The 57,671-nt window shown below is 72.1% G+C and carries 45 protein-coding genes and 1 riboswitch (2 of these 46 cut by a window edge); of the genes, 22 read left to right on the plus strand and 23 right to left on the minus strand.

Annotated features, from left to right (window positions below; all coding sequences use genetic code 11):
• Positions 1-381 carry the start of an AAA family ATPase gene (locus ACH4SP_RS38050; protein ID WP_398422257.1) on the minus strand. The gene continues 2,754 nt to the left of window position 1, outside the view, so the window shows 381 of its 3,135 coding nt (coding positions 1-381); it begins with the start codon at positions 379-381; its stop codon lies beyond the left edge, outside the window.
• Between the two features lie 425 nt (positions 382-806).
• On the opposite strand from ACH4SP_RS38050, the gene ACH4SP_RS38055 reads away from it, so the two are divergent.
• From ACH4SP_RS38055 to ACH4SP_RS38075, 5 genes are read left to right on the plus strand one after another with little or no spacing between them, the layout of a single operon-like run.
• Positions 807-1,484 (plus strand): class I SAM-dependent methyltransferase, encoded by a 678-nt coding sequence (locus ACH4SP_RS38055; RefSeq protein WP_398422259.1) that lies wholly within the window; start codon positions 807-809, stop codon positions 1,482-1,484.
• A gap of 21 nt (positions 1,485-1,505) precedes the next feature.
• Positions 1,506-2,504 (plus strand): FAD binding domain-containing protein, encoded by a 999-nt coding sequence (locus ACH4SP_RS38060; protein ID WP_398422438.1) that lies wholly within the window; start codon positions 1,506-1,508, stop codon positions 2,502-2,504.
• On the plus strand, positions 2,495-3,037 hold the full coding sequence (locus ACH4SP_RS38065) for a (2Fe-2S)-binding protein (RefSeq protein ID WP_398422261.1): 543 nt from the start codon (positions 2,495-2,497) through the stop codon (positions 3,035-3,037). The genes ACH4SP_RS38060 and ACH4SP_RS38065 overlap by 10 nt, the downstream gene beginning before the upstream one ends.
• Positions 3,034-5,295 (plus strand): xanthine dehydrogenase family protein molybdopterin-binding subunit, encoded by a 2,262-nt coding sequence (locus ACH4SP_RS38070; protein WP_398422263.1) that lies wholly within the window; start codon positions 3,034-3,036, stop codon positions 5,293-5,295. The genes ACH4SP_RS38065 and ACH4SP_RS38070 overlap by 4 nt, the downstream gene beginning before the upstream one ends.
• A gap of 12 nt (positions 5,296-5,307) precedes the next feature.
• On the plus strand, positions 5,308-6,084 hold the full coding sequence (locus ACH4SP_RS38075; protein ID WP_398422266.1) for a class I SAM-dependent methyltransferase: 777 nt from the start codon (positions 5,308-5,310) through the stop codon (positions 6,082-6,084).
• A gap of 303 nt (positions 6,085-6,387) precedes the next feature.
• Here the strand turns inward: ACH4SP_RS38075 and ACH4SP_RS38080 are convergent, their stop codons facing one another.
• Positions 6,388-6,684: an ArsR/SmtB family transcription factor gene (locus ACH4SP_RS38080; RefSeq protein ID WP_398422268.1), complete on the minus strand. Its 297-nt coding sequence runs from the start codon at positions 6,682-6,684 to the stop codon at positions 6,388-6,390.
• 80 nt (positions 6,685-6,764) lie between these two features.
• Here ACH4SP_RS38080 and ACH4SP_RS38085 point away from each other — a divergent pair, with 80 nt between their 5' ends.
• The 9 genes from ACH4SP_RS38085 to ACH4SP_RS38125 all read left to right on the plus strand — a co-directional run bounded on the left by ACH4SP_RS38085 (position 6,765) and on the right by ACH4SP_RS38125 (position 18,005).
• Entirely contained in the window at positions 6,765-8,225 is a 1,461-nt protein-coding gene (locus tag ACH4SP_RS38085) for an MFS transporter (RefSeq protein ID WP_398422270.1), read from the plus strand.
• A 489-nt stretch (positions 8,226-8,714) separates the two neighbouring features.
• Positions 8,715-9,392 carry a GTP cyclohydrolase II RibA gene (gene ribA / locus ACH4SP_RS38090; protein WP_398422272.1) on the plus strand — a complete coding sequence of 226 codons (678 nt, stop codon included), beginning with the start codon at positions 8,715-8,717 and terminating at the stop codon, positions 9,390-9,392.
• Positions 9,389-11,074 carry a WD40 repeat domain-containing protein gene (locus tag ACH4SP_RS38095; RefSeq protein ID WP_398422274.1) on the plus strand — a complete coding sequence of 562 codons (1,686 nt, stop codon included), beginning with the start codon at positions 9,389-9,391 and terminating at the stop codon, positions 11,072-11,074. The genes ribA and ACH4SP_RS38095 overlap by 4 nt, the downstream gene beginning before the upstream one ends.
• Positions 11,075-11,150: 76 nt before the next feature.
• The gene (locus ACH4SP_RS38100; protein WP_398422276.1) at positions 11,151-12,185 is read left to right on the plus strand and encodes a formylglycine-generating enzyme family protein; all 1,035 of its coding nucleotides are present in this window, start codon (positions 11,151-11,153) and stop codon (positions 12,183-12,185) included.
• A gap of 89 nt (positions 12,186-12,274) precedes the next feature.
• Entirely contained in the window at positions 12,275-13,432 is a 1,158-nt protein-coding gene (gene ribD, locus ACH4SP_RS38105; protein ID WP_398422440.1) for a bifunctional diaminohydroxyphosphoribosylaminopyrimidine deaminase/5-amino-6-(5-phosphoribosylamino)uracil reductase RibD, read from the plus strand.
• A complete protein-coding gene (locus ACH4SP_RS38110) occupies positions 13,429-14,802 on the plus strand; it encodes a flavodoxin family protein (RefSeq protein ID WP_398422278.1) in 1,374 nt (457 codons plus the stop codon). Before ribD ends, ACH4SP_RS38110 begins: the two co-directional genes overlap by 4 nt.
• A complete protein-coding gene (locus ACH4SP_RS38115; protein WP_398422280.1) occupies positions 14,799-15,536 on the plus strand; it encodes a class I SAM-dependent methyltransferase in 738 nt (245 codons plus the stop codon). The genes ACH4SP_RS38110 and ACH4SP_RS38115 overlap by 4 nt, the downstream gene beginning before the upstream one ends.
• A gap of 147 nt (positions 15,537-15,683) precedes the next feature.
• Complete coding sequence (gene metK, locus ACH4SP_RS38120) at positions 15,684-16,910, plus strand: methionine adenosyltransferase (protein ID WP_398422282.1); 1,227 nt, start codon at positions 15,684-15,686, stop codon at positions 16,908-16,910.
• Between the two features lie 150 nt (positions 16,911-17,060).
• A complete protein-coding gene (locus ACH4SP_RS38125; protein ID WP_398422284.1) occupies positions 17,061-18,005 on the plus strand; it encodes a carbohydrate kinase family protein in 945 nt (314 codons plus the stop codon).
• Between the two features lie 203 nt (positions 18,006-18,208).
• On the opposite strand, the gene ACH4SP_RS38130 is transcribed toward ACH4SP_RS38125, so the two are convergent.
• From ACH4SP_RS38130 to ACH4SP_RS38145, 4 genes are all read right to left on the minus strand, one after another.
• Positions 18,209-18,859 carry a thymidine kinase gene (locus ACH4SP_RS38130; RefSeq protein WP_398422286.1) on the minus strand — a complete coding sequence of 217 codons (651 nt, stop codon included), beginning with the start codon at positions 18,857-18,859 and terminating at the stop codon, positions 18,209-18,211.
• A gap of 106 nt (positions 18,860-18,965) precedes the next feature.
• On the minus strand, positions 18,966-20,156 hold the full coding sequence (locus ACH4SP_RS38135; protein ID WP_398422288.1) for an alkaline phosphatase family protein: 1,191 nt from the start codon (positions 20,154-20,156) through the stop codon (positions 18,966-18,968).
• On the minus strand, positions 20,156-20,752 hold the full coding sequence (locus ACH4SP_RS38140) for a DUF5998 family protein (protein WP_398422290.1): 597 nt from the start codon (positions 20,750-20,752) through the stop codon (positions 20,156-20,158). The genes ACH4SP_RS38135 and ACH4SP_RS38140 overlap by 1 nt, the downstream gene beginning before the upstream one ends.
• Before the next feature lie 64 nt (positions 20,753-20,816).
• Positions 20,817-23,828, minus strand: coding sequence for a GNAT family N-acetyltransferase (locus tag ACH4SP_RS38145; protein WP_398422292.1), 3,012 nt, complete (start codon positions 23,826-23,828; stop codon positions 20,817-20,819).
• A gap of 198 nt (positions 23,829-24,026) precedes the next feature.
• On the opposite strand from ACH4SP_RS38145, the gene ACH4SP_RS38150 reads away from it, so the two are divergent.
• Positions 24,027-24,308 (plus strand): HPr family phosphocarrier protein, encoded by a 282-nt coding sequence (locus ACH4SP_RS38150; protein ID WP_398422442.1) that lies wholly within the window; start codon positions 24,027-24,029, stop codon positions 24,306-24,308.
• Between the two features lie 219 nt (positions 24,309-24,527).
• On the opposite strand, the gene ACH4SP_RS38155 is transcribed toward ACH4SP_RS38150, so the two are convergent.
• The 4 genes from ACH4SP_RS38155 to ACH4SP_RS38170 all read right to left on the minus strand — a co-directional run bounded on the left by ACH4SP_RS38155 (position 24,528) and on the right by ACH4SP_RS38170 (position 29,418).
• Positions 24,528-25,187, minus strand: a complete 660-nt coding sequence (locus tag ACH4SP_RS38155; RefSeq protein ID WP_398422294.1) for a GntR family transcriptional regulator — start codon at positions 25,185-25,187, stop codon at positions 24,528-24,530.
• 213 nt (positions 25,188-25,400) lie between these two features.
• Positions 25,401-26,195, minus strand: coding sequence for a M23 family metallopeptidase (locus tag ACH4SP_RS38160; protein ID WP_398422296.1), 795 nt, complete (start codon positions 26,193-26,195; stop codon positions 25,401-25,403).
• A 13-nt stretch (positions 26,196-26,208) separates the two neighbouring features.
• Positions 26,209-26,377: riboswitch (cyclic di-AMP (ydaO/yuaA leader) on the minus strand.
• Between the two features lie 231 nt (positions 26,378-26,608).
• Positions 26,609-27,976, minus strand: a complete 1,368-nt coding sequence (locus ACH4SP_RS38165) for a M16 family metallopeptidase (RefSeq protein ID WP_398422443.1) — start codon at positions 27,974-27,976, stop codon at positions 26,609-26,611.
• 47 nt (positions 27,977-28,023) lie between these two features.
• A complete protein-coding gene (locus ACH4SP_RS38170) occupies positions 28,024-29,418 on the minus strand; it encodes a M16 family metallopeptidase (protein WP_398422445.1) in 1,395 nt (464 codons plus the stop codon).
• Positions 29,419-29,686: 268 nt separating this feature from the next.
• Here ACH4SP_RS38170 and ACH4SP_RS38175 point away from each other — a divergent pair, with 268 nt between their 5' ends.
• Positions 29,687-32,140, plus strand: a complete 2,454-nt coding sequence (locus ACH4SP_RS38175) for a DNA topoisomerase (ATP-hydrolyzing) subunit A (RefSeq protein ID WP_398422298.1) — start codon at positions 29,687-29,689, stop codon at positions 32,138-32,140.
• Between the two features lie 373 nt (positions 32,141-32,513).
• Here ACH4SP_RS38175 and ACH4SP_RS38180 read toward each other — a convergent pair whose 3' ends face one another.
• Entirely contained in the window at positions 32,514-33,716 is a 1,203-nt protein-coding gene (locus tag ACH4SP_RS38180; protein ID WP_398422300.1) for a CobW family GTP-binding protein, read from the minus strand.
• A 258-nt stretch (positions 33,717-33,974) separates the two neighbouring features.
• Between ACH4SP_RS38180 and ACH4SP_RS38185 the strand changes: the two genes are divergently transcribed.
• From ACH4SP_RS38185 to ACH4SP_RS38195, 3 genes are all read left to right on the plus strand, one after another.
• Positions 33,975-34,445: a DUF6082 family protein gene (locus ACH4SP_RS38185; protein WP_398422302.1), complete on the plus strand. Its 471-nt coding sequence runs from the start codon at positions 33,975-33,977 to the stop codon at positions 34,443-34,445.
• Positions 34,446-34,574: 129 nt separating this feature from the next.
• Positions 34,575-34,811: a hypothetical protein gene (locus tag ACH4SP_RS38190; protein ID WP_398422304.1), complete on the plus strand. Its 237-nt coding sequence runs from the start codon at positions 34,575-34,577 to the stop codon at positions 34,809-34,811.
• Positions 34,812-34,928: 117 nt separating this feature from the next.
• Entirely contained in the window at positions 34,929-36,536 is a 1,608-nt protein-coding gene (locus ACH4SP_RS38195; RefSeq protein ID WP_398422306.1) for an ATP-binding protein, read from the plus strand.
• A 128-nt stretch (positions 36,537-36,664) separates the two neighbouring features.
• On the opposite strand, the gene ACH4SP_RS38200 is transcribed toward ACH4SP_RS38195, so the two are convergent.
• The 5 genes from ACH4SP_RS38200 to ACH4SP_RS38220 all read right to left on the minus strand — a co-directional run bounded on the left by ACH4SP_RS38200 (position 36,665) and on the right by ACH4SP_RS38220 (position 42,988).
• The gene (locus ACH4SP_RS38200) at positions 36,665-38,263 is read right to left on the minus strand and encodes a cation acetate symporter (protein WP_398422308.1); all 1,599 of its coding nucleotides are present in this window, start codon (positions 38,261-38,263) and stop codon (positions 36,665-36,667) included.
• Positions 38,260-38,739: a DUF485 domain-containing protein gene (locus tag ACH4SP_RS38205; protein WP_398422447.1), complete on the minus strand. Its 480-nt coding sequence runs from the start codon at positions 38,737-38,739 to the stop codon at positions 38,260-38,262. Before ACH4SP_RS38205 ends, ACH4SP_RS38200 begins: the two co-directional genes overlap by 4 nt.
• A gap of 131 nt (positions 38,740-38,870) precedes the next feature.
• Positions 38,871-39,521 carry a response regulator gene (locus tag ACH4SP_RS38210; RefSeq protein ID WP_398422449.1) on the minus strand — a complete coding sequence of 217 codons (651 nt, stop codon included), beginning with the start codon at positions 39,519-39,521 and terminating at the stop codon, positions 38,871-38,873.
• A 59-nt stretch (positions 39,522-39,580) separates the two neighbouring features.
• Complete coding sequence (locus ACH4SP_RS38215; RefSeq protein ID WP_398422310.1) at positions 39,581-40,762, minus strand: sensor histidine kinase; 1,182 nt, start codon at positions 40,760-40,762, stop codon at positions 39,581-39,583.
• A 108-nt stretch (positions 40,763-40,870) separates the two neighbouring features.
• On the minus strand, positions 40,871-42,988 hold the full coding sequence (locus ACH4SP_RS38220) for a type IIA DNA topoisomerase subunit B (RefSeq protein WP_398422312.1): 2,118 nt from the start codon (positions 42,986-42,988) through the stop codon (positions 40,871-40,873).
• Between the two features lie 451 nt (positions 42,989-43,439).
• On the opposite strand from ACH4SP_RS38220, the gene ACH4SP_RS38225 reads away from it, so the two are divergent.
• On the plus strand, positions 43,440-43,670 hold the full coding sequence (locus ACH4SP_RS38225) for a hypothetical protein (protein WP_398422314.1): 231 nt from the start codon (positions 43,440-43,442) through the stop codon (positions 43,668-43,670).
• Positions 43,671-44,072: 402 nt separating this feature from the next.
• On the opposite strand, the gene ACH4SP_RS38230 is transcribed toward ACH4SP_RS38225, so the two are convergent.
• From ACH4SP_RS38230 to ACH4SP_RS38260, 7 genes are all read right to left on the minus strand, one after another.
• Positions 44,073-44,903 carry a S1 family peptidase gene (locus ACH4SP_RS38230; protein WP_398422316.1) on the minus strand — a complete coding sequence of 277 codons (831 nt, stop codon included), beginning with the start codon at positions 44,901-44,903 and terminating at the stop codon, positions 44,073-44,075.
• Between the two features lie 97 nt (positions 44,904-45,000).
• Positions 45,001-46,542, minus strand: a complete 1,542-nt coding sequence (locus ACH4SP_RS38235) for an RNA polymerase sigma factor (RefSeq protein WP_398422318.1) — start codon at positions 46,540-46,542, stop codon at positions 45,001-45,003.
• A 346-nt stretch (positions 46,543-46,888) separates the two neighbouring features.
• Positions 46,889-47,776 carry a FadR/GntR family transcriptional regulator gene (locus ACH4SP_RS38240; protein ID WP_398422320.1) on the minus strand — a complete coding sequence of 296 codons (888 nt, stop codon included), beginning with the start codon at positions 47,774-47,776 and terminating at the stop codon, positions 46,889-46,891.
• 160 nt (positions 47,777-47,936) lie between these two features.
• Positions 47,937-49,796 carry an ATP-binding cassette domain-containing protein gene (locus ACH4SP_RS38245; RefSeq protein ID WP_398422322.1) on the minus strand — a complete coding sequence of 620 codons (1,860 nt, stop codon included), beginning with the start codon at positions 49,794-49,796 and terminating at the stop codon, positions 47,937-47,939.
• A 162-nt stretch (positions 49,797-49,958) separates the two neighbouring features.
• On the minus strand, positions 49,959-50,735 hold the full coding sequence (locus tag ACH4SP_RS38250) for an NUDIX hydrolase (RefSeq protein WP_398422325.1): 777 nt from the start codon (positions 50,733-50,735) through the stop codon (positions 49,959-49,961).
• A gap of 73 nt (positions 50,736-50,808) precedes the next feature.
• A complete protein-coding gene (locus ACH4SP_RS38255; RefSeq protein WP_398422327.1) occupies positions 50,809-52,851 on the minus strand; it encodes a glycogen debranching N-terminal domain-containing protein in 2,043 nt (680 codons plus the stop codon).
• Positions 52,852-53,024: 173 nt separating this feature from the next.
• Positions 53,025-54,521: a DUF4192 domain-containing protein gene (locus ACH4SP_RS38260; protein ID WP_398422329.1), complete on the minus strand. Its 1,497-nt coding sequence runs from the start codon at positions 54,519-54,521 to the stop codon at positions 53,025-53,027.
• A 113-nt stretch (positions 54,522-54,634) separates the two neighbouring features.
• Here ACH4SP_RS38260 and ACH4SP_RS38265 point away from each other — a divergent pair, with 113 nt between their 5' ends.
• Positions 54,635-56,869, plus strand: a complete 2,235-nt coding sequence (locus tag ACH4SP_RS38265) for a RecQ family ATP-dependent DNA helicase (protein ID WP_398422331.1) — start codon at positions 54,635-54,637, stop codon at positions 56,867-56,869.
• 219 nt (positions 56,870-57,088) lie between these two features.
• Positions 57,089-57,671 carry the 5' portion of a hypothetical protein gene (locus tag ACH4SP_RS38270; protein WP_398422333.1) on the plus strand. The gene runs 47 nt beyond the window's last position, so only the first 583 of its 630 coding nucleotides appear in the window; the start codon lies at positions 57,089-57,091; the stop codon falls past the right edge of the window.

Below are 57,671 nucleotides of genomic sequence, written 5' to 3' on the forward strand. Positions count from 1 at the left end.
GGCGTCCTTGGCGAGCACGCGCAGCAGAGGGTGCAGATCGGCTTCGGCCGACGCGAGCGGACTTCCCCGGGGGAAGGGGCAGTAAAGATCCTTCGCCTCGGATTCGCCTTCCATTCCGAGTACGTCGTAGGCCCGGGACACCAGCTGTTGGGCGACTCCGTACTCGGAGTCCGATTCGGAAGCACGGGCGCGTGCACTGAGCACTCGTAACCCGAATCCGGGGGCGGCTTTAACTGCGCTGCGCAGCACAGTGGTGCGCCCCATACCTGCGGTGGCCTCAATCAGTAATCCCTGGCCCTCGCCGTCCCTGACTCGGGACAGGAAATCCCACATTATTCCCCCGCGCATCGTAGGAGGTAATGCATTACAGGAATTGAACATATTTTCTCAAGCCAAGGTAAGTCAGCCACTGCACGCCGGTCAAGGAGTCCAATACCCGGTCGGCGATCTTGTCCGGATCCGCTCCCTCGGGGCGACCGTACCGGTCAACGCTACCCAGTCACGTCGATATATCTAGCAAGGTGCTAGAGAAGTAATACGTCACTTTTCGGGCGATGAGTGCATATGTGCACCTCACCCCGGGGCTAATCCTGCGGTAGCCCCCGCATAACCCTTCGGTGGCGCTGCGGCGTCGCCCCGGCGTGAGCGCGGCGGCTCGGGAAAGGATCGGAGACGCATGTGCAAGAAATGGAGATCGCCGAACCCGAGGACACCCCGTGACTGACCTCTATTCATTTGACAAAGATCAGTACGACCGCATAGGTGAAACTTACGAAAAATCTAAGCAACTGCCACTGACCAGATTTGTGGAGCGCCCGAGCGTTTCTCGGCTACTGGGTGATCTTCAAGGCCGCAATGTCCTCGATCTCGCCTGCGGAAGCGGCTTCTACACCCGGCTCGCACGCCGCCTGGGTGCGGCACGGGTGACCGGCGTGGACATCTCCGCCGAAATGGTGGACGTGGCCGAGAAGATCGAAGAACAGGAACCCCTGGGCATCGGATACCGGGTCGGGGACGCCGCGACTCTGCCGTCCCTGGGTGCCTTCGACACGGTGATGGCGATCTATCTGCTCAATTACGCGGATTCCCCGGAGGCGATGCGGGCGATGGCCGGGGCCGCCGCGGCAAACCTGCGGCCGGGCGGCACGTTCCTCTCCTTCAACGCCCGCCCCGACCTGGACCTCGACAGCGCGGACCTGTCCCGGTACGGCTTCTCCTTCGACCGGGGGGAGCCGCTGCGCACCGGCACCCGGATCAGGGTCTCGGTGGGCACCGTCCCGCCGTTCGACTTCCAGGCCTGTCTGCAGCACGCGTCGGTGTACGAGGAGGCGTTCGCCGAGGCGGGCTTCGAGGACTTCGAGTGGACGCCGACCGAGCTCTCCCTGGACGGAATCCTGGAGTTCGGCACGCCCTACTGGCAGGGCTACTTCGACAACCCGCCCTGGATCTCCTTCCGTTGCCGCCGCTCGGCCGGGGCCCGCTGACCACAGGAAGGCGTGCCGACGATGGAGTACCTGCTGCCGCGCGACCGCGAGGACGCACTGAGGGCCCTCGCGGACCGGCCGGGTGCCGTGCCCGTGGCGGGCGGCACCGAAGTGATGATGCGGCTGAACGCGGGCGACGAGCCGCCGGCCGCACTGCTGGACCTGTCCCGGCTGGCCGGGCTCGCCGCCTGGTCGCCGGTCGGGGAGGACACGGAAGCCGCGGAAGCCGTCGGGGAGGGCGCGGAAGCCGAGGACGGCACAGGAGCAGGGGCCGCCGGGGGCCGCCGGCTGGACGACGCGCGCGCCGCCGGGCGCCCGCTCCGGCTCGGCGCGACCCTGACGTACACCCGGCTGGTCCGGGAGCTGAGCGGCCCGTTGCCCGGTCTCGCCGAGGCCGCCGCCGCGGTGGGCTCCCGGCAGATCCGCAACCGCGGCACCCTGGGCGGCGCCCTGGGATCGGCCTGGCCAGCGGGCGACCTGCATCCCATGCTCCTCGCCTGCCGGGCGGACGTCGTCCTGGAGTCGGTGCGCGGCCGGCGGCGCGTGCCGGCCCGCGCCCTCTACACCGGGCCCGGCAGCACGGTGCGCGAGCCCGACGAGCTCTTCACCGCGATCGAGGTGCCGAGGGCCGCCGGCCCGCAGTGCTTCACCGCGCTCGGCCGCCGCAGTTCCCTGACGATCTCCACGGCGTCCTTCGCGGTGGCCCTGTGGCCGGACCTCGGGCGGGTCGGCACCGGCATGGGCGGCGTCGCCGGGACGCCCCGGGCGGCGACCGCCGCGGAGGAGTTCGTCGCCGCCGAGCTGACCCGGCTCGGGGCCTGGGAGTCCGCCGCGCCCCTGCCCGACGAGCTGCTGCGGCACTTCGGAGAGCTGGCCGCCGGGGAGAGCGCCCCCGTGGACGACGTACGGGGAAGCGCCTCCTACCGGCGCCACGCGCTGGCCGTCCTGGCCCGCCGGACCCTCGCCCGGGCCTGGCAGCAACGACACCCCTGCAGGATGGAGCGGGAACCATGCGCCTGACCCTCACCGTGAACGGCGAGCGACACGTCCTCGACGACGTGCGGGAGACCGAGAGCCTCCTGTACGTGCTGCGCGAGCGCGTCGGCCTGACCGGCACCAAGAACGCCTGCGAGGAAGGGCGTTGCGGTTCCTGCTCGGTGCACCTGGAGGGCCTGCTCTGCTGCGCCTGTCTGGTGCCCGCGGCGCAGGCCGACGGGCAGCGGGTGCGGACCGTCGAGGGGCTCGGCGACCCGGAGGCCCCCGACCGGCAGCACCCGGTGCGGCGCGCGTTCCTGGAGGCGGGGGCCGTGCAGTGCGGGTTCTGCACCGCGGGGATGCTGATGGCCGCCGAGGACCTGCTGAGCCGGGAGCCCGATCCGGACGAGGCCGGGGTGCGGTCCGCCATGTCGGGCAACGTCTGCCGGTGCACCGGCTACCAGCACATCGTGGACGCGGTGCTGCGGGCCGCCGAGTACCGGCGCGACGCCGCGGCCGGGGATCCAGGACCCGAAGGACCGCACGCCGCCCGGCCCGTCCCCCAGGAGCTCCGGTGAAGGCGCCCGCCGGCTACCCGACCGGCCGCGCCGGCGGCCCGCTCGGCGAGAGCGTGCCGCGCCCCGACGGCCCGGCGAAGACCGAGGGCACCTTCGTCTACTCCTCCGACCTCCAGGCCCCGGACATGCTGTGGGGGGCCACCACCCGCAGCCCGCACCCGCACGCCCGCATCCTGCGCATCGACACCGCACGGGCGCGCGCCCTGCCCGGGGTGCACGCCGTCCTCACCCACCGGGACGTGCCGGGACGGAACCTGCAGGGCTCGATGGTCGTCGACAAGCCGGTGCTGGCCGTGGACGTCGTCCGGTACGAGGGCGAGGCCGTCGCCCTGGTGGCCGCCGACCACCGGGAGACCGCGCGCCGGGCCGCCGAGCTGGTGCACGTCGAGTACGAGGTGCTGCGCCCGCTCACCGACCCGGCCGCCGCGCTCGACGAGGACGCGATACGGGTCCATCCGGAGGGGAACCTGGTGCGCCGGGTGCCCCTGCTCCGGGGCGCGGCCCAGCACGGCAGGCTGCCCCGCGCGGAGGTGGTGGTGCGCGGCGAGTACGAGATCGGCATGCAGGACCAGGCCTTCCTCAGCCCGGAGTCGGGGCTCGCGGTGCCGACCCCGGACGGCGGGGTGGACCTGCACGTCGCGAGCCAGTGGATCCACGAGGACCACGCCCAGATGGCCGCCTGCCTGGGACTGCCGGGCGAGCGGGTACGGGTCCTGCTGGCCGGTGTGGGCGGCGCGTTCGGCGGCCGCGAGGATCTGACGATGCACGTCCACGCGAGCATGCTGGCGCTGCGCACCGGACGCCCGGTGAAGATGTGCTACTCCCGCAACGAGTCCTTCTTCGGCCATGTGCACCGGCATCCGGCCCGGATGACCTACGAGCACGGCGCCACCCGCGAGGGGAAGCTCGTCTACGTCAAGGCGTCGATCCTGCTGGACGGCGGTGCGTACGCGTCCACTTCGACCGCGATCACCAGCACCGTCGCCATGTGCGCGGTCGGGCCGTACGAGGTGGAGCACGTCGACGTGGACGTGCACTCGGTCTACACCCACAATCCGCCGTGCGGCGCGATGCGCGGCTTCGGCGCGGTGCAGGCCTGCTACGGCTACGAGTCCCAAATGGACCTCCTGGCGAAGGAGTTGGGCCTGGACCCGGTGGAGCTGCGGCTGCGCAACGCGGTGGCGGAGGGCTCCACGGTGGCGAACGGGCAGGTGCTGGACCAGCCGGCACCGGTCGCCGAACTGCTGCAGCGGCTGCGCGCCGTACCCCTCCCCGGTCCCGCGCGGGCCCCGCTGCCCCACGTGGCACGGGGTGTGGGGTACGCGGTGGGGCTGAAGAACGTGGGCTTCGTCGAGGGCTTCGACGACTACTCCACCGCCCGGGTGCGGCTCGAACTCCACGGCGGGGTGCCGCAGGCCCGGGTCACCACCGCCGCCGCCGAGGTCGGGCAGGGGCTGGTCACCGTGCAGTCCCAGATCGTCACCGCCGAACTCGGCGTGTCCGAGGTGCTGGTGGAGCTGGGCGACACCACCTTCGGCGACGCGGGCCCCACCTCGTCCGGCCGGCAGAGCTACGTCACGGGCGGCGCGGTCAAGGCGGCGGCCGAGGCGGTGCGCGCCCTCGTGCTCGCCCGTACGGACCGGCTGCTCGGCACACCGGGCGCCTCGGCGGGTCTGGAGCGGGCCACGGTGGTCGACGCCGCCGGCCGGCCGCTGGCCAAGCTCGCGGACGTACTGGCGGAAGGCGCGGTGGAGGAGACCCGGGAGTTCCACCACCGGCCGACCCGTCCGCTGGACCCGGTCACCGGGCAGGGCGACGCGATCTTCCAGTACGCCTTCGCCGCGCACCGGGCGGTGGTGGACGTGGACCTGGAGCTGGGCACCGTCGAGGTGGTCGCCCTCGACACCGCCCAGGACGTGGGTCTGGCCCTCAACCCCCTGGCCCTGCGCGGGCAGTTGCACGGCGGCAGCTGTCAGGGCCTCGGACTCGCGCTGATGGAGGAGATCCAGGTGTCCGGGGGCCGCATCCTCAACGCCTCCTTCACCGACTACCTGATCCCCACCATGACGGACATGCCCCGGATGCGGCTGGAGATCCTGGAGCACTCCGACCCGCACGCCCCTTACGGACTGCGGGGCGCGGGCGAGATGCCGACCGTCACCTCCCCCTCGGCGGTCGCCGCCGCCGTGCGCACCGCGACCGGACGCACCCTGCCGCGCATCCCCATCGGCCCCGAGGACATCCTCGGGCTCTCCTGAAAGGCCATACGCATGACGGAAACACCCGACACCCGCACCCGGACGGGGGCGGCCGCAACCCAGCAGTACGACGCGATCGGCGCGCAGTGGGAGAACGCCCGGGAACTGCCCACCGTCTACCCGGAACGCTCCAGTTTCCGGCGTCTGCTGGGCGACGTCCGCGGCGCCGACGTCCTCGACCTGGCCTGCGGCGACGGGTTCTACACCCGGCAGGTCAGGCAGGAGGGGGCGCGCCGCGCGCTGGGCGTGGACATCTCCCCCGCGATGGTCGAGTCGGCCCGGGCGATCGAGGAGCGGGCCCCGCTGGGCGTGGAGTACCTGGTGGCGGACGCGGCACGGCCCGACCTCTCGGAACTGGGCGGCCACGACCTGGTGCTGGCCGCCTACCTGGTCAACTACGCGAAGTCCGAGGAGGAGTTGACGGACATGTGCCGGGGCGCGCTGAGCGCGCTGGCTCCCGGCGGCCGGTTCGTCGGGGTGACCCAGCGCCCCGGCTTCTCCTTCCGGGGGCCGCGCCCCGACCCGTACGGATTCCACTTCGCGCGGCAGCGGGAGTCGGAGCTCGGCACCCACATCAAGGTCACCGCAGCGCTCCGGCCGCCGATCAGCTTCGAGACCTGCCTGATCCGGCCCGAGGTGTACGAACGCGCCTTCGCGGCGGCCGGGTTCGGCGAGCTGACGTGGGTGGAGATGACGGTCGGCGAGGAGGGCGAGCGACGGTACGGCACGGCCTTCTGGGAGGGGTTCCTGGCGAACCCGCCCATCGTGATGTTCGAGGCACGCCGCTGAGCCGACGCACGGGGGCGCCCCGCCGCACCGGCGTGCGGGGAGCGCCTCACCGAGCCGTCGTACGGAGGGCGCCTCACTGAGCCGACGCGCGGGCGGGGGGGGCACCTCGCGGCGCCTCGCACCGGGCCGACGCGCGGGGGCACCTCGCCGGGCCGCCGGGCAGGCGCGCCCCCGGGCCGTCGGGCAGGCGCCCCCCCCGGGCCGTCGGGCAGGCGCCCCCCCGGGCCACTGTGCAGGGGCGCCGTCCCCGGGCCCGGCCGGGGCGCGCCCCGAGCCGCTTCAGGCCCTCTCGGCCACGTTCCTTCAGACCCTCTCGGCCACGTTCGGCGCGCGCAGCGTGTCCACCAGTTCCTGCAGGACGGGGACCACTTCGGGCCGCACCGAGTAACAGATCTGGACGCCGCGTCTGCGGGTGCTCACCAGCCCCGCCCCGCGCAGCACCTTCAGATGCTGGCTGACGGTGGGCTGCGAGACGCCGAAGACGTCGGCGAAGTCACAGGCGCAGGTCTCCGGCTCGGCGGCGAGGGCACGGACGATCCCCAACCGCAGCGGGTGGCCGAGCGCCTTGAACATCTGGGCAGTCGATACGAGGTCGGTCACGCTTGACAGCATATCAACGTTCGCCTATATGCTAGATCTGCCATATAAGGAAACCGGCATATAACTGAGATGGAGAACCGATGAGCACGTCCGCTCCTGGGAGCAGCACGGAAGAGGGGATCTGGACCCCCCGCTACCGGGCCCTGACCATCGGACTGATCCTGTCCGTCACGCTGGTGGCCTTCTTATGGCTCGGAGTGGCGACCGTGCTGCCACCCGTCGCCAAGGAACTCGACGGCCTCGGCCTGTTCGGCTGGGCGTTCACCGCGTTCATGCTGGCCAACATCTTCGGCACGGTGCTCACCGGCAAGGGTGCCGACCAGCGCGGCCCGGCCGCCCCGTACCTCCAGGCCTTCCTGTTCTTCGTGATCGGCTGCGGCATCTCCGCGATCGCGAACAACTGGTACGTCTTCCTGCTCGGCCGCACCCTCCAGGGCGCCGGCGTCGGCGGCGTGCTCGCCATCGCCTACCTGACCGTCGGGCGGGCCTACCCGGACGCGCTGCGCGCCCGGATGCTCGCCCTGGTGGCCTCCGCGTGGACGCTGCCCGCACTGCTGGGTCCGGCGATCGCGGCGGCGATCGCCGAGGCCACCAACTGGCGCGTGGTGTTCATCATCCTGGTGCCGCTGGTGCCCATCGGGGTGTTCCTCACCCTGCCCGCCCTGCGTAAGCTCGGCGCCCCCGAGGCGTCCGCCCCCGACAAGGGACGCATCCCCTACACCCTGCTGCTGGTGATCGGCACGGGCGCGGTGCTGGTCGGACTTGAGGAGCACAACCTCGCCATCACGATCCCCGTGGTCCTCGCGGGCGCGGCCCTCGCCCTGCCCATGCTGCGCAAGCTGCTGCCGCCCGGCACGCTCACCGTGCAGCGCGGAATGCCCGCCGGAATGATCGTGCGCGGACTCGTCAGCACCGCCTACTACGGGGCCGAGTCGTTCTTCCCGCTGAGCATGACGCTGGTCCTTGGCCTGAGCACCCTGGAGTCCGGGCTCGCCCTGTCCGCGGGTGCGCTCACCTGGGTCACCGGCGCCTGGATCCAGGCGAAGCTGGACGCCCGCAGCGAGGGCAAGGGACGGCACAGCCGGGTGGTGGCGGGCTTCGTCCTGCTGGTCGTCGGCGACGCGATGATCGCCCTGGCCATCGGCACCGACCTCAAGAGCGTCACGCTCGCCGTGCTCGGCTGGGCGATCGCGGGCTTCGGCATGGGCCTGGTGTACCCGGCGGTCACCACCATCGTGCTCTCCATCGCCCCCAAGGGGCAGGAGGGCGCGGCCAGTTCCAACCTCCAGCTGTCCGAGACCATGTCCGTCGCCGTCATGACCGGCCTGGGCACCGCGGTCAGCGCCTACGGAGCCACCCAGGGCTGGGCCGAGAACGGCGCGCTCGGCATCGTCTTCGCCATCACCACGCTGGCGGCCCTGGTGGGCATCGGCGCAGGTCTGCGCACCCGGGTCAAGGACAAGGACGGTCCGGACACCGGATCCGCCGCGCCCGCGCCCGCCGGGGAACCGGACCGGCAGGACGCGGGGCACACCGCCTGACCGACACGCACCCGCAGTTCCGGCCGACCGACCGCGGCCCGGCGCACACCTCCCCGTGTGCGCCGGGCCGCTTTCGTGCGTCCGGACACCCCCGGCTCCCGTCCGGCGGGCCGCTGCCGTACGATCGGCCGCCCCCGGCCCCGTAAAACCCACGTGCGAACGGCCGGGGGCCGTACCCGCGCGTGCGCCGGGACCGTACCCGCGTGTCGGCCGGGACCGTGCCCGCGCGTGAGCCGGGGGCCGTACCCGTGCGTGAGCCAGGACCGTGCCCGCGCAGGAGCGGCCGGCAACTCCACTGCCGCCGAAGGGCGTTCCCGCCCGGCCGGTCCTTCGGTGGACCTGCGGTCCCCTCGGTGCCGGAACATGCACCGCCGGAAAATGCTTCGGGCGTATCTCGGTGCGCACCGCATGTCCCTCGCGCGCCGCACCGTGAAGACTCCTGTTGATCCACAGGAAAGGCCCACGTGGATCTTCTCCCCTGGAGGACCAGTGACCGACGCACGCAACGGTGGGACGACGACTTCGTCCACCGCGCAGAAGAGCCAGGTACACGACGCGGTGACCGTCCGGAGCACAGTAGAGGTTCCGGTGCGGCTCGCCGACGGCTTCACGACGTCCGCACAGATGACCACCTTTCGCGGCCTCAGCGACGGCGAGGAGCACCTGGCCCTCGCCTTCGGACCGACGTCGGACACCCCCCTGGTCCGACTCCACTCCGAGTGCCTGACCGGTGACGTCTTCGGTTCCGCGCGCTGCGACTGCGGTCCGCAGCTGACGGAGTCCCTGAAGCTGCTCTCCGCGTCCGGCGGGCTGCTGCTGTACCTGCGCCAGGAAGGGCGCGGCATCGGGCTGTACAACAAGCTCGACGCCTACGACGTACAGGACCGGCTGGGTCTGGACACCTTCGCCGCCAACCGGCACCTGAACTTCTCCGACGACCTGCGGGACTACCGGGCCGCGGCACAGATGCTGCACGTGCTCGGCGCCTCCCGGCTGCGTCTGCTGAGCAACAACCCGGACAAGACGGCGCAGTTGCGCGAGTACGGCATCGAGATCGTCGACCAGGTGCCCACCGGCGCCTTCCTCAACGAACGGAACCTTCGCTACCTCCGCGCGAAGGTGGAACTGCACGGCCACTGCATCGAGATCACGCAGGAGATCGCATGATTCAGCACCGCGGCCCCATCAGTGGAATCGCCGCCTGGCAGGACCGCTACGTAGCGACAGCGGGCTATGACAACCAAGTCATCTGCTGGGACCAGCAGACCGGGGAGTCGCTCGCCCGCTCCCTGCACGACCACCTCGCCAACCAGTGCTCCTTCTCGCCGGACGGACGCTTCCTGCTGACGTCCTCCAGCGACCACTCGGCCCGTCTGTGGACCGTCCCCGACCTGCGTCTGGCCGCCGTCTTCGACGCCCAGGAGGACGACGTCGAGATGTCGGTGTTCCACCCGACGAAGGAGCTGGTGGCGACGGCCTCCCGCGACCACCGGGTGCGGGTGTACGCCTTCGACGGCCGGCTGGAGCGGACCTTCACGGGTCACACCGCCGACGTGATCTCGGTGGAGTGGAGCCACGGCGCCGACGAACTGATCTCCTCCAGCGACGACGGCACCATCAAGCGGTGGTCGCTGGCGACCGGGGAACTCCTCGCGGACCTGGACATGGACGGCGTCGAGACCGACACCATCGCCATCGCCACCAGCGGCGTCATCTTCGCGGGCAACGACGAGGGCCAGATCATCGTGGTCGGCGACGACGGCCGCGAGGTGCTCCCGGCCCACGAGGCGGGCATCAAGCGCCTGGTCCTGGACAACGAGCGGGACCTGCTGGTGAGCCTGAGCTACGACCGCACGATGCGGCTGTGGAACGTGGCGTCCCGGCGCCCCGAGCCGATGGGCACCACCGCACTGCCTGACGACGTGTGGCCGCGCTCCTGCGCCTTCGCGGGCGGCTCCCGGCTGGTGTTCGCCACCTTCGGCGCCACCTACCGCGGCTACGACTACGAGACCCAGACCTGGGACACCACCCCGGTGCCGCCCACCGGCGGCGTCAACGCGGTCCTGCCGCTGCCCTCGGGGCTGCTCACCGTGGGCGACTCGGGCACGGTGCACCGCGACGGCAAGGCGATCGCCGACACCGGCAGCCTGTGCAACTTCCTGGCACCGCTGGGCGAACTGGTGCTCACCGGCGGCCAGTTGGGCAAGGTCTTCGACGCGGGCACCGGCCAGGAGCTGTACCAGCACCGCTCCCCGCTGAACTGTGCCGCCGCCTTCGAGCACGACGGCGCGCAGCACGCGGTGGTCGGCGCGTACACCGGCGAGGGGCTCGTCCTGCGGCTGGACGCCAGGGGCCGGGCCGAGCACGTGCGCGACCTGCCGCTGCACACCAACGCGGTGAAGGGCGTCGCCGTCTCGGGCGACCTGATCTTCTCCGTGGCGGCGGACGCGTCGGCGACCTGGTACCGGGCCTCCACCCTGGAGAAGGTGGCCACGATCGAGGACGCCCACGACCGGATCGCCAACGGGTGCGCCGGGCTCGCCGACGGCTGGTTCGCCAGCGTCAGCCGGGACCTCAAGCTCCGGCTGTGGGACCCCGAGCAGCGGGTGCAGGTGCTGGACACCCCGCACACGCACTCCATCAAGTGCGTGGCCGCGTCCGACGACGGCCGGCTCATCGCCACCGGCGGCTACCACGGACAGGTCGCGATCTACGACCGTGCGACGTCCTCGTGGAGCCGTGACGCGCGCCCCACCGCGGCGGGCATCTCCTCCCTCGCCTACGACGCGGAGCGCAAGCTCTTCCTCGCCGCGTCCTACGACGGGCAGGTCTACCCGCTCGCCGGGTGATCCCCCACCAGCGGCGGTCCGGGAGGCGTGGCACGTCCCGCCTCCCGGACCGCCCCAATGCTCCGGAGGCACAGACATGACCAGCACTCCGACGGTCGGCTCCCCCAGCGACGCCACCACGTCCGGCGCCCGCCCACCCGTCGTCATGGCCAACCCCAACACCCTGACCGACCGGGCCGCCATGGGGCTGCCGGAGACCTTCGTGGCGCGCGGCCCCGCCTGGGCGCTGCGCAACCACCAGGACCTCCTGACCAGGACCCCCGAGGAACTCGTCGCGGTGGCCGAGGACCCCCGGCAGGAGTTCGCCACGCGGTGCGCCGCCGGTACCGTGCTCGGCCTGATCGGGGACCCCAGGGTGCGTCCGTACTCCCCGCCGATGGCCGAAGTGCCCGCCGCACGCGTGACGTTGGGGCTCGACCCCGGTGCGGTGGACTCCGTGCTGGAGCAGTGGCGGCACGCCGGGGTGGAACGGGAGTGGATCGCCAAGGAGTGCCCGCAGTACGAGGCGGACCTCGCCGCGTTCCGGATCGCCCTGCACCCGGTGACGAACGCCGAGTACCGGCTGTTCCTGGAGGAGACGGACGCGCACTGGCTGCCCAGCTCCTGGCGGTTCGGGGTGTATCCGGAACTGCTCGCCAACCACCCGGTGTGGACCGTCCCCGCCGAGGCCGCCGACGCGTACGCCGAGTGGCTGGCCGGTGCCACCGGGCGGGCCTTCCGGCTGCCGTCCGAGGCCGAGTGGGAGTACGCGGCCTCCGGCGGCGACGGGCGCGCCTACCCGTGGGGCGCCTCCTTCCGCCCGCAGTGCACGAACACCGTGGAGGGCGGCCCGCTGCGCACTGTGCCGATCGGCGTCCATCCGGGCGGGTGTTCGCCGTTCGGGGTGCACGACATGGCCGGGAACGTCGAGGAGTACGTGAGCGACCTGTACCGCCCCTACGACGGCGGCGACCGCATCGACGACGACCTGGCCGTGACCCGGGGCAGCTACCGGATCGCGCGCGGCGGGAGCTTCACCAGGTTCGGCGACCTGGCGCGCTGCCGGCGCCGGCACGGCTGGTACGAACGGGACATCTACGCCATGGGCTTCCGGCTCGCGGAGTCCCTGTGAGCGGGGCGGACAGGTGGCAGTTGCCCACCCCCGCCGCGAGCCAGGACGGCACGTCCGCGCCACCGGCCAGCCCCGCCGAACACGCCGCGATGGAGCGGGCCGTCGCCCTCTCCCGGGCCCACCTGGGGCGCACCAGCCCCAACCCGGTCGTCGGCTGCGTCCTCCTGGACGCCCACGGCACGATCCTCGGCGAGGGCGGCCACCGGGGCGCGGGCCATCCGCACGCGGAGGTGGAGGCGCTGCGGGCGGCGGGCGCGCGGGCGTACGGGGCGACCGCCGTGGTCACCCTGGAGCCGTGCACGCACACCGGCCGCACCGGCCCCTGCACCGGTGCGCTGCTGGCCGCCGGAGTGGCCCGGGTGCTGTACGCGGTGCCCGACCCCACCCCCCGGGCCGGCGGGGGCGCCGCGCTGCTGCGCGCCGCCGGGGTGCAGGTGGTCGGCGACGTCCACCGCGAGGCGGCGGAGCTCGCCAACGAGCTGTGGCTGACCTCGGTGCGCCGCGAACGCCCCTGCGTCACCTGGAAGTTCGGCGGAACCCTGGACGGCAGGAGCGCCGCAGCCGACGGGAGTTCCCGGTGGATCACCGGCAGCGAGGCCCGTGCGGACGCCCACCGGCTGCGCGCCGAGCACGACGCGGTACTGGTCGGTGCGGGCACCCTGCGCACCGACGACCCGCACCTGGGGCTGCGGCACGGCGTCGTCGGCAAGCCGCCGCTGCGGATCGTACTGAGCCGGGACGGGGTGCTCCGCCCGGACGCCAGGGTGCTGGACGACGCGGCGCCGACGCTGGTGGTGACCGCCAAGGACGCCGTCGCGCCGCAACTTCCGCACGGGCACGAGACGTTGGCCCTGCCGTACGACACGGAGGGCCTGGACCTCAACGCGCTGAGCCGGGAGCTCTACCGGCGGGGGCTGCGCTCGGTGCTGCTGGAGGGCGGGGCGGCGCTCGCCGCGGGGTTCGCGCGGCGCGGGATGCTGGACCGGGCGGTCTGCTATCTGGCCCCCTCGTTCCTGGGGGCGAGCGGCCGCCCGGTGCTTGACGACTTCGGCGCCGACCGCCTCGCGGACGGCCTGCGCTTCGAGTTCGGCGAGGTCGACCGGCTGGGCGGCGACCTGCGCTGCGTACTGCGCACGCGCACCGCGGCCGACGTGCGTCCCGACCCGCTTCCCGACTCCGGGAGACGGCCGGTGCCGGGCCCGGGGCAGCAGACACCGGCGCCCGTCACCACCACGGAGGCCGTATGACGAGCACGAGCACCTGGCGCCATCCGGCCGACCTGCCGCGGGTGGCCGTGATTTACCACAGCCGCCGGGGCACCATGCACCGGCTGGCCGTCGCCGCCGCCGAGGGAGCCGCCGCGCACGGGGCCCAGGTGCGGCTGCTGCGGGTCGCGGACGAAGGCCCCGGCCCGTCACGGCCGAGGCGGCACACCGGGGCCGACCCGGAGCATCCCGTGGCCTCGCCGGAGGACGTGCGCTGGGCGGACGGCCTGGTCCTGGCGACACCGACGTACTTCGGGAACGTCTCCGCCCCCTTCAAGAGATTCCTGGACTCCACCTCCCGGCTGTGGGCACGCGGCCTGCTGGCCGACCGGGTGGTGACCGCCATGACCTCGGCCGAGTGCGACTACGGCGGGCGCGAAGCCACCCTGCTGAGCCTGTACCAGACCGCCTGGCACTGGGGTTCCTGGGTGCTCGGCGCGGACCTCGCGGACCTCCCCCACCTCTCGGGCCCCGGGCTCCCCCGGACGGGCGGCAACCCCTACGGGCTCTCGGTCCGCTACCGCCGCGGGGAACAGGTGTCGGCCCCCGAGGTGGAGGCCGCCCGGGCGCAGGGCGCACGGCTCGCGGAGTTCGCCGCGCGCACCCCGCGGCTGCGGGGCCTCGCCGCCCCCCGGCCGATGCGCGGCCCCGCCCGCGTCACCGTCGTGCACCACGCCCGGCACGAAGCGGTCCGCGTACTGGCCCAGGAGTGCGCGGCCGGTGCCAGGGAGCTGGGGGCGGAGGTCAGGCTGCGCCGGGTGCCGGAGGCCACGACCGCTTCCGGTGGGATGCACTCCGCCGTCAAGGGGCCGCCCAGCGCACCCCCGGCGACGGAGCGGGACCTGGAGTGGGCGGACGCGGTGGTGTTCGGCTCGCTCGCCAGGCTCGGCGCGCCGGCCGCCGCGCTGGTGGACTTCCTGCAGCGGCTGCCGGAGGGCGTCGGCCCGCTGACCGAGAAGGCGGCGAGTTCCTTCGTGGTCACCCCGCGGCCCCACTCGGGGAGCGAGTCGGCGCTGCTGGCCTTCCACCACCTGCTGTTCCACGGCGGGGCGGTGGTGGCACCGCCCGGCTACACCGACCCTGCGTCCCTGGCGGCGGGCGGCAATCCGTACGGCAGCGCCCACGCCCTCTCGCACGGGGCCCTGCCGGGCCCCGCCGCACTGGAGGCGGTCCGGTACCAGGGTCAGCGGGCCGCCGTGGTCGGCGACCTGCTGCGCCGCACGGACCGGGCCCCGTACCGGCCGCAGGTCCCCGGCACCCGGGAAGAACTGCACATCGAGCAGACCCAGCACACCAAGCGCACTCAGCACACCCAGCACACCCAGCACATCGCGGGAAAGGCGGCGTCATGACCGTGCAGCAGTACGACGAGATCGGCGAGGCGTACGAGGGGTTCAAGACCCTGCCGCTCGCCCGGTACTCCGAAGTCCCCAGCTTCCTGGGCATGCTGGGCCCCCTGGCCGGGCGCAGCGTGCTGGACCTGGCGTGCGGCACCGGCTTCTACAGCCGGTCGATCAAGCGGCTGGGCGCGGCCGACGTGCTGGGCGTCGACATCTCGGGCGAGATGGTCGCCGCCGCCCGGGGCATCGAGGAGCGGGATCCGCTGGGCATCCGGTACGAGGTACTGAACGCGGCACAACTCCCGGACCCCGAGCGGAAGTTCGACGCCGCCACCGCCGTGTACCTGCTGAACTACGCGGACGACGAGGAGACGTTGTTCCGGATGTGCCGCGGGGTGCACCGGAGCCTCGCGGACGGCGGCGAGTTCTGCGTACTGACTCAGAATCCGTCATTCCGCTTCGATGGCCCGTCGACCGACCCCTACGGCTTCCGCTACGAGCGGGTGGGTGTGACGGCGATGGGCCCGCGGGTGCACATCACCGCGCTCCTCGATCCGCCGATCTCCTTCGACACCAACTACCCCGCACAGGCGGTGTACGAGCACGCGCTGGGCCGGGCCGGGTTCCGGGACGTCACCTGGGTTCCGCTGGAGGTGCCGGCCGCGTCGATGGCCGCGTTCGCGCCCGGGTTCTGGGACGACTACCTCGCCAACCAACCGCTGACGATGCTGCGCTGCACCGCCTAGGCGCTCCGCACGGCGTGCCGCGAGGTGCCGTCGCCCATCTGCGGCGTCGCCGCGGCCGGTCACGCCCACGCGGCGGAGCCGCAGATCCAGTACAGCCCCCGCCCCTTCCGGGCGCCACCCCTTTCCCCCAGCTTGAGGAGTGTTTCCATGCCCAGCCGCCTGTTCACCTCCGAATCGGTCACCGAGGGCCACCCCGACAAGATCGCCGACCAGATCAGCGACACCCTGCTCGACGCCATGCTGGCCCAGGACCCCACCTCCCGGGTCGCCGTGGAAACCCTGATCACCACGGGTCAGGTGCACGTGGCGGGCGAGGTGACGACCAACGCCTACGTCCCCGTGGCCGCCCTGGTCCGCGAGAAGCTGCTGTCCATCGGCTACGACTCGTCCATGAAGGGCTTCGACGGCGCGTCCTGCGGCGTCTCGGTGTCCATCGGGGCGCAGTCGCCGAACATCGCCCAGGGTGTGGACAGCGCGTACGAGCAACGGGTCGAGGGGGCCGCCGCAGATACCGAAGGGGCCGACCTGGACCGGCAGGGCGCGGGCGACCAGGGCCTGATGTTCGGCTACGCCACGGACGAGACCCCGGAACTCATGCCGCTGCCGATCTCCCTGGCGCACCGGCTGGCGCGGCGGCTCACCGAGGTCCGCAAGAACGGGACGGTCCCGTACCTGCGCCCGGACGGCAAGACCCAGGTGACCATCGAGTACCGGGACGGCGGCCGGGCCCCGCGCCTGGACACGGTCGTGGTCTCCACGCAGCACGCGTCCGACGTCGAGCTGGACGGCCAACTCGCCCCCGACGTACGCACCCTGGTCGTCGAGGCGGAGCTCGCCACGCTCGCCGAGGAGGGCATCAAGCTGGAGACGGAGGGCTACCGGCTGCTCGTCAACCCGACCGGCCGCTTCGAGATCGGCGGCCCGATGGGCGACGCCGGCCTCACCGGCCGCAAGATCATCATCGACACGTACGGCGGCATGGCCCGGCACGGCGGCGGCGCCTTCTCGGGCAAGGACCCGTCCAAGGTGGACCGCTCGGCGGCGTACGCCACCCGCTGGGCGGCCAAGAACGTCGTCGCGGCGGGGCTCGCCGCGCGCTGCGAGATCCAGGTCGCGTACGCGATCGGCAAGGCGCAGCCGGTCGGCCTGTTCATCGAGACCTTCGGTACGGAGACGGTGCCCCCGGCGACGATCGAGCGGGCCGTCTCGGAGGTCTTCGACCTGCGACCGGCGGCGATCATCCGTGATCTGGACCTGCTGCGCCCGATCTACGCGCAGACCGCCGCGTACGGCCACTTCGGCCGGGAACTGCCGGACTTCACCTGGGAGCGCACCGACCGCGTCGAGGCACTGCGCACGGCCGCCGGCCTCTGACCCGCTTCCCCGCGCCCCTCTTCCCCCCCCCGCCCCGCTCGCCCGTGTCCCACTCCCCCGTACCCCGTTCCCCACGCCACGCCCCGCCCCGCCCCCTCGCATCCTGTAACTCACGCACCTCGCGTGCACCCCCGCTGAAGGAGCAGTCCTGTGCGCATCGCCGTGACCGGCTCGATCGCCACCGACCACCTGATGACCTATCCGGGCCGATTCGTCGACCAGTTGCTCCCGGACCAACTGGACCGGGTCTCCCTGTCGTTCCTCGCCGACGACCTGGAGGTACGGCGCGGTGGCGTGGCGGCCAACATCGCCTTCGGTCTGGGGGCGCTGGGCCTCACGCCGCTGCTGGTCGCGGCGGCCGGGGCCGACTTCGCCGAGTACGACGAGTGGCTGCGGGCGCACGGGGTGGACACCGGCCCGGTACGGATCAGCGCCACCCGGCACACCGCGCGCTTCGTGTGCACCACCGACGCCGACCAGAACCAGCTCGCCACGTTCTACTCGGGGGCGATGTCCGAGGCCCGCGAGATCGAACTCGCCACCGCGCTGGCCCCGCTGGCCGACATCGACCTGGTGGTGATCGCTCCCAACGACCCGGAGGCCATGCTGCGGCACACCAAGGAGTGCCGCGGTCTGGGCCTGCCCTTCGCGGCCGACCCCTCGCAGCAGCTGGCCCGGCTCTCCGGGTCCCAGGCCCGCTCCCTGGTGGACGGCGCGCGCTACCTGTTCACCAACGAGTACGAGGCGTCCCTGCTGCTGCGCCTCACCGAATGGTCCCGCGCCGAGGTGCTGGACCGGGTCGGCACCTGGATCACCACCCACGGCGCGGACGGGGTGACCCTGGAACGCGCGGACGCTCCCCAGGAGCACGTACCGGCCGTGCCCACCACCACGGAGGCCGATCCGACGGGCGTGGGCGACGCCTTCCGGGCGGGCTTCCTGGCCGGGATCGCCCGGGAATGGCCGGCCGCCAGGGCCGCCGGCCTGGGCTGCGTACTGGCCACGGCGGCGCTGGAGACGGTCGGCACCCAGCACTACGACGCGTCGGCGGCGCAGCGCGCCCTGCTGGCTCCGGCACCGGCCGGGACGGTCTGACGGCTGGCGGCTGGCGACTGGCGACTGACGGCTGACGGCTGACGGCTGACGGCTTCGGGCGGGGTCCGTTCCACCGGGCGGACCCCGCCCGTACGTCTGCCCTGCCGAGGTTCGGTCCTGCTGAGGTTCAGTCCTGCCCAGGCCCCGGCCCCGGCCGGTCGACCTGGACGAGCGCCGCCACTCCCGCTCGGCTCAGCCGGAGCTCAGCCCGAGGTGACCGGCAGGACGTCCGGTGACAGCACCCCGGCCCGCGCCGACGCGCTCGTCGCCCGCCTGCGGTGATGGCGTCGGCACAGTACCTCGTACCCCACAGCCTCCGCGGGATGGTTCACGTCCCCCACCACGACCTGCTCGCCCTCGACCACCATCTGGCCGCCCACCGTCCGCGCATTGTGCGTGGCCCGCGCCCCGCACCAGCACATCGCCTCGACCTGCAACGTCTCCAGCCGGTCCGCCAGCTCGATCAGCCGCTGCGAGCCCGGGAACAGCCGGGTCCTGAAGTCCGTCGTGATACCGAACGCGAACACGTCCAGGTCCAGGTCGTCCACGATCCGCGCCAACTGGTCGATCTGGTCCGGCGCCAGGAACTGCGCCTCGTCCACGATCACGTAGTCGACCTTGCCGCCCCGCGACACCTGGTCCACCACGTACCCGTACAGGTCCCGGCCAGGACCCGCCTCCACCGCCTCCGTGACCAGACCGAGCCGCGACGAGAGCTTGCCCTCACCCGCCCGGTCGTCACGCGTGAAGATCACGCCCTGGAGACCGCGCGCCGACCGGTTGTGGCCGATCTGGAGCGCCAGTGTGCTCTTCCCGCAGTCCATCGTTCCAGAGAAGAACACCAGCTCGGACATGAGGAGTTGAGCCTTTCGGGCAGTGAAGTGCGGGGGGAGTTCGTGCGGGCCTGCGGAATTGCGTACGTGCGGGATTGCGTTCTTGCGGGGTTACGGGATTGCGGTGTTACGAGCGTACTTCGAGGAGCGGAACGTGCTGCTCCACGGAAGTCATCGAGCCGTGCATACCGACCATCGAGGACTCGCCCGGCTCGTTGCGCGAGGCGGTGATCACCACGTCGGCGTGGGCGGCGGCGACGACGTCGCCGATCCGGCCGAGCACCCGCTCGTCGACGCGCGGGCCGAACCAGCCCGCCGCGATCGCCTCGTCCCGGCTCGCCACCCAGAACTGCTCGCCGAGCACTTCGCGCCAGACCGTCAGCACGTCGGAGGCCGCACCGGGGACGGCGTAGATGTGCCGGGCACGGCCCTCGCCGCCCAACAGGGCGACACCCGCTCCCAGTTCCCAGTCCTCGTCGAAGTCGATGCGCGACTCCTCGTCGAAGGGGATGTCGATCATGCCGTGGTCGGCGGTGATGTACAGGGCGCTGCGCGGCGGGAGTTGTTCCGCGAGGCGCTGCGCGAGCCGGTCGACGTGCATCAGCTGGCCGCGCCAGGAGTCGGAGTCCACGCCGAAGCGGTGACCCTGGCCGTCGACCTCGCTGTAGTACGTGTAGACCAGCGATCGGTCCCCGGCGGCCAGGTGGCGGGCCGCGAGGTCCATCCGGTCCTCACCGGTGAGGCGGCCCTGGAAGGTGCCGCCGCTCAGCGCGATCTTGGTGAGGGGGGTGTGCTGGAAGTCGGGGGACGAGACCTGTGCGGTGTGCACGCCCGCCGCGTCCGCGAGCTGGAAGACCGTGGGGTACGGCTGCCAGACGTGCGGGTCGGTCCAGGGGCGCCAACGCAGCTGGTTCATCAGCGCGTTGGTGTCCGGGTCGCGGACCGTGTAGCCGGTGAGGCCGTGCGTGCCCGGCGTCAGTCCCGTACCGACGGAGGCGAGCGAGGTCGCGGTGGTGGCGGGGAAACCGGCGGTCAGCGGGCGTCCGGTGCCACCGCGCGAGGTGGCGAGGAGGGAGTGGAGGTACGGGGCCTCGTCCGGGTGCGCCTTGATCTGCTCCCAGCCGAGACCGTCGATCAGGAACACGCAGTTCCGGTCGGCCGGGGTCAACTCGCCGATGGAGGCGGCCATTCCGGGTACTTCCATGCCTGCCGCCAGGGTCGGCAGCAGGTCCGCGAGGGAGCCGGAGCCGTACTCCGGGACCGGGGCGGTGTCGAGCGCGAGGGGGACGGGGTCCTGCCAGGCGGCGGGCAGCGCCATCAGCGGACCGAGGAGCCGGTCGCGGCCGTGGCCTCGGACAGCGCCTGTGCGAAGACGAGGGTCTGCTTCACGGTGTCCGGGCCGTCGCCGGCCTCGCTGACCCGCAGGCTGAGGTCGTCGGCGGTGGAGCTGCCGGTGTAGCCGTGGTCGGCGTCGCAGTTGGGGTCGCCGCAGGCGGCGGGCTCCAGGTCGAGCCGGGCGACGGCGCCCCAGCCGATGGTCAGGACGACCTCGCGCGGCAGCGTGCCCGGAACGTACTTCTCCGGATTGGCGACGACGCGGCTCACGACGACCGAGGAGATCCGGCCGATCTTCACGGACTCGGTGGAGGTGGTGGCGTACGGCGTCGGGGAGCTGGTGTCCGCGTTCTGCTCGTCGGTGTGGCTGACGATGAAGCGGGTGCCGGTGAGGACCAGGACGGTGACGTGGCGGCGGACCTCGTTCGAGTCGAACGTGGTCTCCTGGTGCACCAGGTACGACGAGACGGGCTCCGCGCCGACAGCGGCCTCCACCGCTTCGGCCACAAGAGCCGGGTAGTAGCCGCTGCGCTCGATCGCTGCCCGCAGCCCCTGGGTCGTCGTACCGGTCTTCGCCATGCCATCCATCCTACGGGGCCCGGGAGGCCGGATGTCCCTTGAGCCGGGGGCGGGCCGTGGGGGCTCAGTAGCTCGGGAGGCGGCGGGGGCCGAGGTCGTTCCGCACGGCGGGGGGCGCGAGGCGGACGGTGGCGCCCAGGACGGACAGTCCGTCGGGGGCGGCGACCACGGGTTCGAGGGCGACACCGACCACCTCGGGGTGGTCGTCGACCAGTCGGGAGACGCGCAGCAGCAGTTCCTCCAGGGCGGCGGTGTCCACGGGCGCGGAGCCCCGCCAGCCGAAGAGGAGCGGGGCGGTCCTGATCGCCCGGATCAGCTCGGCGGCGTCCCGGTCGGTGGCCGGAACGAGCCGGTGCGCGGTGTCCCCGAGCAGCTCGGACGCCGCTCCGGCCAGGCCGAACGACAGCACGGCGCCCGCGGCCGGGTCGATGCTCGCCCGTACGACGGTGTCCACGCCGCGCGGCGCCATGGCCTGCACGACGGGGAGCAGCTCCTCCGGTTTGCCGAGGGCGTCGGTCAGCTCGCCGTACGCCCGCCGCAGGTCGTCCTCGTCGGCCAGGTCGAGGCGTACGCCGCCGAGGTCGGGGCGGTGGCGGAGATGCGGGGCGGTGGTCTTGAGGGCGACCGGGTAGCCGAGGCGTCCGGCCGCCGCGACGGCCGCGTCCGGGGTGGGCGCGGGCAGCGCGTCGCGCACGGCGATCCCGTACCGGCCGAGCAACTCCCTTGCGGCGCCGGGACCGAGCGGCAGGCCGCGCGGGTCGGCGTCCTCGGCGAGGAGCGCTTCGATCTGCGCGGCGGCGCCGCTCTCGTCGATGTCCTCGTACTCGGGCACCCGCCCCGGCTCGGCGGCCTCCCGCCGCCACTGCGCATAGCGGAACGCCTCGGCGAGGGCCCGGACGGCACGCTCGGCTGCGGGATAGGCGGGGATGCGGCGGGGGGTGGGGGGCTCGGCGGTGAGGGACGCGGGGGCGGGGGCCCCGGGCCCGGGGGCGGGGGCGGGGGCGGGGGCGGTGGGCGCCTTGGGGGACGGGGCAGGGGTGGCCCCTGAGGCGGCCGGGGTCTGCGGGGGTGCTGCTCCCGGTGTTCCCGGCGGGGTCTGCGGCATCAGGGCGGGCTGCGAGGCGGCCGGGGCGGGAGCGGGCTGCCGGTCCGCCGGGGCGGGAGCGGGCTGCCGGTCCGCCAGGGCCGTGGTTCTGCCCGGTGCCGTGCTCGTCGCCGCCGCCAGGGCCTCGGCCAGTTCGCCCATCTCCACGTGGACCACCGCCACCGGCTTCGCCGGAGACGCCGCCACCGCCTCGCGCAGGGCCGCCGCCAGTACCTCGCCGTCACCGGACTCCGTCGTTCCGCCCTCGCCGACCCAGGGGATCGCCGTGACGACGACCGCGTCGCACGCCGGGTTCGCGAGCGCAGCCGACAGGGCCGTGCGGAAGTCCGCCGGTGTGGCGCCCGTCGTGAGGTCGTGCGGCGGCAGCGGACGCAGCCCTTCCGCGAGACAGGCGTCGTACGTGAGGAGGCCGAGCGACTCGGAGTTGCCGAGGATCGCGGTGCGCGGGCCGCGCGGCAGGGGCTGGCCGGTCAGCATCAGCCCCGCGTCGACGAGTTCGGTGACGGTGTCGACCCGTACGACCCCCGCCTGCCGGAACAGCGCCGACACCGTGGCATCCGGAATGCGCGCCACCGGTACCGCGTGCCCCGGCGGCGTACTCCCGCTGTGGCGGGCGCCCTTGACGACCACGACCGGCTTCACGGCGGCGGTGCGGCGGGCCAGCCGCGTGAACTTCCGCGGGTTGCCGATGGATTCGAGGTACAGGAGGACGGCGTCCGTTTCCGGGTCCTCGTAGCAGTACTGGAGGAAGTCGTTCCCCGAGACGTCAGCACGGTTTCCGGCGGAGATGAAGGCGGAGACGCCCGCGCCGCGCCGGTCAAGACCGGAGAGCAGCGCGATGCCGATGGCGCCGGACTGGGCGAACAGGCCGATCCGGCCGCGCGCCGGAGACCGGGGGGCGAGGGACGCGTTGAGTCGTACGTGATCGGAGGTGTTGATGATGCCGAAGGCGTTGGGGCCGATGATCCGCATCCCGTACGAACGCGCCTGCCGGACCAGCTCCCGCTGCCGCTCCCGCCCTTCGGCCCCGCTCTCCGCGTATCCGGCGGCCAGGACCACGAGCCCCTGGACGCCGCTCTCGCCGCAGTCGGCGACGACTTCCGGAACCTTCTCCGCCGGTACGACGACGACCGCGAGGTCGACGCCCTCCCCGATCTCGGCGACGGAGCGGTGCGCGGGAACGCCGTCCAGCTCGGTGACGTCCGGGGGAAGGGCCGCGTTCACCGCGTACGCACGACCGGTGAATCCGGCGGCGAGCAGGTTGCGCAGGACGGTACGGCCGACGGACTGCGCGGAGCGCCCGGCGCCGACGACCACGACGGACCCCGGCGACAGCAGCCGCTGCACGGAGCGGGCCTCGGCGCGGTGCTCGCGGGCGCGCTGCACGGCGAGGGAGCGGTCGGTGGGCTCCAGGTCGAACTCCAGGTGCACGACACCGTCTTCGAAGGAGCGCTTCTGCTGGTAGCCCGCATCCGTGAAGACCTTGATCATCTTGGAGTTGGCGGGCAGCACCTCGGCGACGAAGCGCCGGATGCCGCGTTCGCGGGCGACGGCTCCGATGTGTTCGAGGAGGGCGGAGGCGACGCCGCGTCCCTGGTGGGCGTCCTGGACGAGGAAGGCGACCTCGGCCTGGTCGGCGTCGGGGCCCGAGGCGGGCAGTCCGGCGGCGTTGATGCGGTCGTAGCGGACGGTGGCGATGAACTCGCCGCCGACGGTGACCGCGAGGCCGACCCGGTCGACGTAGTCGTGGTGGGTGAAGCGGTGCACGTCCTTGGCGGACAGCCGGGGGTAGGGAGCGAAGAAGCGGTAGTACTTCGACTCGTCGGAGACCTGCTCGTAGAAGCTGACGAGGCGGTCGGCGTCCTCGGTGGTGATGGGCCGGATGCGTGCGGTGCCGCCGTCGCGGAGCACGACGTCGGCCTCCCAGTGGTCGGGGTACACGTGATGCGCGTCGTCCACAGCCTTGGCCATGGGGGCAGCCTACGACTCGCGGCCGCTCGGAGGGCGGGGCAGTCTGGTCCTGTCCGGCGGGGCTTGTGCCGGGACTTGTGGCGGGGCTTGCGCCGGGGCTTCCGTCGGGACTTCCGCCGGGACTTCCGCCGGGCAGAGCAGCCTGCACCACGTGAGAGACTGGTCTAGACAACCAATAAGCACATGAAGGGCAACACCATGGTTGAGCGCCGCGTCACCGTCGGCTGGGCCGAGGGCCTGCACGCCCGCCCCGCCTCCATCTTCGTCCGCGCCGTCACGGCCACCGGCGTCCCCGTCACCATCGCCAAGGCGGGCGGCAACCCGGTCAACGCCGCGTCGATGCTGGCGCTGCTGGGTCTGGGTGCGCAGGGCGGCGAGGAGATCGTGCTCGCGTCCGAGGCGGAGAGTGCGGACGCGGCTCTGGACCGTCTCGCGAAGCTGGTCGCCGAGGGCCTGGACGAGCTCCCCGAGACCGTCTGACCTTCCGAGAGCCCATGAGGCCGCACCCATAGGGTCGCGCCCATAAGGGCGAATTCTCGCGCGGAAGCCGTGGCATCCCGAATTCGGGGGCCGCGGCTTCCGTCGTTTCCTGATCCCGAGAATTCAGTTCACCAAGAACGCCTCAGGGCGCCAGGAACACCGGTGAATTTGCGTCCGTCCGGGGCTCTTTTCCGCTACGACTTGTATACGGCCCGCGTGTTAATTCCGGCCGCCCGTCATGTTGACTGCTTGTTGCGGAATCCTCATGCGGTGCGCGGCCACCGCCCGCTCCGCGTGCCGTGCGGTCAGCGCCCTGGCCCGGTCCGCGTCGCGCCTGGTCACCGCGTCGACTATCGCGCCGTGCTCGGCCCACGTCTCGGCGGGCCTGGCCGGCCGCTCCACCACGTACATCCAGGCGATCTTGTGCTTGAGCTGGGCCAGCAGGGTGATCAGGCCGGGGCTGCCGGACGCCTGGGCCAGGGTCTCGTGGAACCAGCCGGTGAGAGAGGTCAGATCCTCGCCATCGGCCCGCCCGGCCCGGTCCTGCCCCAGCCTGACGAGCCCGCGGAGCACCTTGAGGTGCGCCTCCGTCCGCCGAACGGCCGCACGCGCCGCACCGAGCGGCTCCAGGAGCGTACGCATCTCCAGGAGGTCGGCGGCCTCCTGCGCGGTCGGCTCGGCGACGCAGGCGCCCGCGTGCCGGCGGGTGGTGACGAAGCCCTCGGCCTGCAGGGTGCGCAGCGCCTCGCGGACCGGGACGCGCGAGACGCCGTACCGGCGGGCCAGCAGCTCTTCCGTGAGCCGGCTGCCGCGCGGCAGAGCTCCGGACACGATGTCGTCGCGAATCGCCGTACACACCGAATGCGCGGGAATGCGCATGCCCGGACCTCCGTCTGCCCGCCGAATCCTTCTCTCAACTCTATTGCAACGCGGCGGAATTACCGAAGAAAATCCTGAACTCTGGCCTGAACTCCAGCCTGAACTCCGGGGAGAGCGCACACAGAAATGCCCCGGCTCGTGGAGAGCCGGGGCATTCCCGAACAGCAGGTACGGCGACGCGTGCAGCAGCAGGTGCGGCAGCCGCGGGTGCGGTCAGACGCCGACGCCGTGGCCGCGCAGGTACGCGACCGGGTCGATGTCCGAGCCGTACTCGGAGGAGGTGCGGGCCTCGAAGTGCAGGTGCGGGCCCGTGGAGTTGCCCGTGGAGCCGGAGAGGCCTATCTGCTCGCCGGACATGACGGACTGGCCGACGGAGACACCGATCGAGGAGAGGTGGCCGTACTGGGTGTACGAGCCGTCGTTCATCCTGATCACGATGTTGTTGCCGTACGCCCCGCCCCAGCCGGCCTCGACGACCGTGCCGGCACCGACGGCGACGACGGAGCTGCCCGACGAGGCGTGGAAGTCGACGCCGGAGTGGCTGCCGGAGGACCACAGCGCGCCACCGGACTTGTAGCTGGTGCTGACGTACGAGTCCGCGACCGGCAGCCGGAAGGCGTTGAGGCGCTTGCGCTCGGCCTCGCGGGCGGCACGCTCGCGCTCCTCGCGCTCCTTCTTCGCCTTGGCCTCGGCCTTGCGCTTGACCTCCGCCTTGCGGGCCTCTTCGGCCTTCCGCTCGGCCTCGGCCTTGTCGTACGCCTGCTTCTGGGCGGTGGCCTGTGCCTCGACCTGGGCGGTGAGGGTCTCCGTCACGGTGTTCTCCATGACGACGGCGCGGATGGTGCCGGTGTCCTCGGCCGACAGGTCGTGCTCGGCGGCGATGGCCTGCGGGGCCAGCGTTCCGATGACACCGGTCGTGGTGAGGGCGGCGACTCCGGCGATGTTGGCGCTCTTGCGCGACAGCACGGAGGGACGCCGGTGCTTCCCGGCGGCACGGGTGAACGCCATGAAGTGGCTGTTTCCTTTCCTTCCTTCTCGCCTACCGGGTTAGCTGACGGGTTCGGAGCAGGAAGGTCTCCTACGGGCCCCACCGGCCCGTGAAGGGCGATGGCGTCCGATTCACCCCAGGGACTGAGTGGGTCCCCGGCTCCCCAGGCTCGCGCCTGACGGGGACTCGGCGATGACTGCCCGGTGCCGCGGTTGCGGCGCACTCTGACGGACAGCCGGACCGACGCTAAGCGGCACTTCTTTCAATCGCCAAACAGACAGCCCTTTTTGTAACGGAGCCCACACGGCAGACAGGCAACCTCTCCAATAAATCGGACATAAGGGAGGACCCCGACGACTCGGGAGTCATCGGGGTCCTTCTTGTCATGCTTTGTGCCGGTCGTACGAACGGCCTTGTGCGGCCCTCCGACCGGTCAGCCGGTGACGACCGTGACCTCACCGATGTTCAGCGCCCGTACGGGCTCCGCGATCTGCGAGGCGTCGCCGACCAGGATCGTGACCAGCTTGTCCACCGGGAACGCGTTCACGACGGCCGCCGTGGCCTCCACCGTGCCGGTGGTGGCGAGCCGGGCGTACAGCTGGGCCTGGAAGTCGTCGGGCAGGTGCTGCTCGACCTGGTCGGCCAGCGTGCCCGCGACGGCGGACGCCGTCTCGTACTTGAGCGGGGCGACCCCGACCAGGTTCTGCACGGCGACGTCGCGCTCGGCGTCGGTGAGGCCCTCGGCCGCGAGCGTCCGCAGGACCTTCCAGAGGTCGTCCAGGGCGGGCCCGGTCGACTCGGTGTCCACGGAGCCGCTGATGGCCAGCATGGCGGCGCCGCTGCCGTCCGCGGCGGAGCGCATCACCTGGCCGAAGGCGCGCACGCCGTAGGTGTAGCCCTTCTCCTCGCGCAGGACGCGGTCCAGGCGCGAGGTGAGGGTGCCGCCGAGGCAGTACGTGCCGAGAACCTGGGCGGGCCAGACGCGGTCGTGCCGGTCCGGGCCGATGCGGCCGATCAGCAGCTGGGTCTGGACGGCACCCGGGCGGTCGACGATGACCACGCGGCCGGTGTCGTCGGCGGTGATCGGCGGGACCGGGCGCGGCGCGGCGGTGTTGCCCGTCCACTCCCCCAGGGTGTCGGCCAGGACGGCGTCCAGGTCGATGCCGGTGAGGTCGCCGACGACGACGGCCGTGGAGGTGGCCGGGCGGACGTGCGCCTCGTAGAAGGCGCGCACGGCGGCCGAGTCGATGGCCTTGACCGTCTCCTCGGTGCCCTGGCGGGGGCGCGACATGCGCAAGGAGGCCGGGAAGAGCTCCTTGGAGAGCTGCTTGGCGGCCCGCCGGGACGGGTTGGCCGCCTCGTGCGGGATCTCGTCGAGCCGGTTGCGCACGAGACGGTCGATCTCGCCGTCCGCGAACGCGGGCGCGCGCAGGGCGTCGGCGAGCAGGCCGAGCGCCTTGGGCAGCCGGGAGACCGGCACTTCGAGGGAGACCCGGATGCCGGGGTGGTCGGCGTACGCGTCGAGGGTGGCGCCGCAGCGCTCCAGCTCGGCGGCGAACTCCTCCGCCGAGTGCTTGTCGGTGCCCTCGGTGAAGGCGCGCGACATGATCGTGGCCACGCCGTCCAGGCCCTGGGGCTCGGCCTCAAGAGGTGCCGCGAGGTTGACCTCGACGGCCACCAGCTTCTGGCCGGGGCGGTCGCAGCGCAGCACGACCAGCCCGTTGGGCAGGGCGCCGCGCTCGGGGGCCGGGAAGGCCCACGGGGTGGCGGGGCCCGCCTGCGGCTGCGGGTGGAACTGCATCTCGCTGGTCACGGCTGCGGCCTTGCCGGTGGTGGCTGCGGTCTCCGTCACTGGTCCGCCCCTTCCTGCTGCTCCTGCTGGACTTCCTGTACGACGTCGGCGTGCGCGGCGTCGGCGGGCTCGACCGGCTCGGACTCGGCCGCGGCCGCGAGCGGCTCGTACACCAGGACCGCGCGGTTGTCCGGGCGCAGGCACGCCTTCGCGACGGCCTGCACCTCATCGGCCGTCACGTCCAGCACGCGCTGCACGGCGGTCAGGGCGAGCAGCGGGTCGCCGAACAGCACGGCGTACCTGCAGAGTTCGTCGGCGCGGCCGGCGACCGTGCCGAGCCGGTCCAGCCACTCGCGCTCCAACTGGGCCTGGGCGCGCTCCATCTCCTCGGCCGTCGGGCCCTCGGCGGCGAACCGCGCGAGCTCCTCGTCGACGGCCGCCTCGATCTGCGGAACCTCGACGCCGCCCGACGTCTTGACGTCCAGCCAGCCGAGCGAGGGCGCACCGGCCAGGCGCAGCAGGCCGAATCCGGCCGTCACCGCCGTCTGGTCGCGTCGTACGAGCCGGTTGTGCAGGCGGGAGGACTCGCCGCCGCCGAGCACGGTGAGCGCCAGGTCCGCGGCGTCCGCCTCGCGCGTGCCGTCGTGGGGCAGCCGGTAGGCGGCCATCAGCGCACGCGCCGGGACCTCCTCCTCGACGACCTCGCGCAGCTCGCCGCCGATGACGTCGGGCAGCGAGCCGTCGCGCGGCGGCTGCTTGCCGTCGTGCGAGGGGATCGAGCCGAAGTACTTCTCGACCCAGGCCAGGGTGGCCTCGGGGTCGATGTCGCCGACGACCGACAGCACCGCGTTGTTGGGCGCGTAGTACGTACGGAAGAAGGCGCGGGCGTCTTCCAGCGTCGCGGCGTCCAGGTCGGCCATCGAGCCGATCGGGGTGTGGTGATAGGGGTGGCCCTCGGGGTACATGAGGGCGGTGAGCTTCTCGAAAGCGGTGCCGTAGGGCACGTTGTCGTACCGCTGGCGGCGCTCGTTCTTGACGACGTCGCGCTGGTTCTCCATGGACTCGTCGTCGAGCGCGGTGAGCAGCGAGCCCATCCGGTCGGCTTCCAGCCACAGCGCCAGCTCCAGCTGGTGCGCGGGCATCGTCTCGAAGTAGTTGGTGCGCTCGAAGCTGGTGGTGCCGTTGAGCGAACCGCCCGCGCCCTGCACCAGCTCGAAGTGACCGTTGCCGTGCACCTGGGCGGATCCCTGGAACATCAGGTGCTCGAAGAGGTGCGCCAGGCCCGTACGGCCCTTGACCTCGTGGCGCGAGCCGACGTCGTACCAGAGGCAGACCGCGGCGACCGGGGTCAGGTGGTCCTCGGAGAGGATCACCCGCAGACCGTTCGCAAGCCGGTGCTCGGTCGCTGTCAGGCCGCCGGAGCCGGCCTGCGCTGTGGCCGTGTGACCCATGGGCATGTACGTCCCTTCGATCGCGTATGAGACAAGTCCTGCAAGTAAGTCCTGCCACTGTATGCAAGCGCAGTGACAGTCCGCGAAGTTCCCGTTTCCCGCAGTCTTCTCGAAGACGCCTTCGCGGCCGCTCCGAAACCCGCTACGGACGGGTCGAGGTCGGCGTTGTCAGTGCGGCGGTCCACAATGGTCCGCGTCAGCACCCCCGCCTCCCGCACCACCGATCCCCACAACCACCCTTTGAACAGTGAGAAGGAGCCGCAGCGCGATGGCCCGCCGCAGCACGAAGACCCCGCAGCCTGACGAGGCGTTCGAGGAGAAGATCCTCGACGTCGACGTCGTCGACGAGATGCAGGGCTCCTTCCTTGAGTACGCCTACTCGGTGATCTACTCGCGCGCCCTGCCGGACGCGCGGGACGGCCTGAAGCCGGTGCACCGCCGCATCGTCTACCAGATGAACGAGATGGGCCTGCGCCCCGACCGGGGGTACGTCAAGTGCGCCCGCGTCGTCGGCGAGGTGATGGGCAAGCTGCACCCGCACGGCGACGCGTCGATCTACGACGCGCTGGTCCGCATGGCACAGCCGTTCTCCATGCGGCTGCCGCTGGTCGACGGCCACGGCAACTTCGGCTCGCTGGGCAACGACGACCCGCCGGCCGCGATGCGTTACACCGAGTGCAAGATGGCCGACGCGACGTCGCTGATGACGGAGTCGATCGACGAGAACACGGTCGACTTCAACCCGAACTACGACGGCAAGGAGCGCGAGCCCGTCGCACTGCCGGCCGCGTACCCGAACCTGCTGGTCAACGGCGCCACCGGCATCGCGGTCGGCATGGCCACCAACATGCCCCCGCACAACCTCGGCGAGGTCGTGGCCGCCGCCCGCCACCTGATCAAGCACCCGGGCGCCGACCTCGAAACGCTGATGCGCTTCGTGCCGGGCCCCGACCTGCCGACCGGCGGCCGGATCGTCGGTCTGACCGGCATCAAGGACGCGTACGAGAAGGGCCGCGGCAGCTTCAAGATCCGCGCCACGGTCTCCGTGGAGAACGTGACGGCGCGCCGCAAGGGCCTGGTCGTCACCGAACTCCCCTTCACGGTCGGCCCGGAGAAGGTGATCGCGAAGATCAAGGACCTGGTCGGCGCGAAGAAGATCCAGGGCATCGCGGACGTCAAGGACCTCACCGACCGCTCGCACGGCCTGCGCCTGGTCGTCGAGATCAAGAACGGCTTCGTGCCGGAGGCCGTCCTGGAGCAGCTCTACAAGCTGACCCCGATGGAGGAGTCCTTCGGCATCAACAACGTCGCCCTGGTCGACGGCCAGCCCCTCACCCTGGGCCTCAAGGAGCTCCTGGAGGTCTACCTCGACCACCGCTTCGAGGTCGTACGGCGACGGAGCGAGTTCCGCCGCACCAAGCGCCGGGACCGGCTGCACCTGGTCGAGGGCCTGCTCGTCGCGCTCATCGACATCGACGAGGTCATCCGCCTCATCCGCTCCAGCGAGAACTCGGCGCAGGCCAAGGAGCGCCTGATCGAGCGCTTCGGCCTCTCGGAGATCCAGACCCAGTACATCCTGGACACCCCGCTGCGCCGCCTCACCAAGTTCGACCGCATCGAGCTGGAGTCGGAGCGCGACCGGCTCAACGGCGAGATCGACGAGCTGACCGGGATCCTGGAGTCCGACACGGAGCTGCGCAAGCTGGTGTCGGCCGAACTCGCCGCCGTGGCGAAGAAGTTCGGCACCGAGCGCCGCACGGTGCTGCTCGAATCGGGCGCCTCGGCCGTCGCAGCCGTCCCGCTCGAAGTCCCGGACGACCCCTGCCGCGTCCTCCTCTCCTCGACCGGCCTGCTCGCCCGTACACCCAACGGCGAGCCCCTCGCCCTGGACGACGCGCGCCGCACCAAGCACGACGTGATCGTCTCGGCCGTCCCCTCGACGGCGCGCGGCGACATCGGCGCGGTGACGTCCGCGGGACGCCTGCTCCGCCTGGCGGTCATCGACCTGCCCCAGCTCCCGGACACGGCCTCCGCACCCAACCTCTCCGGCGGGGCCCCGGTATCGGAGTTCCTGTCCCTCGAAGCCGACGAGACCCTGATCTGCCTCACCACCCTCGACGAGTCCTCCCCCGGCCTCGCGATCGGCACGGAGCAGGGCGTGGTGAAGCGCGTGGTCCCCGACTACCCCTCCAACAAGGACGAGCTGGAGGTCATCTCCCTCAAGGACGGCGACCGCATCGTCGGCGCGCGGGAACTGCGTACGGGCGAGGAAGACCTCGTCTTCATCACGGACGACGCCCAACTCCTGCGCTACCAGGCCTCACAGGTACGCCCGCAGGGCCGCCCGGCGGGCGGCATGGCCGGCATCAAGCTGGGCGCCGGCGCCAAGGTGATCGCCTTCTCCGCGGTGGACCCGGCGGCGGACGCGGTGGTCTTCACGGTGGCCGGCTCGAAGGGCACGCTGGTCGGCGACGCCGAATCCTCGGCCAAACTCACCCCGTTCGACCAGTACCCGCGCAAGGGCCGGGCCACGGGCGGCGTCCGCTGCCAGCGGTTCCTGCGCGGCGAGGACGTCCTGATGCTGGCATGGGCGGGGGCGGCCCCGGCCCGTGCGGCACAGAAGAACGGCGCCCCGGCAGACCTCCCGGCCCCGGACCCGCGCCGCGACGGCTCGGGCACCCCGCTGACACAGCCGGTGGCATCACTGGCGGGCCCGGTGTAGCCGGAGCCGATCCCAACGGACCGGGACAGGGGGGCACGGACAACTGAAGCCGCGCCCCCATCCCGGCCAACAGCGACACGAACGAACCCCAGGAACGCCCCCGGCCAGACGACACGGACGCACACGGTCCGGGCTCAGGCGGTCCGGGCGACGCCCCGGACGCACACGGTCCGGGCCCTGGCGGCCCGGACACACACGGTCCGGGCCCTGGCGGTCCGGGCCCTGGCGGTCCGGGCCCTGGCGGTCCGGGCCCTGGCGGTCCGGGCCCTGGCGGTCCGGGCCCTGGCGGTCCGGGCTCAGGCGGTCCGGGCTCAGGCGGTCCGGGCTCCCGGCCCTGCGGTCCGGTCGCGCCTCGGACCTTCCCCGTTGCGCCTCAGCCCTCCCCCGGCCGCTCCGCGCCCTCCGCGTCCTCCGGGTCCTCGGTGCCTTCCGCTTCCGCCGGATCCTCTGCGTCCGGATCCTCCGCGTCCAGCTGCTGTACGTACCGCAGGACACCCCACATGGCACGCTCGCCCGGGGTGTCCTGCTCCGAACCGGGACCGGCTTCACGTTCCCCGTCCGCATCCACCGTCACACCCGCCACGCCCTGCGCCACGCACGCCGCCAACTCGGCGTGCAGCGCCGCCCCGTCCGTACCGGACCCGATGAGCACCAGCTGTGTCAGCCGCTCCTCGTCACTCCCCCACGGCTCCGGGTAGAACCGCAGGAACCTGCCCACCGCGTGCACCGCGTACCGGTTCCGCGCGTCGGCGGCGCCGAAGTCGACGTACCCCTTGATCCGGTAGAGCCCCTCGGGCCGTCCGTCGAGGAAGCGCATCAGCCGCTGCGGATCCATCGGTGCGGCAGACACGAATTCCACGCTCGCGTACGCCGCGTGCAGGTGCGCGCCGTGTTCTTCCTCGCCCTCGCCACGGCCCTCGATCTCCGCCCGCAGGTCCTCGAAGCTCAACTGCCAGCCGTCCGCGCGGTGTTGCGCCTCGGACCGACGGTCGAAGAGCACCTCCGGGTCGATCCGTCCGTACTCCGCGGCGATCACGGTCCCGCTGCCGAGCCCGCTCAGCTCGTCCCGCAGTCGTACGAGATCGCTCTCCCCCACCCGGTCGGCCTTGTTGAGCACCACCAGATCGGCGATCGCCAGATGCCGCGCGATCTCCGGGTGCCGCTGCCGCGTCGCCCCGAACTCGGCCGCGTCCACGACCTCCACCAGACCTCCGTACACCACGTGCGGGTTCTCGCTGGCGAGCAGCATCTTCACCAGCTCCTGCGGTTCGGCCAGCCCGCTCGCCTCGATGACGATCACGTCCATGCCCGCCCCGGGCTCCGCGAGCTTCTCCAGATACGCGTCCAGCTCACTCGCGTCCACGGCACAGCACAGGCACCCGTTTCCGAGCGAAACGGTCGAATCCCCGAGTTGCCCGGCCACCGCCATGGCGTCGATTTCGATCGCCCCGAAGTCATTGACGATCGCCCCGATCCGGGTGCCGCGACTCCGCTTGAGCAGATGATTGAGCAGGGTTGTCTTCCCCGATCCCAGGAATCCTGCGAGGACGACGACCGGAATCTGTTGCCTGGACATCCCCCGATCGTAAAGGAACCCGACTTCGGGCTGCCGGGCGGTGCGTGGTTGTCGGCGGCGCACACCGGGCACATATTCGGCATGGCGTTCGCGAAGGGGGCGCGCGTTTCCTTCTGTGCGCCGCTTCTCCGCCTCCCGCCGGTCAGAGCCGCTCGGCACTCTGGGAGACGGTGAATGCAGTCGACCGCCGCACGTCCGTCCCCTCCCACCGCTCGGCCGGAGGACCGCACGGACGCGCCGGTGATTCGGGGGTGGGGAATGGGCATACAGGAATGCCGTCAGCGGGGTGCGACGGTCTGGGTCGCGGGGGCCGCCTTCGCCGTCCTGCTCGTCCAGCGGAGGCACCTGCAGCGTCGTACCGATCTCGCGGACAAGCACCGGCTCCAGTTCGACCTGCTCTGCAAAGCGATGGACGACCCGGAACTGGCCGAAGTCCTGGACACGTACGACGAGGAGATTCCGCCGGGCAAGCAGCGGCAGTTCCTGCTCGCCAATGCCCTTTACGGCAATCTTCTGCACGCCTACCGGCTCGGCACCACGAGCAGAGCCGAGACGCTCGGACATCTGCGCGGCATTTGCCAGAGCAGGATTTTCCGTGACTACTGGGACGCCACGCGCCACCACCGGGAGACCCTGCCGGGCAATTCCCAAGAGAGGCGGCTCGCGGTGCTGGTGGACGAGATCGTTGCCACCGCCAGCGAGGAACGTGACAACTGGTGGGTCATCTGACCGACCCCGCATCGTCCAGATTGCTGAAATTCCGGCTGAGTTCCGCAGGGAAGCGGAACCTCGGGCACGCATGTCCGCTTATGCCGGGGGTTAACCCCTTCCGCCACACCGTAAGAAATGGGCCCCCCGTTGAACATTGTGCGCAGGGTCGGCGTACCCCCCCGTGAGCGTGGAAGCATGTCCGGCCAGACCTGCCCGGACATCTTCGAGCTGACCGACGGGAACTTCGCCGTCATCGGCACCGACGTCACCGACACGCTCGACGGGGCCCTCCCCGTTGACGCGGGACGCGCCGACTACGAGCGGATCGTCGTCATCACCCGTGAAACCCTGATCAGGGCGAAGGCGGACATCCCGGACGCGTAGGGCCTGTCCGGCACGACGGCCGGCGGGGGAAGGACCGCGCTCTCCCGCGCCCGGCCCCTCCCCCGCCCCCGGAGGCACCGGCCGGCCCGTCCGCCCCTGCGTCTACCGTTCGTACCCATGCGCATCACCTGGCCGCAGCGTGTCGTCTCCCAGTTCCTGCTGATGCAGCTGGCGATCGCCACCGGCGTCACCGTTCTCGCCACCGGGCTCTTCCTCGCCCCGCTCGGCGCCCAGCTCGACGATCAGGCGATGCGGCGGGCGCTGGCCATCGCCCAGACCACCGCGTCGCCCCGCACCGCCGACATGCTGCTCGGCTCCCCCGCCGAGCCCGGCGGCCCCGTGCAGGCGGAGGCCGAGCGGATCCGGCGGGCGACCGGCGCCGAGTACGTCGTGATCATGGACCGGCGCGGAGTCCGCTGGTCGCACACGGCGACCGCGCAGATCGGCCGGTTCGTCTCCACCGATCCGAGCGACGCCCTCGCGGGGCGCGAGGTGATGGAGATCGACAGCGGTACGCTCGGCCGCTCCGCCCGCGGCAAGGTCCCGCTGCGCGATCTGCGCGGCCGGATCGTCGGGGCCGTCTCGGTCGGGATCGAGTACGACACGGTGCGCGGACGGCTGCTCGCGGCCATCCCCGGCCTCCTCGCCTACGCGGGCGGAGCGCTCGCGATGGGCGCCCTCGCCGCGTACCTCATCTCCCGCAGGCTCCAGCGGCAGGTCCACGACCTGGCCTTCTCCGACATCGCGGCGCTGCTCACGGAACGCGAGGCGATGCTGCACGGCATCCGGGAGGGCGTCGTGGCGCTCGACTCCGGGGGCAGGGTGCGGCTGATCAACGACGAGGCCCAGCGACTGCTCGGGGTGGGCGGCGAGGCCACCGGCCGCCCGCTGGACGAGGTGCTGGGCGCGGGGCGCACCGCCGACGTGCTGGCGGGCCGGGTGTCGGGCGAGGACCTGCTGACCGTACGGGGGCCGCGGGTGCTGGTCGCCAACCGGATGCCGACGGACGACGGCGGCGCGGTGGCGACCCTGCGCGACCGCACCGAGCTGGAGCGTCTTGGCCGGGAGCTCGACTCGACCCGCGGTCTGATCGACGCCCTGCGCGCCCAGGACCACGAGCACGCGAACCGTCTGCACACCCTCCTGGGCCTGCTTGAGCTGGAGCTGTACGAGGAGGCCGCCGAGTTCGTGACGGAGGTGGCCGGGGTGCACCGGGCCACGGCCGAGCAGTTCACCGAGCGCGTTCACGACCCGCTGCTGGCCGCGCTGCTGGTCGGGAAGGCGACGGTCGCGGCGGAGCGCGCGGTGGTGCTGCGCCCGGCGGACGGGACGCTGCTGCCCGACCGGCTGGTGGATCCGCGCGGGCTGGTGACGGTGGTCGGCAATCTGGTGGACAACGCGCTGGACGCCGCGGCCGGTTCGCCGGGTGCGTTCGTCGAGGTCGCGCTGCACGCGCGGGGGCGGGAGGTCGTACTGCGGGTGACGGACAGCGGCTGCGGGGTGCCGCCCGCACAACGGGAGCTGATCTTCACGGAGGGCTGGTCGACGAAGCCGCTGCCCGCGCACGGCAAGCGCGGACTCGGCCTGGCGATGGTACGGAGGCTGGCCGAGCGGCACGGCGGGAGCGCGTACGTGGGGGAAGCGCCGGGCGGAGGCGCCGAGTTCACGGTCGTACTGCCGGAGTCGCTGACGGAACCGGACACTTCCGGCCCGTCCGGCGCTTGAGAACGCGCGGCCGAAAGCCTGGCACGGAGCGCGCCCGAAGCCTGGCACGGGGCGCGTCCGAAAGCCTGGCACAGGGCGTGTCCGAATGCCTGGCACGGGGCGCGGCCCCGGACACTGGAGAATCCCCCTCACACCGCCCCCGCCCCTGTGAGCGACCTCACCTCCGTCTCCGCGTGCCTTGCCTCGTCCGGCGGCTCGGACGAGGTGACGGTGCCCAGCCAGCCCGCCAGGAAGCCCAGCGGAATCGAGACCAGGCCCGGGTTCTGCAGCGGGAAGAGCTGGAAGTCGGCGCCGGGGAAGAGCGATTCGGGGCTGCCGGAGACGACCGGTGAGAGCAGCACCAGCAGCACGGCGGGGACCAGTCCGCCGTAGACCGACCAGACGGCTCCGCGCGTCGTGAAGCCGCGCCAGAACAGCGAGTAGAGCAGCACCGGCAGGTTCGCGGAGGCCGCGACGGCGAAGGCCAGGCCCACCAGGAACGCCACGTTCAGGTCGCGGGCGAGCAGGCCGAGGGCGATGGCCACCACCCCGATGCCGCCCGCGGCGACCCGGGCGACCGCGACCTCGCTGTACTGCTTGGCGCGCTTGCTCCTGCTCCGCAGCGAGGCGTACAGGTCGTGGGCGACCGAGGCGGAGGAGGCCAGGGTGATGCCCGCGACCACGGCGAGGATGGTGGCGAAGGCGACCGCCGCGACCACGGCGAAGAGAACCGTTCCGCCTGTGGAACCGGCACCGCCGCCCAGGTCGTGCGCGAGCAGCGGAACCGCCGTGTTCCCCGCGGCGTTCGACGCCCGTACCCGGTCGGAGCCGAGGACGGCCGCCGCACCGAAGCCGAGCACGATGGTCATCAGGTAGAAGCTGCCGATGAGCCCGATCGACCAGACCACCGAGCGGCGGGCGGCCCGCGCGGTGGGCACGGTGTAGAAGCGCGACAGGATGTGCGGCAGGCCGGCCGTGCCGAGGACCAGGGCGAGACCGAGGCTGATGAAGTCGAGGCGCGCGGTCCAGTCCCCGCCGTACCTGAGGCCCGGTGCGAGGAAGTCCTTGCCGTGGCCGCTGCGGTCGGCGGCGGTGGTCAGCAGCTGGTTGAAGTCGCCGTGGAAGCGCACCAGGACGAGCACGGTGAGGGCGAGCGCACCGGCCATCAGCAGCACGGCCTTCACGATCTGGATCCAGGTGGTGGCCCGCATCCCTCCCAACGTCACGTAGATCACCATCAGCGCGCCCACGCCGATGACCGTCCAGGTCTGGGCGGCCCCGCTGCTGCCGCCGAGCAGCAGGCCGACGAGAGAACCCGCGCCGACCATCTGGGCCACCAGATAGAGAACGGACACGGTCACCGAGGAAGTTCCCGCAGCGATGCGCACGGGGCGCTCTCGCATCCGGGCGACGACCACGTCGGCGAGGGTGAACCGACCGCAGTTGCGGACCAGTTCGGCGACGAGGAACAGCACGACGAGCCAGGCCACCAGGAAGCCGACGGAGTAGAGCATGCCGTCGTACCCGTAGAGGGCGATGAGGCCGGAGATGCCGAGGAAGGAGGCGGCGGACATGTAGTCGCCGGCGATGGCGAAACCATTTTCCATGGGCGAGAACAGTCGGCCGCCGACGTAGAACTCCTCGGCCGAGCCGTGCCGGTTGCGGCTGACCCAGGTGGTGATCGCCAGGGTCGTCGCGACGAACGCACTGAACAGCAGCAGCGCCAGGGTCTGGTGTCCTTCGTTCACCGTCCGGGCCCTCCGGTCGGTCCGAGCGGGGCGGACGGCATGGACAGCCTGGTCAACTCCTGGGTGTCCCAGCGCAGTTCGAGCGCGGCACGGTCCCGGCGGAGCCTGGCGTGCCGGGCGTACGCCCAGGTCAGTACGAAGGTGGAGAGGAACTGCCCGAGCCCGGCGACCATCGCGACGTTGACCGCTCCGGCGACCGGGCGGGCCATCAGCTCGGGTGCGGCGGTCGCCGCGACGACATAGGCGACGTACCAGACGAGGAAGGCGAGGGTCGCGGGGACGACGAACCGCCGGTAGCGCCTGCGCACTTCCTGGAAAGCGGCGCTGTGCTGCACCTCCAGGTAGATGTCGGCCGCGCTCTGTTCGCGCTCCGGCGCGGCGGGCGCGGGAGGCGCCGTGTGCGCGGGGGCTCCCGTGCCGTCCAGTTCGCCCCAACCCGAGGCGAGCGCGTCATACCACGGGTCGTCGAACCGCATTGCTGCGGCGTCGCGCCCTTCGTGCTTCTCCACGGAACAACTCTCCTTGTCCGCGGCCGGATTGGTCCGCGCGCCCCAGGATGGGCAGACCGGAAAGATCCCCGGATCGGCAATCCCCTCTCTTCACCCCATTAGGTGACGCCCGCACCCGGTGCACCCGCGGCGGGCGGCCTGACGAGGCCCTGCCAGTAGGCGTACCGCACGGCCTGCGCACGGTCGCGCACGCCGGTCTTCGCGAAGAGGTTGTTGATGTGCGTCTTCACCGTGGCCGGGCTGATGCGCAGGGCCCGCGCGATCTCCCCGTTCGGCAGGCCTTCCGCGATCAGCACCAGCACCTCGGCCTCCCTCGGGGTGAGCCCGTCGGGAAACTCCTCGGGTCCGGGGGCCTGCGGCTCGGGCGCGGTGACCCGGTCGAGGAGACGCCGCTGCACGCCCGGCGACAGCCCGGCCTGTCCCGACATCACGTCCTGCACCGCCCGTACGATCTCCTCGCCGCCGGCGTCCTTGGTGAGGTAGCCGCGGGCGCCGGCCTGCAGGGCGGGGAAGAGCCAGTCGTCGTCGGCGTACGTCGTGAGCACCACGACCTGCGTCGAGGGGTGCCGGTCGCGGATCCGCCGGGTCGCCTCCACCCCGTCGCAGCGGGGCATCCGCAGGTCCATCAGGACCACGTCGGGCGCATGTGCGGCGACCAGTGCGACGGCCTCCTCGCCGTCGCCCGCCGAGCCGACGACCTCGATGCCGGGCAGCAGCCCCATCAGCAGGACGATGCCTTCGCGCACCATCGCCTGGTCGTCGACGACCAGCACCCGCACCGCTCTGCCCGTCACGCCCTCGTACCCGTTCACACCGGCATCCGCAGCCGCACCACGAACCCCTCCCCCTCCTGGCCCGCCTCCAGCGTGCCCCCGAGCAGTTCCGCCCTCTCCCGCATTCCCAGCAGACCGTACCCGGCGCCCGTGGCGGCCAGCTCGCCGCGCGCGTCGGACCGGCCCGAGTCCCGTATCTCCAGGGCGACTTCGCCCGGTCCGTACGCGAGCAGGATCCGGACCTCGGCCCCCGGGGCGTGCTTACGGACGTTGGTGAGGGCCTCCTGGGCCACCCGCCGCACCGCCTGCGAGGCGTCCGCGGTCAGTTTCTGCCGCTCCCCCGACACTTGGACCTCGGCCCGCTCGACGGCCCCCAGCTCCCGCAGATAGTCCTCGACGGGCACCATGTCCCCACGGAGCGCGGAGAGCGCCTGACGGGTCTCCGCGAGCCCCTCACGGGCCATCCCGCGCGCCGCGACGACCCGTTCCAGCACTCCGTCACGGAACGCGCCCTGCGGCTCCCGCTCGATCAGCAGCCGGGCCGCCTCCAGGTGCACCATCTGCGCGGAGAGACTGTGTGCCAGGACGTCGTGTATCTCCCTGGCTATTCGGGCCCGTTCGGCGAGGGCCGCCGACTCGGCCTCGGCAACGCGGGCGGCCCGCTCCTGCGCGAGGAGCCGGAAGCCGGAGCCGCGCGCCTGGGCGTCCAGCCGCAGCATGTACCCGATGACCAGGACCCCGCAGGTCACCACCAACTGCTCCCTGACGCCCACGACACCCAGCACCGCATGCATGCTCACGACCACCGCGCCCACCGGCAGGCCCACCGCCAGCGGCAGCCGCACCATGGCCTGTATCCCGCAGATGATCAGCAGGATGGCCCCGGGATCCGGCGCCCCCGCCACATACGCCCCGGCCGCCAGCAGCGCCACCGCACCGAGCACCCCGAGCGAGGGCAGCAGGCGGTGCCGCACGGTCTGCCGGTCGTACAGCTCGGCCGCCCCCGCGACGGCCACCAGCGCGAGCGGCGGCACCACTGCGGCCACTCCGTCGAACACCTGGGAGGCATACGCCTCCCAGAGGATCCAGAAGCCCATCCCGAGCCACAGGACGATGTCGATCGCCATCCGCACCCGGGGCACCCCGAGTCGCGACAGCTCCTCCTTGGAGGGCCAGGCGGTGAATCCGCCGCTCGACTGCGTCGTCTGCGATCCCATGCCGTCGACATTACGGATCGGCCGGGCGTCCCGGATCGGAGCGTGGGTGGAGCTTTTCGCTCCACCCACGGGTTGACTCCGGCCCCGTCCACCGGGACATCGCGCAGGTCAGGCGTCGATGCGGGACCTGTCCAGCGTGGCCGCGGCGCTGGTGATGAACTCCTTGCGCGGCGCGACCTCGTTGCCCATCAACAGGTCGAAGACCTGCTCCGCGGCTTCCAGGTCGCCGATGTTGATCCGCCGCAGCGTGCGGAAGCGGGGGTCCAGCGTGGTCTCCGCCAGCTGGTCCGCGTCCATCTCGCCGAGACCCTTGTAGCGCTGGATGTCGTCCTTGTACCGGACGTTCTTGCGCTGGAACTCCAGCAGGGTCTGGCGCAGTTCGCTGTCCGAGTACGTGTAGACGTACTTGTCCTGGCCCTTCTTGGGCTGGACCAGCTCGATCCGGTGCAGGGGCGGAACCGCGGCGAACACCCGTCCCGCCTCCACCATCGGACGCATGTACCGCTGGAAGAGCGTGAGCAGCAGGATGCGGATGTGCGCGCCGTCGACATCGGCGTCGACGAGGAGCACGATCTTGCCGTACCGCGCCGCGTCGATGTCGAAGGTCCGGCCGGACCCCGCTCCTATGACCTGGATGATCGCGCCGCACTCGGCGTTCTTCAGCATGTCCGAGACGGACGCCTTCTGAACGTTGAGGATCTTGCCGCGGATCGGCAGCAGCGCCTGGAACTCGGAGTTCCGCGCGAGCTTGGCCGTGCCGAGCGCCGAGTCCCCCTCGACGATGAAGAGTTCGCTGCGCTCCACGTCGTCGCTGCGGCAGTCGGCCAGCTTGGCCGGCAGCGAGGACGACTCCAGGGCCGTCTTCCGGCGCTGCGCGTCCTTGTGCTGGCGGGCCGCGATACGGGTCCGCGCGGCGGCGACGATCTTCTCCATCACCGAGCGCGACTGGGCCTTGCCGTCGCGCTTGGTGGACGTCAGGAAGCCCTTGAGCTCCTTGGCGACCACGTTGGCGACGATGCGGGTGGCGGCGGACGTGCCGAGGACCTCCTTGGTCTGGCCCTCGAACTGCGGCTCGGCGAGCCGCACCGTGACCACCGCCGTGAGGCCCTCCATGGCGTCGTCCTTGACGACGTCGTCCTCGGCGACGCGCAGCAGCTTGGCCGAGCGGAGCGACTCGTTCACCGTCTTGGTGAGGGAGCGCTCGAAGCCGGAGACGTGGGTGCCGCCCTTGGGGGTGGCGATGATGTTGACGAAGGACTTGACCGTGGTGTCGTACCCGGTGCCCCAGCGCAGCGCGATGTCCACGGCCAGCTCGCGGGTCACCTCGGTGGGCGTCATGTGGCCGCGCTCGTCGAGGACCGGGACGGTCTCCTTGAAGGTGCCCGTCCCGCTGAGCCGCATGACGTCGCAGATCGCCTTGTCCTGCGCGAGGTACTCGCAGAACTCGCTGATGCCGCCGTCGAAGCGGAACGTCTCTTCGCTCTTGCCGACGCCCTCCAGGTCCCGCTCGTCGCGGACGACGATGGTGAGGCCGGGGACCAGGAAGGCGGTCTGGCGGGCGCGCTGGTAGAGCGTGTCCAGCGAGAGCCTGGCGTCCTTGAGGAAGATCTGCCGGTCGGCCCAGTAGCGCACGCGGGTGCCGGTACGGCCCTTGGGGACCCGCTTGCCCTTCCGGAGCCCGTTGCCCGGGTCGAAGGGGGCGTCGGGGCCCGACTCGGTGAAGATGCCGGGGACGCCGCGGCGGAAGCTGATCGAGTGCGTGACGCTGCGGTCGACCTCGATGTCCAGCCGGGCGGAGAGCGCGTTCACCACGGAGGCGCCCACGCCGTGCAGACCTCCGGAGGCGGCGTAGGAGCCGCCGCCGAACTTGCCGCCGGCGTGCAGCTTGGTCATGACGACCTCGACGCCGGAGAGGCCCGTCTTGGGCTCGACGTCGACCGGGATGCCGCGGCCGTTGTCCTGGACCTCGACCGAGCCGTCCTCGTGCAGGATCACTTCGATGCGGTCGCAGTAGCCGCCGAGGGCCTCGTCGACGGAGTTGTCGATGATCTCCCAGAGGCAGTGCATCAGACCGCGGCTGTCGGTGGACCCGATGTACATGCCGGGGCGCTTGCGGACCGCCTCAAGACCTTCGAGGACGAGCAGGTGCCGCGCGGTGTAGTTGGAACCGTCACGGTCCGCGCCGCTCAGCAGTGCGGTGGACGGGACGGTCGTATCGGCGGTCACGCGGTTCGCTCCTCGCTGAATTTCAAATGGGCCCCGATGGGGTACGGGGTCGGCGTCGGTCGCCGCTCAGAGGGTAACGGGGCCTGGTAGAGCGGGTGTAACGCCACCCTCGGGAAAACTCATGCTAGTCCAGTGGCGTACAGGTGTTCGATCCCTCGTTGGAGTGAAGCACATGTCACGTTCCCTTCCGGGCATGAACCATTTAGGCTCCGGGCACGTCCTCATGAACAAGCCGGCAATCCAGCCGGTCGGACTCCCCGACCCAGACAATCCAGCAACGCGAAACCGTAAAGCGACGCAATACGGCTCATTCGCCGCCAACCGGCAACAGACAACCACTCCGGAAGACCTTCGGAAGAAGTTTCAAGGAAAAGCCACGAGCGGGAACGTTTTCGGCCTGGTTGGATGTTGACCCTGGTACGACAGCTCGTCGAGCTAGAGAAGAGGCGACGTGACTACTGTTCTGACCCCCGCGAGCCCCCTGACGGCCGCTGACCGATGCGACCGCTGCGGCGCCCAGGCATACCTGCGCGTTCTCCTGGCCAGCGGCGGCGAACTGCTCTTCTGCGCCCACCACGGTCGCAAGTTCGAGCCCGAGCTCAAGAAGATCGCAGCGGAAATACAGGACGAGACGGACCGGCTGACGGTCTCCCCCTCGTCCTCGGAGGACGACGAACGCTGACGCCCCAAGCGCGTCCACGACGAGCCAAGGACCGGCGCCAGCCCGGTCGACGGGCGGCTTCCCCCGGGTGTGCGGGGGAAGCCGCCCGTTCTCGTACGCGCTCTCTCCCCCCCGCCCCCGGGCCCGCTCACGCGAAAGCCCGGCCCCCGACGACCCGCACATGCGAATGCCCCGCTCCGGGCCACACGCACGCAAGCCCGCCCCACCCCGGGTCCTCGTACGTGCGCGCAGCCCTCGGACCCCGTACGTACGCATCCGTACGCCTGAACCCCGTGCACACCTCCTCGTACGGGCCCCGGCCAGACCACCCCCTCAAGCCGCCCAGCAGCCCCGCAGGCAGCCCGACAGCCCCGCGCACCCACCGGGGGCCGGGGCTGCCGCACCGGGCGGCTGAGCGGCCGCTCAGGCCTCCTCGGCCAGCTTCCGTGCCAGCGCCGAGACCCGGGTGTACACCCCGGGACTCTCCGCCTGCCCGCATCCGCTCCCCCAGGACACCAGCCCGATCAGCCGCCCCCTGGCCACCAGCGGCCCCCCGCTGTCCCCCTGGCAGGCGTCGTGGCCGCCCTCCGGGTCCCCCGCGCAGAGCATCGTGGCCGGCAGATACCTTCCGTCCAGGTTCCCGGGGTACGCCTTCGCGCACGCGGCGTCGGGCAGCACCCGTACCCGCGCGGACTTCAGGGTGGTCGCGTACGCCCCTGCCCCGGTGGTGTCGCCCCAGCCGTAGACGGTGGCAGCGGTCCCCGGCGCCTCCCCGCGGCTGCCCTCGGCCGCCATCCTGATCACGTGGCGCTCGGGGAGCGCGACGGCCAGGGTCAGCACGGCCACGTCCCCGGAGTTCGACAGCAGGTCGTACGACGGGTTGATCCAGGTCCTGCGCACGGCGATCTCCCGCCCGCCCGGACCCCGCAGTTCCCCGCGACCGGCAATGACCTTCAGGTCGCGCACCTCGCTCAGCGGGACGCCGAGCACGTCCCGGCCCAGGCAGTGCGCGGCCGTCACCACCTTGGTCGGCGCCACCACCACTCCGCCGCAGAACTGTCCCGCCCGCATACCCCCGAACCGGTCACGGCTGGAGACGGCCACCACCCACGGGCTGTCCGCCGCGCGGACGGTCTGGCCGCCTATGACCACACCGTCGGCGACGGCCTGGCCCGGCGCCGCGAGGGGCGCCGCCACCGCCGCAGCGGTCAGGGCGAGGGCCCCCGTCAGTGATCGGGTGATGGGTCGACGCATGCGTCCTCCTGACTCAGGGGTGAATTCCGCACACCCAGAGTCAGCCAGCCCCCACCGCCCCGCACCCGCGCATACGACGGGGAACAGCGGGCCGGGATCAGTCGAGGTAGTCGCGCAGCACCTGCGAGCGCGACGGGTGACGCAGCTTGGACATCGTCTTGGACTCGATCTGGCGGATGCGCTCACGCGTCACCCCGTAGACCTTGCCGATCTCGTCGAGCGTCTTGGGCTGGCCGTCCGTGAGGCCGAAGCGCATGGAGACGACGCCCGCCTCGCGCTCGGAGAGGGTGTCGAGGACCGAGTGCAGCTGCTCCTGGAGGAGCGTGAAGCTGACCGCGTCGGCCGGAACGACCGCTTCCGAGTCCTCGATGAGGTCGCCGAACTCGCTGTCGCCGTCCTCGCCCAGCGGGGTGTGCAGGGAGATCGGCTCGCGGCCGTACTTCTGGACCTCGATGACCTTCTCGGGGGTCATGTCGAGTTCCTTGGCCAGCTCCTCCGGGGTGGGCTCGCGGCCCAGGTCCTGGAGCATCTGGCGCTGCACGCGCGCCAGCTTGTTGATGACCTCGACCATGTGCACCGGGATGCGGATGGTGCGGGCCTGGTCGGCCATCGCGCGGGTGATCGCCTGCCGGATCCACCACGTCGCGTACGTCGAGAACTTGTAGCCCTTGGTGTAGTCGAACTTCTCGACCGCACGGATCAGTCCGAGGTTGCCCTCCTGGATCAGGTCCAGGAAGAGCATGCCGCGGCCGGTGTAGCGCTTGGCGAGGGAGACGACGAGTCGGAGGTTGGCCTCCAGGAGGTGGTTCTTGGCACGGCCGCCGTCCTGGGAGATCATCTCCAGTTCGCGCTTGAGCTTGGGCGCGAGCTTGTCGGAGTTCGCCATCTTGTCCTCGGCGAACAGGCCCGCCTCGATGCGCTTGGCGAGCTCCACCTCCTGCTCCGCGTTGAGGAGGGGGACCTTGCCGATCTGCTTGAGGTAGTCCTTGACCGGGTCGGCCGTGGCGCCCGCGACCGCGACCTGCTGCGCGGGCGCGTCGTCCTCATCGTCGTCGGAGAGGACGAAGCCCTTGGCCTCGCCGCCCTCTTCCTCCTCACCCGCCTTGACCTGCGACTCCTCGACCGGCTCGTCGCCCTCGGCCGCCTCGTCCTTCTTCCCCGCAGCCTTCTTCGTCGCCGTCTTCTTGGCGGCGGTCTTCTTCGTCGCGGCCTTCTTGGCCGTCGCCTTCTTCACGGCGGCCTTCTTGGCGGGTGCGACGCCGCTCTCACCGGCGGCGACGTCCACGGAATCGGCGACCGGAGCCGCCGCGGCCGCAACCGTCTTGGGGGCGGCGGCACTTGCCGCGAAGGTCCGGGGCACGGACCGCTGGACCGGGCTCTTCGCCGGGACGCCCTTGCGGGCGCGCGGGGGCGGCTCCGCGGCAGTGACCATCAGCGTCACACCCTCTTCCTCAAGGATCTGATTGAGGCTGCGCAGGACGTTCTTCCACTGGGTCGGCGGAATCCGGTCGGCATCGAATGCCCGGCGCACGTCGTCACCGGCGATCTGCCCCTCAGCCTTTCCCCGCTCGATGAGCGCCAACACGGATTCGGACTCGGCGATCTCCGGCGGGAGCGTACGGGATGTGCTGGCCGACACGAAGAACCTCTCGGAGCAATGGAAATGGCGCCCGACCCCGCCCGTGAGGGCCTGAGCCGACGACCACCGGCTGGGGATGCACCGGCGGACCGGGCGAAGAGCCTGGGACCGTCCGCGGAGCCGCGAGCGACATCCGCTTTCCCTCCCCGGCTCTCACCTCTTAGGTCATCGCGGGATCCCGAGGAGTGTTACGCCCCGACTTCGTGGCCCGAGTCACATCCGATTCACAACGAACTCCCGCACAAGGGACGGGTGCCCACAGTCGTGTCGCCGAACCCCGAGGGGCCCGGCGACACGAGGTCCGTACGCCCTTGCGGGCGGCGGCATTTCAGGGGGTGATGCGCCGTCAGTGCTCGCGGGGCGCGGGAACGACCCGGTCCACTTCAGGGTGCACGGTGAGGAGTTGGCGCATCGCCGACTCGGCACCAGAACCGTCCCCCGCGGCAAGGGCGTCGGCGATCCGGGCGTGGTGGGCGAGCGAGGCGTCGGTGGGGCGGTCACAGCCGACGACCGGCCCTCCGGACACCTGAAGGGCCGCGGAGACGATGCCCGAAAGGTGCTCCAGCATCCGGTTTCCCGCGAGCTGGATGAGCAGCGAGTGGAACTCGGCATCGGCCCTGGAGAAGGTGAGGGAGTCGCCCTGGGCGAGTGCGTGCCCCATGATCTCGACCATGTCGCAGAGGCGCTGCTGCACGTCCTCGCGGCCGTGCCCTGCGGCGAGTCGGGCCGCGAGCGGCTCGATCGTCCAGCGCAGTTCGGCGAGTTCGCGCCGCTGGTCGTCGCGCTGGGGCCCGAAGGCGCGCCACTCGATGATGTCGGGATCGAGCAGATTCCAGTCGCTGACCGGGCGGACACGGGTACCCACATTGGGACGGGCGCTGACCAGGCCCTTGGCCTCAAGCACGCGCAGCGACTCACGGACGACGGTGCGGGAGACCTCGAAGCGCTGGCCGATCTCCTCGGGCACGAGCGGGCGGTCGGCACCGAGATCGCCCGAGACGATCATCTGGCCGAGCTGCTGGACGAGTTGGCCGTGCAGGCCGCGACCGCGGTTGCCGGCCGAGCGGCGGCCGACCCGACCCAGATCGGATTCCGGACTGTCCCAGCCGAGGGGTCCGACGCGATCGGCGCCGGGGGTGTCCCCGTAGGGATAGCGGTCGAGTTCACCAGGCCCGGCGAGACCTGAGTCGACGGGGCGGGCGGCGGTCATCATGGTGTGCGCAAGGGTACTCACGGATGAGTTGTCGGCCTGACTCCCCTGCCCCTTGAGGTCTTTGGTGAAAAGCACACGAAAGGGTGATCACCGCTCCCCTCTCAATTGACGCCTTATCGGAAAGAAACGGGCGTTCCCAGGGGAGTTGTGAGCGATTCGGCGACTCTTCGCCAGGATGCGGTCACCAACGGGCCTTGCGGCGAAGCCCCGTGAGCAGATACGCGCACAGGAGCACAGGGAGCGACAACGCCATGGCCACGCCCACCGGTTGGGCCACGAGCCGCATCGCGGCGAGCAGCCACTGGTCGGCCTCGCCGGGGAGCCGGAGCCAGATCAGCTCCCGCAACCTGCTCGGGAGTCCGACCATCGAACGCGCGGCCGGACCCGTAAGCAGGTGCTGCACAGCGGGTGCGACGGCGACGGGAACGGCGAGGACAGCTGCCACTCCGGCGGCGGTGACCCGGAAGACTCCGGCACCCAGCAGTCCGGCCCAGGCGCAGCCGACGCTCAGGGCGGCCCAACTCGCCGCGGCGCCGGGCAGGTCAGGGGGCAGCTGCGTCAACTCCGCTCCGTACAGCAGACGGAGGAGAAGGAAGTTGGCGCCGACCGTCAGGGTCGCCAGGGCCAGTGCGGTGCCCGCGGAAACGGTGAGCTTGGCAAGGAGCAGCCCGAGGCGCCGGGGAGAGGTGCCGCGCGAGGCCGCGAGCGCCGGGTAGCGGAACTCGTCGCCGAAGGAGAGTGCGCCGAGCAGGCCCGCCCCGAAGGCGGCGGGGGGCAGCGGCAGGAGGCCGGGCCAGGCGGCGAGGGCGGTCGGCAGGGGCGCGGCTCCGGTGTGCGTGAGCAGGGCGGCGAGGGCCGCGGACACAGCGAGGACCGCGACGAGGACCAGGAGGGTGCTTCTGGTACCGAAGGCGCGGCGCAGTTCGTACCGCAGGGGGCGGAGGGGACTGCGGGCGGGGCGGGAGGGCGCGGGGGCGGCCTCCCGTACGGGACCAGGTGCGGGTACAGGTACGGGCACGGATACGGGCACGGGCACGGGGAGTCGCTGCGGATCGGACTCGGCGCTCGGTGCAGGCGGTGTCACGGACACCGGGAGGGCGCCCGGGACGGGCTCGGAGAGCGGCTCGGGGCCGGGGCCGACGGGCTGCTCCGGCAGCGCCGCGCGAGGACCCATGTCGCCGACTTCGTCGGCCAGTTGGTGCAGGAGTACGCCGTGCCGGAAGGCGGTGTCGCCGATCTCCGCGCAGTTGCTGCCGTAGACGGACAGGCGGTTGCCGCCCTCCGGCACCACCTCCACGGAACGGCGGCCTGCCCTCGCCTCCTTGCCGAGAAGAGCGCCCAGCCGTACGGCCTGGGGGGTGCGGACGGCGACGCGGGGGCGCAGCCGGGTGCGGGCGAATTCTGCAGCCGCCTGGTCGGCCACGAGGCGGCCCTCTTCGAGGGTGACGACACGGTCCGCGGTACGGGCGGCCTCCTTGGGATCGCCGGTGGTGTAGAGAACGGTGCCGCCGTGTGCGGCGTGGGCGCGCAGGAGCCCGTACAGCCAGCCGTTGTCACGGGGCGAGAGGCCGGCGGCGGGCTCGTCGAGGAGCAGGGTGTGCGGGTCGGCGAGGAGGGCGGAGGCGAGGCCGAGCCTGCGGTCCATGCCGAGGGAGAGGTTGCCGAGGCGTTGTTTGCCGAGGCCGGTGAGGCCGACGACTTCGAGGAGCTCGTCCGCGCGCGAGGCCGGTACGCCCGCGGCGGCGCACAACATTCGGAGCTGGCCGCGGGCGGTGCGGGCGGGGTGGCCCGGCACGTCGCCGAGGAGGGCGCCCACCTCACGGGCGGGCTGGGCGATGCGGTGCAGCGGGCGGCCTCTGAAGTACGTGACCCCGCGGCCCTGTTCGAGGGCGAGCATGAGGCGGAGCGCGGTGGTCCGGCCGGAGCCGGGGGCACCGAGGAGGGCGGTGACATGGCCTGGCCGGGCCTCGAAGGTCAGGTCGTCCACGGCCGGCGGGCGAGCCCGGCGGGGCGTGCTGGTGAGTCCGATGGCCTGGAGCATCGCTTCCCTCGCGTCTCTTGCGTCTCCCGCGGTTTCCGCAGCCCCCGCGGAAGGTGGGGAGGTTGAGGCGGAAGAGGCGGGTACCGCAGCAAGATAACGCGACATTTTGGACTTTTTGCGCAGCGAGCGGAACTGCGGGTGTCAGACCTCGGACCGCGGGTGTCAGACCTCAGGACGCAGCATCGGCGGATTGAGTGCGTTCGCCCCGCCCGCTCTGAACAACTGCGCGGGCCGACCGCCCTGACGGGTCGTCGTACCGCCTGAGGGGACGAGGAAGCCCGGAGTGCCCGTCACCTTGCGGTGGAAGTTGCGGGGGTCGAGAACGACACCCCACACCGCCTCGTACACCCGGCGCAGTTCCCCGACGGTGAACTCCGGCGGGCAGAAAGCAGTGGCGAGCGACGAGTACTCGATCTTCGAGCGGGCCCTTTCGACGCCGTCCGCGAGGATCTGCCCGTGGTCGAAGGCGAGCGGGGCCGCCTGCTCCTCCTCCCTGCCGAACCCGTCCTCGTGACCGAGCAGCGCCTCCACCGGGGCCCAGCGGGCGCTGTTCGCATCGCCGCCCGCGCGCGGGGCGGGCAGGTCGGGGGCGAGCGCCAGGTGGGCGACGCTGACCACCCTCATGCGGGGGTCGCGCCCGGGATCTCCGTAGGTGGCGAGCTGTTCCAGATGGGCTCCGTTGCCGGGGGCGGCGGCCAGGTGCCCTGTCGGTGCGGACAGCGCGCTCAGTCCGGTCTCCTCGGCGAGCTCCCGGGCCGCGGCCGTCGCGAGATCCTCATCCGCCCGGACGAAACCGCCGGGCAGCGCCCACCGCCCTTGGAACGGCTGCTCCCCACGGCGTACGACCAGGGCGCAGAGCGCGTGACGGCGCACGGTGAGCACCGCCAGATCCACGGTGACGGCGAAGGGCGGGAAGGCCGACGGATCGTAGGGCGACATGCCGTGATCATAGTCGTCTTCCTGACGATAAACAGTCCCCACGGGTCTCTCCTCGTTGTCGCGTCCCGGGCCGTCACACACCCAGCTGGAGTCCGTCCGCGGCCTCCTCCACCATGCCGAGGCCGAGTCGGCTGACCCTTGCGGCGAAGGGCTCGCCCGCCACCCGCAGCCCGGAGAGCTGCAGCGCGCCCAGGGGTGCGCTGCTGAGCGGAACCAGCCTGACCGTGCCGGCGGGGGCGTCGGGGCGGATACCCACGAGCGTGGCGAGCAGATGGATCCCGGCGGTCGCCGACACCGCAGCCGGACGGCAGGCCGCCGGGTGCGGCAGCGGCGAACTGTCGGCGGTGCGCTGCTCCCCCGCGTACATCTCCGGCAGGCGGTGGCCGAAGGCCGTCGCGGCGTCCAGCAGGCCGCGCAGGAGCGAGCCGGCCTCCTTCTCGTATCCGGCGGCGGCCAGTCCGGAGACCGCGACCGCCGTCTCGTGCACCCGTACGGCACCGCTGCGGTGGCCGAACGGATTGTGGGCGGCCTCCTTGGCACCGAGACCGCGCAGCCCCCAGCCCGAGTCCATGGACGGGCTGCCGAGCAGCCGGGCCAGTTGCTCGGTCTGCACCTTGTCCAGCAGCCCGGGCGCCAGCTGCCCGGCCCCCAGCAGGCCCGTGTCCAGCAGGTGTACGGCTGTGCCACCGAGGTGGGGCACATGGCGTCCGTCGGCGGTGAGCGCGGCCGACGGACGGCCGCCCACGCGGTCGTCGATCCAGAACTCCTCGCGGAATGCCCTGCGCAGTGCGGCGGCCCACTGGCGCCAGCCGTCGGCTCCCGGGCGGCCGCAGGAGTCCAGCAGATCGGCTCCCAGCAGGGCCGCACGGTGCGCATGGGCCTGGGTCTCGGCCCGCCGCAGTCCGCCGGGGCCGGGGTCGCGCAGGTACACGTCCTCCCCCACGGCGGTACGCAGCCACTCCAGGCAGCGCTCGGCCGCGGGCAGCAGCTCCGCCAGCTCCTGCTCGGGCAGGCCCCAACGCCGGGCCTCGGCGAGCACCGCGGGAAAAGCGAGGGTGGCCTCCACCCCCGTGCAGCCGGCGGGCAGGTGCGGTCCCGCGTCGCGGAACGGACCGGGAATGCGTCCGCCGCCGCCCGCCTGGGTGCGGGCGAGCGTACGCAGTGTGTTCGCCGCCAACCGGGTGCCGAGCGGGAGCGCCGCCCGGACCGCCCAGAGCGCCTCGGCCGGGGCGAGGCCGCAGCGCCACGGAATGCCGGCCGCCGGGTAGACGTCCGACGGGTGGGCGGGGTCGCGCATCAGCAGGGACCGCAGGTCGTCGACGCTCGTGCGGAACAGTTCCCGCACCCGGGGGTCGTCGCCCTCGGCACTCACCCCGGGCAGCGGGCAGCCGCCCGTCTTCCCGGCCGAACGCACGGCGCGCTCGGTCCTGACCCGCAGCTCGATGGTGCGGGAACCGCCGGGCGGCAGCTCCACCTCCCAGCGCAGCAGACCCGCCGAGGCCAGAGCGTCGCCGGGCGGCGGGTCCGCGGTCACCACCGCGTGCGCTCCGGCCGCCGTCCAGCGCAGGCCGGAGTCGTGGACGCTGGCCGGCAGTTCGGGTCCCGGGCGGCCCGCGCCGATCGCTCCCAGGTCCGCGAGGTCCGTGCCCAGGGTGATCTCCACCGGGATCCGGAGCGGTCGGGGCACCGAGCTGCGCAGGATGATGCGCTCGGTGCCGTCGGCCGTCCTGATCCGCTCCACCACGACTCCGGGGTCGGGGCCGACGTCGCCCGGCGTGCGGACCACGGCCACGAACCTGGCCCGGTCCGCCGCGGCCGACCTGCCCTGGACCGGGACCGGTTCACGGCCGGCCACCCTCAACACGCAACGGGACAGCAGCCTGCGCCCTGCCTGGTAGAAGCCCTCCAGGCCGCGCCCGGTCAGCTGGCCGTGCTCGGCGGAGACGGCCAGGGACGGCAGGTCCGCGCAGACGATCATCGTGTGGACCGCGGGCAGTTCGGCGGGTCCCCCGCCTCCCGGGGCGCCGCCTCTGACGGAGGCGGCTGCCGGTGCGGGTCGGCGCGATTGCGCAGGCGTGCCGCGCGCTGCGGAGGACGGCGGGACGGGGAGGGCCATGTGATGCCTTCTCTGCACTCCGGAGGGTGGCGGCGGATGTGGCGATGCGGTGCGTGCACTGCCGCCACACACGTGAACGGCGGCGCGGGCGGCGGGGTCACGGCCGAAGGACATGGCGAACGGGGCGGGACCGGTGAAGTGGGTGGTTCGGTCATGGAACACGCCGGTTCCGGTCATCGGCCGCTCCTCGCTCCGCGCCGCCCCCGGTGCGGCGTCTCGCGGCGGCGCACGCCTCCCTGCACGCCGCCCGCATCGCCCCGCGCACCGGCGGGACCGGGCCGCGTGCCGGTCGCTCCGGCGGCGGGCCGGACGCGGGTCCGCTTCTCCCGCCGCCTCTCCTGCGCCGACGACCCACCGGTCCGGCGCCCGGCGGCCTTCCGTCCGCGCGCCGCGGCCCGCGCACGGACGGCCGCTCGCGGACGGGCCGTCGGCCTCTTCGACACGCTCCTTCCCCGGCCGGACCGTGCGCCCGCGCCGACGGTCCGCGCGGCCCGCTCCCGGCGCAGGCAGGCACGCAACTCCTCAGGATCGAGGCCCTCGTTGCACGCCTGGTGGAGCAGTTGCGCAAAGGTGTACTCCTCGTCGACCTGGAGGGCGAGGCCCAGTGCGACACGGGCCCCTGGTTCGTCACCGGTGGACCAGGCGACCCATCCCGCGAGGCTGAGCGGGGGCGCCGCATAGGTGCCGTAAGGCCCGACGCAGCGCCTGGCGAGGACGCGCCAGAGCCGCAGCGCATGGACCGCTTCCGGTCCCTCCATCCACTCGGCCGCGTGGTCCCTGGTATCCCTGTCCTGAATGCCGACGATGACGGTGGCAGCCTCCTCGTCACTGATGAGGTCGTCGTCGACACTGTCCGCCGCCGCCCAGGATCCCCTCGCCGGTGGCGCCTGCCCCAGACGTCGGACGAGGACCCGGACCAGGTCGAGCGTCTCCTCTCCCACCTGCGTGCGGCCTGTGTCGCTCAGGATCCTGGGGACCACGGCACTGCCCGCGCCGTCCAGCGCCCTCACCCGGGCACGGAGCGTGGCCGGGTCCTGCGGCGGGGGTGCGAGCCTCTCCTCCATCTCGCGCAGTGTGCCCCGGACTTGGATGCCGGCGTACGCGGCGGCTGCCGCCATCACGGACGTACCGGGAAGGGCGAGACCCGTACCCTCGGGCGGGCAGCAACGCGCGTCGGGGCAGCAGTACGACCAGAAGCGGCCGTCCGAGAGACAGAGCGCTTCGAGCACGGGGACGTCGAGGGCCCCGCAGGCCGTCCGCAGCCGCTGGGCGAAGGTGCGCAGCCGTTCCATCACCTGCCGCCCCGTCTGGCCCTCCGCCGGATCCTGGCAGAGGAAGACGAGGACGCCGTCCGGGCGGCTGCCCCGCCGCTCACTGTTGGCCATCAGGCACTCGGCGAGGTGTCCGGCGACCGGCGCCCATTCCTGCGGGGATTTCGGAATGCCCACCCGGAGCCGCCCGCCGAACCTGCCGCTGCGTCCGTGCAGCGCCACCATGACCACGGAATCGGTGGGATGGAAACCCAGCAAGTAAGGCAGGGAATCGGCGAGTTGGGCAGGGCCTCGGAGCGTGATCTGCTGCTCCTCGGCGGATTCGGCGGTGTGGGCACCGGCATTGTCGGACGCTTCGGCGGTGTCACGGGCCCCATGGGAGTCACTGTTCGCGTTCATGTCGCTACGTTCCAATGAACCCCGCCGCACCCGCCACCCCTGTGGATAACTTTGTCCACAGGCTGGCGGGGTCGGGTTCGCCCAATGTCGGTGCCATCGGGTTGCATGGAGTCATGACCCACCCAGACGCCCCAGACTCCGCAGACGCCCCTTTCCCCCCGGTCCCGACAATCGCCGCAGACACCCCGGATCGAGCCGAGCTCCGGGCCGCGGCCGATTCCGTGCTCGCCCGCCTCGTCGGGGACCCCGGCGGCACCGCCCAGCTGCGCGAGGACCAGTGGCGGGCGATCGAGGCGCTCGTCGCGGACGGGCGCCGGGCGCTGGTCGTGCAGCGGACCGGCTGGGGCAAGTCCGCCGTGTACTTCGTGGCGACGTCGCTGCTGCGCGCACGGGGCAGCGGTCCGACCGTGATCGTCTCCCCGCTTCTCGCACTCATGCGCAACCAGGTGGAGGCCGCCGCACGGGCCGGCATCCGGGCACGCACCATCAACTCCTCCAACCACGAGGAGTGGGACGCCGTCCAGGCCGAGGTGGCGGCAGGCGAGGTCGACGTCCTCCTGGTGTCGCCGGAACGCCTCAACAACCCCGACTTCCGCGACAACGTACTGCCCAAACTGTCCGCCACCACCGGCCTCCTGGTGGTCGACGAGGCGCACTGCATCTCCGACTGGGGACACGACTTCCGCCCCGACTACCGGCGGCTGCGCACCATGCTGGCCGAACTGCCGCCCGGCGTCCCGGTCCTGGCCACCACCGCGACCGCCAACTCCCGGGTGACCGCCGACGTCGCCGAGCAGTTGGGTACGGGGGCCGGTACGGACGCACTGGTGCTGCGCGGCCCGCTGGACCGGGAGAGCCTCAGCCTGAACGTGCTGCAACTCCCCGACGCCGCCAGCCGCTTGGGCTGGCTCGCCGACCACCTGCACGAACTGCCCGGCTCCGGAATCATCTACACGCTGACCGTGGCCGCCGCGGAGGAGGTCACCGCGTACCTGCGCCAGTGCGGGCACACCGTCGCCTCGTACACCGGACGCACGGAGAACGCCGACCGCATGCAGGCCGAGGACGACCTGCTGGCCAACCGGGTCAAGGCCCTGGTCGCGACGTCCGCACTGGGCATGGGTTTCGACAAGCCCGATCTCGGTTTCGTGGTGCACCTGGGCTCGCCGTCGTCCCCGATCGCCTACTACCAGCAGGTGGGCCGTGCGGGCCGTGGCGTGGAGCACGCCGAGGTGCTGCTGCTGCCGGGCAAGGAGGACGAGGCGATCTGGAAGTACTTCGCCTCGGTCTCCTTCCCCCCGGAGCAACTCGTACGGCGCACGCTGGACGCTCTCGCGCATGCGTCGAAGCCGCTCTCCCTGCCCGCGCTGGAGCCGATGGTGGACCTGCGCCGCACCCGGCTCGAAGCGATGCTCAAGGTCCTCGACGTGGACGGTGCGGTGCACCGCACCAAGGGCGGCTGGACGGCCACGGGGCAGCCCTGGGTGTACGACGCCGAGCGGTACGAGTGGGTCGCCGGGCAGCGCCGGGCCGAGCAGCAGGCGATGCGGGACTACGCGGCGACGACCGGCTGCCGCATGGAGTTCCTGCGCCGTCAGCTGGACGACGAGCAGGCGGCTCCCTGCGGACGCTGCGACAACTGCGCGGGCACCAGGTTCGACACCTTGGTCTCGGCCGGCGCGCTGGACGCGGCGCGCGGCGAGCTCGGCCGCCCCGGCGTGGAGGTGGAGCCGCGCAAGATGTGGCCGACCGGTCTGCCCGCGGTGGGGGTCGACCTCAAGGGGCGGATCCCGCAGGGCGAAATCGCCTTCCCCGGGCGGGCGCTCGGCCGTCTGTCGGACATCGGCTGGGGCAACCGGCTCCGTCCGATGCTCGCCGACCAGACCCCGGACGGCCCGGTTCCGGACGATGTCGCCAAGGCAGTGGTGACCGTGCTGGCCGACTGGGCGAAGGGGCCCGGCGGCTGGGCTTCGGGCGAGGAGGCGGCGCCGCCCCGGCCGGTGGGCGTGGTCGTGGTCCCCTCGTACCGCAGGCCCGGTCTCGTACGGTCGCTGGGAATGCGCATCGCCGAGGTGGGCCGGATGCCGTTCCTCGGCTCGCTGGAGTACGCCCCGGAGTCCGCGGGGGCTCCCCTGCCGAAGGCGAACAGCGCGCAACGGGTCCGTTCGCTGCACCAGGTGCTGACCGTGCCGCCGGAGCTGGCGCAGGCGCTCGTCTCGGCCGGCGGCCCCGTGCTGCTGGTGGACGACCTGTCCGACACGGGGTGGACACTCGCGGTGTCCGCGCGACTGCTGCGCCGAGCGGGAGCGGAGGGGGTGTTTCCGCTGGTCCTCGCCGTTCAGGGGTAAAGCGAGGCGTCGGGAGTGCTCCGATGGGGCAGAGATATCAGTGCCATATCCACAGATTCTGGTCGGCTGCCCAAATTGTTCGTTGCCGCATGCCCTCGCGCCAGGAAGAATTGGAAGCGCTCCCCGCACGGTTCTCATCGGGTACCGGAAGGGCTGTGCCGCGGTGCGCCCCCACCCGACCTTGCCCGCAGCCGTGGGCGCGTATGCGAAGGGAGGACCGTGACCTTCGGATTCGCGCCGTCGCCAAGTTCGCTGAGTCCGTCGTCCGCCGATGCCACCAGCCGTCTGGGCCGCACCCTGGAACCGGCCGAATGGGCCTCGGCGGGAATTCCCCTGCTGCGCAACCCCCGTGAGGTCGTCAGCGGCCTGCACGCCCGCCACCGGCCCACTCCCGCGACCGCGGTCGTGGCCGTACTGGACACGGAGGAGCGGCTGACGGCCAGCGCCTCGTTCGCCCGCCGGTCCGCCCCGGCGGACGGCTGGGAGCTGCGCAACGCACTGCTCGCGCACCTGCGCAGGGTCATCCCGCACGACCTCCGCCGGCGCACCCCCGTGCGTACCGCCGTACTGCTCTACTGCCGGGACGGCGACGAGCGTTGGACGGAGGAGGACGGCGCCTGGATGTGGGGGCTGCGCGACGCCTGCACCTTGCACGGGCTGCGCTGCGGGGCGTACATCACGCTGACCCGCGGCGGCTGGCAGGTGCTGGGCGAGGGCCGTGGCGGCCGTCGGCCCTGCGCGGGCTCGCAGCCCTCCGGCCTCGCGCAGGTGCTGGCCGAGACCGATCCGGCGCCGCAGCGCA

The organism is Streptomyces sp. NPDC021093 (assembly GCF_044333135.1).
Classification (GTDB): Bacteria; Actinomycetota; Actinomycetes; order Streptomycetales; family Streptomycetaceae; genus Streptomyces.

Bases quoted from the DNA above. Each gene is read 5' to 3' on its own strand.
- ACH4SP_RS38150 (WP_398422442.1), top strand. From the start codon at position 24,027: ATGGTTGAGCGCCGCGTCACCGTCGGCTGGGCCGAGGGCCTGCACGCC.
- ACH4SP_RS38155 (WP_398422294.1), bottom strand. From the start codon at position 25,187: ATGCGCATTCCCGCGCATTCGGTGTGTACGGCGATTCGCGACGACATC.
- ACH4SP_RS38160 (WP_398422296.1), bottom strand. From the start codon at position 26,195: ATGGCGTTCACCCGTGCCGCCGGGAAGCACCGGCGTCCCTCCGTGCTG.
- ACH4SP_RS38100 (WP_398422276.1), top strand. From the start codon at position 11,151: ATGACCAGCACTCCGACGGTCGGCTCCCCCAGCGACGCCACCACGTCC.
- ACH4SP_RS38265 (WP_398422331.1), top strand. From the start codon at position 54,635: ATGACCCACCCAGACGCCCCAGACTCCGCAGACGCCCCTTTCCCCCCG.
- ACH4SP_RS38195 (WP_398422306.1), top strand. From the start codon at position 34,929: ATGCGCATCACCTGGCCGCAGCGTGTCGTCTCCCAGTTCCTGCTGATG.
- ribD (WP_398422440.1), top strand. From the start codon at position 12,275: ATGGAGCGGGCCGTCGCCCTCTCCCGGGCCCACCTGGGGCGCACCAGC.
- ACH4SP_RS38260 (WP_398422329.1), bottom strand. From the start codon at position 54,521: ATGAACGCGAACAGTGACTCCCATGGGGCCCGTGACACCGCCGAAGCG.
- ACH4SP_RS38230 (WP_398422316.1), bottom strand. From the start codon at position 44,903: ATGCGTCGACCCATCACCCGATCACTGACGGGGGCCCTCGCCCTGACC.
- ACH4SP_RS38115 (WP_398422280.1), top strand. From the start codon at position 14,799: ATGACCGTGCAGCAGTACGACGAGATCGGCGAGGCGTACGAGGGGTTC.
- ACH4SP_RS38085 (WP_398422270.1), top strand. From the start codon at position 6,765: ATGAGCACGTCCGCTCCTGGGAGCAGCACGGAAGAGGGGATCTGGACC.
- ACH4SP_RS38185 (WP_398422302.1), top strand. From the start codon at position 33,975: ATGGGCATACAGGAATGCCGTCAGCGGGGTGCGACGGTCTGGGTCGCG.
- ACH4SP_RS38250 (WP_398422325.1), bottom strand. From the start codon at position 50,735: ATGTCGCCCTACGATCCGTCGGCCTTCCCGCCCTTCGCCGTCACCGTG.
- ACH4SP_RS38135 (WP_398422288.1), bottom strand. From the start codon at position 20,156: ATGGCGCTGCCCGCCGCCTGGCAGGACCCCGTCCCCCTCGCGCTCGAC.
- ACH4SP_RS38205 (WP_398422447.1), bottom strand. From the start codon at position 38,739: ATGCGGTTCGACGACCCGTGGTATGACGCGCTCGCCTCGGGTTGGGGC.
- metK (WP_398422282.1), top strand. From the start codon at position 15,684: ATGCCCAGCCGCCTGTTCACCTCCGAATCGGTCACCGAGGGCCACCCC.
- ACH4SP_RS38060 (WP_398422438.1), top strand. From the start codon at position 1,506: ATGGAGTACCTGCTGCCGCGCGACCGCGAGGACGCACTGAGGGCCCTC.
- ACH4SP_RS38175 (WP_398422298.1), top strand. From the start codon at position 29,687: ATGGCCCGCCGCAGCACGAAGACCCCGCAGCCTGACGAGGCGTTCGAG.
- ACH4SP_RS38165 (WP_398422443.1), bottom strand. From the start codon at position 27,976: ATGCAGTTCCACCCGCAGCCGCAGGCGGGCCCCGCCACCCCGTGGGCC.
- ACH4SP_RS38065 (WP_398422261.1), top strand. From the start codon at position 2,495: ATGCGCCTGACCCTCACCGTGAACGGCGAGCGACACGTCCTCGACGAC.
- ACH4SP_RS38180 (WP_398422300.1), bottom strand. From the start codon at position 33,716: ATGTCCAGGCAACAGATTCCGGTCGTCGTCCTCGCAGGATTCCTGGGA.
- ACH4SP_RS38170 (WP_398422445.1), bottom strand. From the start codon at position 29,418: ATGGGTCACACGGCCACAGCGCAGGCCGGCTCCGGCGGCCTGACAGCG.
- ACH4SP_RS38145 (WP_398422292.1), bottom strand. From the start codon at position 23,828: ATGGCCAAGGCTGTGGACGACGCGCATCACGTGTACCCCGACCACTGG.
- ACH4SP_RS38110 (WP_398422278.1), top strand. From the start codon at position 13,429: ATGACGAGCACGAGCACCTGGCGCCATCCGGCCGACCTGCCGCGGGTG.
- ACH4SP_RS38215 (WP_398422310.1), bottom strand. From the start codon at position 40,762: ATGGGATCGCAGACGACGCAGTCGAGCGGCGGATTCACCGCCTGGCCC.
- ACH4SP_RS38140 (WP_398422290.1), bottom strand. From the start codon at position 20,752: ATGGCGAAGACCGGTACGACGACCCAGGGGCTGCGGGCAGCGATCGAG.
- ACH4SP_RS38075 (WP_398422266.1), top strand. From the start codon at position 5,308: ATGACGGAAACACCCGACACCCGCACCCGGACGGGGGCGGCCGCAACC.
- ACH4SP_RS38245 (WP_398422322.1), bottom strand. From the start codon at position 49,796: ATGCTCCAGGCCATCGGACTCACCAGCACGCCCCGCCGGGCTCGCCCG.
- ACH4SP_RS38255 (WP_398422327.1), bottom strand. From the start codon at position 52,851: ATGGCCCTCCCCGTCCCGCCGTCCTCCGCAGCGCGCGGCACGCCTGCG.
- ACH4SP_RS38130 (WP_398422286.1), bottom strand. From the start codon at position 18,859: ATGTCCGAGCTGGTGTTCTTCTCTGGAACGATGGACTGCGGGAAGAGC.
- ACH4SP_RS38095 (WP_398422274.1), top strand. From the start codon at position 9,389: ATGATTCAGCACCGCGGCCCCATCAGTGGAATCGCCGCCTGGCAGGAC.
- ACH4SP_RS38210 (WP_398422449.1), bottom strand. From the start codon at position 39,521: ATGGTGCGCGAAGGCATCGTCCTGCTGATGGGGCTGCTGCCCGGCATC.